Below are 54,508 nucleotides of genomic sequence, written 5' to 3'. Positions count from 1 at the left end.
CAGGTACGGGTTACACGTACGTGACGAAGAAGAACCGCCGCAACACCCCCGACCGCCTCGTGCTCAAGAAGTACGACCCGGTCATCCGTCAGCACGTCGAATTCCGAGAGGAGCGTTGATCAATGGCTAAGAAGAGCAAGATCGCTCGCAACGAGCAGCGCAAGGTCATCGTCGAGCGCTACGCCGAGCGTCGCGCCGAGCTGAAGAAGACCCTGGTCGACCCGAACGCCACCGACGAGGCCCGCGAGGCCGCCCGCGTCGGCCTGCAGAAGCTGCCGCGCAACGCGTCGCCGGCTCGCGTGCGTTCGCGCGACGTCATCGACGGTCGCCCCCGTGGTGTCCTCACGAAGTTCGGCATCTCGCGTGTCCGCTTCCGTGACATGGCGCACCGCGGCGAGCTGCCCGGCGTGACCAAGTCGAGCTGGTAAACCACAGCACCTGAAGGGGGCGAGGATCTTCGGATCCTCGTCCCCTTCTGCGTCCCCTTCTGGGTCCTCTTCTGCGTCCCCGCTCCCGGTTCGGGCGGAGTCATCCCCATCCAGAGTCATCGGGCGGTGAGCGGATGCCGGGACCCGGCCATGATCGATCGATGGACGTCATCACCGAGCTGGTCGCGAGACAGGGGGTCGCCCGTGTGAGTGCCCTGCGCCGGAGTGGCGTCACGGAGCACGCTCTGCGGCGAGCGGTCCGCGCGGGCGACGTCGTATCCGTCTGCCGCGGATGGGTCGCGGTGCGGGACGCGGATGCGATGCTGGTCGCCGCGGCGCAGCGCGGAGTCGTCCTGAGCTGCATCACGCTCGCCGAGCGTCGTGGGAACTGGGTGACGAAGGCCGGCGAGCCTCACGTGGCGGCACCGCCGAAGTCAGGGCACGCGCATGCGCGTCGCGGCGTCGTGCACTGGAGCATCCCTGTCTTTCCCCGCGATCCGGACGTGCTGGAGGACTCCGTCGAGAACGCCCTGATCCTGGTGGCCAGGTGCCAGCGGCACGAGGGTGCTCTCGCCACATGGGAGTCGGCGGTGCGGCAGCGCCTCGTAGACCCGGCGGTGCTGGAACGTGTACCGCTCCCGCCCGCGGCCAGACGCGTGCTCGATGAGCTGACTCCCTTCGCGGATGCCGGGACGGAGACCATCCTGCGGACGAGGCTGCGCTGGCTACCGGTACCGCTCACCCCGCAGGTCCGTGGTGGGAGGAGGCGTGCCGGCATCCTCCGCCTCACGCGGAGAACTCCGCCTATCGCAGAGAAACCGTGCGGGGAGGGCGGCGCGAGCTCCCGCGAGGCGTGCGAACAGGGTGTCAAGACCCCCTCTCACACGTCACTTTCGTCACATCTGCACCACGACACGCCAAGGAATAGCCCAAAACCCGCGAAATGACGCGGAAATGTGGGTCGTGGTTGGTACATTCGAGGCGGTCACTCGACCAACGGGATGCATCCGCTTCCCGCACCACAACGATGCGACGAATCCGTCGCTGGAGGATGACATGGCTGACAAGTCCATCACCAAGACCGAGCTCGTCGCGAGCATCGCTTCCGCCACGGGCCAGAGCCAGGCCACCGTCTCGGGCGTTCTCGACGCGCTGTTCTCCTCGGTCTCCGACGCCGTTGCCAAGGGCAGCAAGGTCTCGATCCCGGGCTGGATCTCGTTCGAGCAGGTCGCCACGGCCGCCCGCACGGGCCGCAACCCGCAGACCGGCGCCGAGATCAAGATCCCGGCCGGCAAGCGCGTCAAGGTGACCGCCGGTTCCAAGCTCAAGGCTGCCGTCAAGTAAGACCGCGCCTCACCGAAGGCCGTCCCCGATCCGTCGGGGGCGGCCTTCGTGCGTTCTCCCCGGCGCCGCGGCTTAGGCTTGGGGGGTGAGTTCCCGTGCCGTGTCGACCCCGACGAGCCCCGCCTACCGCGCGGTCGGCATCGGCATCCTCGTCGGGGCCGGCCTCGTCGCCGTGATCGTGGCGCTCGCGGTCGGGGGCGGCGCGGCTCCGCTGCTGCTCCAGGACCCCGGCCCCTTCGTGCGCTGGGCGATCCCGGTCGTCAAGCTCGCGATGAACATCGCCGCCGCGGCCATGCTCGGGTCCCTCGTGCTGGCGCTCTTCGCGCTCAAGGCCGAGGAGAAGCCCTTCGAGGTCGCGTTGAACACGGCCTCCGTCGGCGCAGCCGTCTTCACGGTGACGGCGGGCATCAGCGCGTTCCTCACCTTCATGGCCGCGTTCAACCCGCAGCTGAGCGCCGAGCGCGAGTTCGGCACGCAGCTCGGCCGCTTCCTGCTGGAGACCGCGCTCGGGCAGTCCTGGCTCATCACCACGATCATGGGCTCGGTCATCACGGTGCTCGTCTTCGCGTGGCGCACGTGGACGCCGACGTTCATCACGGCGTTCCTGGCCGCGGTATCCTTCCTCCCGCTCGCGACGCAGGGGCACTCGGGCGAGCTCTCGGGGCACACCGTCGCCGTGAACTCGATCCTGCTGCACACGATCGGCGCCGCGGTGTGGCTCGGCGGCCTGCTCCTCGTCGTCATCCTCCGCGACCGCTCCGGTGTCGGGACCGCCGCGCTCGTGTCGCGCTACTCGAGTCTCGCCATCGCCGCGTTCGTGGTGGTCGCGGTCTCCGGCGTGGCGCGCTCGGTCGTCGCGCTCGGCGACATCTCGCAGCTCCTGACCCCGTACGGCGGCATCCTCATCGCCAAGGTCGTGCTCCTCGTCGGCATGGGCCTGTTCGGCGCCTGGTACCGCATCCGTCTGATCCCGCGTCTGAACGGCCCCCAGGCCGCGCGGTGGTTCTGGATGCTGGTGCTCGGCGAGATCGCGCTGATGGGTCTCGCGTCCGGTGCCGCTGCGGCGCTCGCCCGCACGCCCCCGCCGACCGGCGAGGAGGCCGCGTTCGTGCAGACGCCGGCGGAGAACCTCACCCGGTCGCCGCTGCCCCCCGAGTTCACGATCGACCGGTGGTTCACGGCGTGGGACCTCGACATCCTCTGGTTGGTGGCCGCCGGGTTCGGGCTGTTCCTGTACATCGCCGGCGTCGTGCGTCTCGCGCGACGCGGGGACCGGTGGCCGATCCACCGCACGGTGTTCTGGGTCCTGGGCATGCTCATGCTCGTCTGGGTCACCGGCGGTCCGATCAACGCGTACCAGGAGTACCTCTTCAGCGTGCACATGCTCGGGCACATGATGCTGTCGATGGCGATCCCGCTGCTGCTGGTGTCGGGCGCCCCGATCACGCTCGCGCTCCGGGCGATCCACAAGCGCGACGACGGCACGCGCGGCGGCCGCGAGTGGATCATGTGGGCCGTGCACTCGCCGTTCGCGAAGGTCGTGACCCATCCGTTCGTCGCCGCGGCGATCTTCATCGTGTCGCTCTGGGCGTTCTACTTCACGGACCTCGTGCGCTGGTCGATGTACGAGCACCTCGGGCACGAGTGGATGGTCGCGCACTTCCTCATCTCGGGCTACCTGTTCGTCATGAGTCTCGTCGGCGCCGATCCCGTGCCGTACCGGCTGCCCTACGCCGGTCGCCTCATCACCCTGATCGCCGTCATGGCGATGCACGCGTTCTTCGGCGTGGCGATGATGATGCAGGAGGGGCTCATGGTCGCCGACTGGTTCGGCTCGATGGGGCGTGACTGGGGTCCGACCCCGATGGACGACCAGTACATCGGCGGCGGCGTCGCGTGGTCGATCGGCGAGATCCCGACGCTCATCCTCGCGATCACGGTCGCGATCCAGTGGAGCCGCAGCGACACCCGCCTGCAGAAGCGCCGCGACCGGCACGCCGACCGCACGGGCGACGCCGAGCTCGAGGAGTACAACGCGAAGCTCGCGGCCCTCGCCGAGCGCGATCGTCGCGACGCCGAGCGCGCCGCGCGCTGACGTCGTCAGTCCTGCGGAGTCTCCTCGCCCGGGGATCCGACGCGGATCGACACCGAGCCGTCCGGGAGCAGCAGGATCGTGCCGTTCACCGTGAACGGCACGTCCTCGGAGACGTCCTGGACCTTGCCGTCGAACAGCGACCGGATCTCGACCTCGACGTGCGCCACGGCATCCGCGGGCGGGATCTGCCACTGGCCGCCGTCCGGTGCGACCGTGACCTGCGGCTGCGTCGTGATCGACCACTGGGGCAGCGAATCGATGCGATTGGACACCTCGATGCCGAACGGGCACGCGGTGGGCTGGAGGACCTCCTGCGTGGTGCAGGCGGTGAGGAACTCCTCGACGCGCTGCTGCACGACCGCGACGAACTCGTCGGTGGGCTCGGTCTGCACCTCGACCGGAGTGGTCGCCAGCGGGGTGTCGGCGAGCACACCCGTTCCGGTGGAGTGGGAGATCGCGGTGTCGACGGTCACGGAGTAGAGCCCGGGCGTGAACACGAGCATCGGGAGGGCGTCGGTCGGTAAGGCCTCGGCACCGGCGATCGATATCTGCCGGCGGTCGACCTCGAACCCGTTGATCGAGAACTGGTCCGCTCCGAGCAGGGTCAGGTCGACCACCGCGAGCGGACTGGTCGTGAACCGCCAGTTCGGGGTGACCCCCGCCCAGCCGTCCTGCGCCACGGAGAACGTGGTCGTACCGGCGTGCTCGCCCGCAGTGTACGACACCGTGACCGCGTAGTGGTCGCCGTCGAGCGTCTCGGACACCACCTCGACGTCGGACAGGGATCCGAGGGCGGCGCGTCGCAGCATCGCCTCGGACGCGGAGGCGCTGAGGCCGGCATCCTGCAGCGTCTCGCGGTCGATCGCGACACCCGGCACGCGCAGGGCGTCGGCAGCGCTTCCGTCGGCCAGCAGATCGAGGTAGCGGACGACGAACGCCGACGGTCCGTAGAACGCCCGGTAGAGCGTCGCGCCTCCGGCGGCGAGGGCGGCGATGAGGAGCAGGCCGACCACGGTGAGCATGGCGAGGTCGCCGACGAGTCGCCTGCGTCGGGGCGCCCTCGTCTCGACCTGCTGCATGCGGTCAGTCTAGGAGTGCGGGCTGGGACGACGCCGAGCGCGTGACGGCGTGCGACATCCGTGTCCGCAGGAGGCCGCACCGCCGAGGCCCCGTAGCATGGGAGGGCGCGCGATCTGCGTCGTCACGCGCCGTCACGCCCCGTGACCGTCCGTCTTCGTCCTGTGTGAGAGCGTCGTGTCCCTTCCCGCCCTGTCCGAGGAGCAGCAGGAGCTGTTCCGTCTGATCGAGGACACGAGCGAGCACGTCTTCATCACGGGCCGCGCGGGCACGGGGAAGTCCACGCTCCTGCAGCACTTCTCCTGGAACACGAAGAAGCAGATCGCGATCTGCGCGCCGACCGGCGTCGCGGCGCTCAACGTCGAGGGGCAGACGATCCATTCGCTGTTCCGGCTCCCGATCGGCCTCATCGGCGACTCCGACATCGACCAGAACGACAACACCCGCCGCATCCTCAACGCGATCGAGACGCTCGTGATCGACGAGATCTCCATGGTGAACGCGGACCTCATGGATGCGATCGACCGTTCCCTCCGCCAGGCCCGCGGCAAGCGCGGCATCCCCTTCGGAGGAGTGCAGGTCGTGATGTTCGGTGACCCGTACCAGCTGGCGCCCGTGCCGCCGCGCGGCGACGAGCTGCGCTACGTGAAGGACCACTACCGTTCGTTCTGGTTCTTCGACGCCAAGGTGTGGGCGGGCTCCTCCGGGGGAGAGAACCCCGACGACGAGGGCGGGCTGTTCGCCGTCGACACGCGCGCCGAGCTGCATGTGCGGGAGCTCGTGCAGATCCACCGGCAGTCCGACGACGGCTTCAAGGCGATGCTGAACGCCGTGCGCTACGGTCGTGTGACCGCCGAGATCGCCGGGGTCCTGAACGCCCAGGGGTCTCGTACACCTCCGGATCCGGAGCCGGGGGAGGTGCCCATGATCACGCTCGCGACGCGCAACGACATCGTGAACGGCATCAACAGCCGCCACCTCGCCGCGCTCCCGGGCAAGGAGCAGACCGCTCGGGCGGAGGTCAACGGCGAGTTCGGGCGCGGTGAGGCGTCGCTGCCCGCCGAGGCCGAGCTCAAGCTCAAGATCGGCGCGCAGGTCATGTTCCTGCGCAACGACACCGCGATGTCGGGGGAGCCCCCGCGCTGGGTGAACGGCACGATCGGCACAGTCGTGCGGATCCTCGGGGAGACGGTGCGCGTGGAGATCGACGGCGAGGAGGTCGACGTCGAGCCCGCCGTGTGGGAGAGGTTCCGGTACTCCTACGAGCCGTCGACCAAGAAGCTGTCGCGCGACGTGATCGCCGAGTTCACGCAGTTCCCGCTGCGGCTCGCCTGGGCCGTCACGATCCACAAGTCGCAGGGCAAGACCTACGACCGTGCCGTGATCGACCTCGGCTCGGGTGCGTTCGCCCCGGGGCAGACCTACGTCGCGCTGTCGCGGCTGACCGCGCTCGACGGCCTCTACCTGTCGCGCGCGCTGCGGCCCAGCGACATCCGCGTCGACGAGGACGTGCGGCGGTTCATGCGGGAGGCCTGGCTCGCGCGGACGACCCCGGAGGTCGGGAAGGGGTGACCGTCAGGCGGCGGCGCGGGCCCGGTCGAGGTCCTCGAACAGCTCGGTGTTGAAGCGGTAGGCGAGGAGTACCTCGTCGATCACGCGCTCGCGCTCGGCGTCGTCCCACGGCGCGGCATCGAGCTGCTCGCGGTAGACGTCCTTGAAGGCGTTCGGGTCGGCGATGTCGTCGAACAGGTAGAAGCCGATGCCGTTGGTCTCGAAGCCGAAGCGACGCGCCATGACGCGGCCGATGAAGATGCCGCCGGAGAGGTCTCCGAGGTAGCGGGTGTAGTGGTGCGCGACGAAGCCGCCCGCCCAGGTCGCGCCGACGTGACGGATGCGCGAGACGTAGGCGCGCGTGGTCGGCAGCGCGGTGATCTGGTCGCGCCAGTCGTCGCCGAGCAGGAACGCGAGGTCGGCCTCGAGAGCGGGGAGGCGGGTGAGCTTGTCGCTCAGGAACACCGAAGCGACGGGGTCGTTGCGCATGCGGTCGCCCGCGCCCTCGAGCGCCTCGTAGATGAAGTAGTGCTGGGCGACCAGCGCGATGTAGTCCTCACGGGATCCCTCGCCCTTGAGCAGATCGGACATGAATCCCGCGCCCTCGCTGCGCGAATGCGAACCGGAGGAGCGCTCGCGGAGGGCGGCGGAGAAGGAGAGGATCTCGGACATGACCCCAGTGTAAGGGTTGCCTAAGTATCCACGAAACCCTTGTGACGACCCGTCTCGCGGCGACGGCTCAGTCGTGCGGGCGGGGTTCGACCCCGAGGCGCTCGCACGCCAGGTCGTACAGCGCGACGACCTGGCGTCGAACGGACGGCCGATCGTCGATCGGACCGCCCGGCCACGCCACCTGCAACTCGGATGCCGTGCCGCCCCGTGTCACGCTCCAGGTCCCGCCGTCGCCGTCGAAGCCCGTCATCGTCGCGCCGGTGATCTCGTCCACCGCGTCGCTCGAGAAGGCGCGTGCGATCAGGAGGTTGTCGTCCGTGTGGTCGCCGTTCATGTGTCGCAGCACGGCGGAGACCACATCGGCATCGAAGGAGTGGGGCATGAACATCACCCTACGGGTCCGCGCGATGCGTACTTTCAGGATCCGCGTTCTAGACTCGGGAGACACGTCTTCCGGGGGTCCCTTCCATGCCGCTTCTCTCGTCACGCCGTTTCCGCGCAGCAGCGGCCGGCGTCGCCGTGCTCGGACTCGCCCTCACCGGGTGTACCTCGGAGCCCTCCTTCAGTTACGAACCGCCCGCCCAGGTCGACGGTGCCCTGCCCGACGACACCGTCGCGGCGATGCAGGATGCCGTCACGAACGCGCTCACCGCGGCCGGTGCCTCGGGCGCGGTCGTGGGAGTCTGGGTGCCGTGGAGCGGCAGCTGGGTCTCGGGCGTCGGCACGCAGGGCGGCGGCTCGGACGCGGAGATCACCACGGACATGGCGTTCCGCGTCGGCGACGTCACGCGCCTCATGACCTGCGACGTGCTCTACGGTCTGGCCGACGAGGGCGTGGTGGAGCTCGATGCCGCGGTGCCGGACTACGTGTCGGGCGTCCCGGATCTCGCGGACGTCACGCTCCTCGACCTGTGCAACGGCACGAGCGGCGTGGGGTCCTCGGAGACCGTCGCGAAGTCCGCGTGGCTCAACACCCCGGAGCGCGTATGGGCTCCGCTCGAGCTCGCCTCGTACGGACTCGGCGCCGCCCGCACCCCCGCGCACTCCGAGTACCGCGACTCCGACGCCGGATACCTGATGCTCGGTCTCGCCCTCGAGCGCGCGTCCGGCCTCACGGCATCCGAGCTGATCTCGCAGTACGTCACGCAACCGCTCGGGCTGTCGTCGACGTCTCTGCCGGGCGGCACCCCCGCCGCGCCGTCGACCGGTCCCGTCATGAACGGCCACCACCTCCCCGCCGTCGAGGGCGGCTACACCTGCGCTGCCCCCGTCGACATCACCACGCTGTCGGCGAGCAGCGGCTTCACCGACTCGGGCGTGGTCTCCACGATCGGGGATCTCGGACGCTACGTGCAGGCCGAGGCCGCGCAGGCGCTGCGCACCACGGAGGAGCCGAACCGCTTCGGCGAGCCGCTCCCCGCCTACCAGAGCGCGCCGTCGTGGCAGCAGGCGACCGGCGGCGCGAGCCTCGTCGGATCTCTCGTCGGGCAGTACGGCTGGACCCCCGGCTACGCGACCGCCGCCTACTCCGACCCGGCGACCGGATTCACGGTCGCGGTCTCGCTGAACGACTCGACCGCCGGGGGCACGATCGCGGCCTTCCTCGCCTGGGAGCTCGCGGCGATCGCCTCCAAGGCTCCGGCCGCCTCCGGGCAGACGGCGCCCGAGTTCGGCCTGCCCTTCACGGCCGAGCAGTGGCACCAGGCGATCAGCGACGCCGCGCTCGCGTGCGTCGCTCCGGTCGAGGGCTGAGCAAAACGCGCAGCGCGCGGGAGAGGGTGCGCGCATGGCGATCATCGACAACGCGATCTACGTGGACGGTGTCCGCACGGAGAACCCCGACACGCTGAGCGAGACGTTCGAGCTCATGCACGCCCGCGGGGGCATGGGCTGGATCGGCCTGTACCGTCCGAGCGAGGACGAGATCCGCGCGGTCGCGGAGGAGTTCGGGATCCACGAGCTCGGCCGCGAGGTCATCGACTTCCAGCGGGCGACGCAGCCGCTCAGCGGGATGCTCGACGCGCTGCTCCGCGGCTCCGACAAGTACGGCGTCGACGAGGAGCTGCAGCGCTATCTGCGCGATGTGCTGGACCACGCGCTGCGGATCGCCGAGCGCGTCACGACGTTCCGCACGGTGCTCGACAACGCGCTCACGGTCGAGTCCACGATCGTCGCCCGCCGCCAGAACGAGGAGATGCGGCGGATGACCGAGCTGAGCATCCGTCAGAACGACGAGGTCAAGCGCATCTCCGGCTGGGCGGCGATCCTGTTCACCCCGACGCTGGTCGGCACGGTCTACGGCATGAACTTCGACCACATACCCGAACTCCACTGGGTGCTCGGGTATCCGATGGCCATCGCGCTCATGCTCGGTATGGGTTTCGCGCTGTACCTGGTCTTCAAGCGCCGGGGCTGGTTGTAGACCCCGGACCGCAGGCTCAGACGGGCTGGCCGTCGTCGTCGAGCTCGACGCCCGGTCCTGGGCCCGGCCGGACCGCGGCATCCGGGGCGATGTCGATCCGGGTGTTGCCGTCGTGCTCGGTGACCTCGATGCGCGGCGCGGCGTCCTCTTCCGTGGCGTTCGGAGCGGTGGTCAGCTGATCGTGCCGCTTCTCGTCGAACGTCATGTCGTCGGTGCTCGTACCGGTGGTGTCGTCAGGCGTGCTCATGGGGTTCCTCCGTGGTGTCGCGGGCAGTGGGGTCGGTGGTGGTGCGGTGGTCTGCGGATGCCGTGTCGGTCGGGCGTCCGTGGCGGGCCCAGCGCGCCACGAGGTAGAGCACGACGCCGACGGCGAGGAGGATGCCGCCGAACAGCCACACCTCGCCGCGCTGCTGCGTGAGGAGCAGGATGCAGGAGCCGATGCCGAGCACGGGGACGACGGTCCAGATGCGGAAGTGCTCGTGATCCACGCGCTCGCGCCGCAGGACGAGCACCGAGACGTTGACGCTGAGGAAGACGACCAGGAGCAGCAGCACCACGGTCTCCGCCAGGGTGGCGAGGTCGCCGACGAGGGTGAGTCCCATGGCGACGAGCGTCGTGGTGAGGATCGCGACCCACGGTGTCCTGCGGTTCGGGAGCACGCGTCCGAGCGCGGCGGGCAGCAGTCGCTGCTCGGCTATGCCGTACGTGAGGCGGCTGACCATGATCATCGTGAGCAGTGCGCCGTTGGCGACGGCGATGAGCGCGATGAGGCTGAAGAGCCAGGACGGGATGCTGACGCCGTTGGCCTCGACCACGGCCAACAGGGGGCCGCTGGACTCCTGCAGCTCGGAGGCGGGCAGGGTGACCGAGCTCGCGATCCCGACGAGGACGTACACGGCTCCGGCGGTGAACAGCGCGCCGAACAGTGCGCGCGGGTACGTGCGGCTCGGCTCCTTCACCTCCTCGATCATGTTCGCCGACGTCTCGAAGCCGACGAACGAGTAGTAGGCGATCACGGCGCCGCCCAGCACGGCGAGGGCGACGGGCGTGCCCTCCGGGGCCTGGGTGAGGCGGGAGGCGTCACCGCCGCCGCCCGTGAAGAACATCGCCGCCACGACGATCACGATCACGAGGCCGCTGAGTTCGATCGCGGTCATGACGAGGTTGGCGCCCATGGACTCGCGGATCCCACGCGCGTTCAGCGCGGCGACGATCGCGAGGAAAACGATCGCGACCGGAGCGGCGGGCAGGTCGATGAAGGTCGCGAAGTAGTCGCCCGCGAACGCGAGAGCGAGGCCGGCCGCGCTCGTGACTCCGGCGGCGAGCATGCTGAAGCCGACCAGGAACGACACCACGGGGCTGCGGAAGGCGCGCTCCGCGAACACGGATGCGCCGCCCGCGCGGGGGTACTTCGTGACGAGCTCGGCGTAGGAGCCGGCGGTGAGTAGGGCAAGGAGGAGAGCGAGCAGGAGCGGAGCCCACAGCATCCCGCCGACCTCTTCGGACAGCACGCCCATGAGCGCGTAGATGCCTGCGCCCAGCACGTCGCCGAGGATGAAGGCGAACAGGAGAGGCCCCGTGATCGCGCGGCGCAGACGCTCGGGGGCGGCCTGCGCCGAGGGGGCGGGCGGGGCGTGATCGGTCATATCGTCACCGTAGGAACGGACGCCCGTCGTCTCGACGGGGTTGACAGGGGCGACGGCGGCGGTGGTGCGGTATGGGAGCGCTCCGACTACGCTTTCAGGTTTTTCCCAGGAATGTTGCGCGCCGTGTCATCGCACCTGTCGCGGATCGATATATTCGGTGTCGCACAGGGAGGGTGCGTCGGCCACTGCCGGCGGTGTGGTCGCTCTCCGTCGATTCCAGACAAAGGCACACACATGACCGGGACTGCACGCAAGGCGCTCGCCGAGGCGATCGCGACCTTTCTCTTCGTTCTCACCATCATCGCGGCGGTGAACAGCGAGAGCCCGCTGACGCCGCTCGCGATCGGATTCACGCTCGCCGTGCTCGTGTTCTCGACGGGGCACATCTCGGGGGCGCACCTGAACCCGGCCGTCTCGGTCGGCGTCTTCCTCCGCGGCGGCCTCACCGTCACCGACTTCATCGCCTACCTGATCGCCCAGTTCGTCGGCGGTGCGCTCGCGGCCCTTGCGAGCTTCGCGGTCTGGCCCGCCGGTGCCGAGGCCAAGGTCATCGAGGTCGGTCCGGCGTTCTTCGTCGAGGCGCTGTTCACGCTCATCCTCGTGTGGGTCGTGCTGAACACCGCGACGTCGAAGGACACCGACGGCAACTCGTTCTACGGCCTCGCGATCGGCGGCACGGTGTTCGTCGGCGCGGCCACCGTCGGCTCGATCTCGGGCGGCGGCTTCAACCCGGCGGTGGCGCTGGGCCTCTCGGTCGGCGGCTACTTCGACTGGGCGTCGCTGTGGCTCTACATCGTCGCCCCGGTCGTCGGTGCGGTGATCGCGGCACTGCTGTTCCGTGTGCTCAACGCGGACGACGCCAAGAAGATCGGCGCCTGACTCCGGCATACTCCGAACGCCGCGTCCTCACCGGAGGGCGCGGCGTTCTTCGCCCCGTCGGGGAAGCGGCGAAATCATCCCCGCGGAGGATGTCGGACCGTCGGCCTTCTCCTAGCGTGGAGTCATGCTGATCGTCGAAGAGCTCCACATGCTCCTCCTCCGCCCGGACGGCCGCATCGAATCCTCGGTGAGCGTCAACCGCCTGTACGGCGAGGTCGCGGCCGTGCTGACCGACCTCGCGCTGCGCGGCCGCATCCGTCTCACGGCGGACCGCCACCCCGTCGTCGAGATCGCGTCGACCGAGCCGACCGGCCACCCGGTGCTGGACTCCACGCTCGAGCGCATCGTGCACATGCGTGGCAAGCGCCTGCAGTCTCTCATCGTGCGGCCGAAGCTCGACCCGCTCGATGTCGTCGTGGAATCCCTCGTGGTGCAGGGCGTGCTGATCCGCGGGGAGCGCGGCTTCTTCGGGTGGGGCTCCGCCCGTACGCCCGAGTCCGACCCCGCGCCGGAGCTCGTGCTGCGCGCACGTCTGGCGGAGGTCATCGCGGGGACGCGGGCGGCGACGCGCGCCGATCTCTCGCTGCTGAGCATCCTGCAGAACCTGGGCGCCGCACACGCGATCCTCCGCGAGGAGTGCGCCGGCCGATCGGCGAAGGACCTGAAGGCGCGCATCGAGGAGCTCGTCGCGGGTTCGGCGGATGCGCCGGGAACGGCCGTGGGGGATGCCGTGGCCGCGGCCCTCAACACCGCGATGGCCGCCGCGATGATGGCCGCCATGACCCCGGCGGTGGTCGCGGCGACCGTCAGCTGACGCCGACACTCGGCGGCTCGGCCCTCAGACGTCGAAGCGGACGCCGGTGAGCCGCTCGGCCGCCGACCAGAGCGCACCGCCGACGGCGGGGGAGCGCACTTCGTCCGCCGCCCGCACCCGGGCCGGGGCGCCGCGGAACTCGAGCAGCCCGCCCGGCCCCCAGTAGTCGCCGCCCGTGGCGTCGGGGGACATCGCGGTGTGCACGATCGGCAGCGCTCCGCCGTCCTTGCCCTGAACGAGGAGCCGGGTCGGCGCGGTGAGCGTCCGCGCGATGCGGGCGACGGGGGCCAGGCCGTCGCGCTCCGGCGTCAGAGGATCGACCGCGTAACCCGGATGCGCGCACAGCGCCGACCGTGCCGTGCCGCGCCACCGTCGGTCGAGCTCGAACGTGAGCGACATGAGCGCGGCCTTCGAGCGGCCGTACTGCCGCAGCGACGACCCGGTCCAGGGTGCGTCGATCGTCCCGGGGTCGATGCGCGCGAAACGGTGTGCGATCGATCCGACCGCCACGACCCTGGCGTCGTCGGCCAGCACCGGTGCGATCCCGGCGAGCAGGGCGAAGTGTCCCAGGGCGTTGGTGCCGATCATGAGGTCCAGCCCGTCGGCGGTGCGGGCCTCGCGGGACGCGGCCTTCACGCCGGCGTTGCAGATCACGGCGTCGACACGCTCTCGGACGTCGTTCGCCGTGCGGGCGACGGCAGCGAGGTCGCCGAGGTCGAGGGGGACGACGTCGAGGTCGGCGTCTCTGACGTGCCGACGGATCGACGAGGCGGCGACGGCGGCGCGTTCGGGCGAACGGCATCCGAGCAGCACTCGTGCGCCCTGCGCCGCGAGCTGCTCGGCGCACCAGTAGCCGATGCCGGCGTTCGCTCCCGTGACGAGGACCGTGCGACCGGTGAGAGAGGTCATCCGCCCAACCTACGCGGTGCGGGCTCGCGTAGCCTGAGGGCATGACGAGCACGAGTGCACGCACGGCCGTCGAGGTCGTCGACTGGCGGCGGAGGGTCTTCGCCCTGTACGCGGCGATCCGGAGAGCGGACAGTCCGGAGGAGGCGCACGAGCTGTGGCGCATCGAGCGCGACGAGCTGATGCTCCGGCATCCGGCGACCGCCCTGCTCCCGGACGACCGCGTGCTCTTCGAGGGCCTGCCGATCGCGCCGTACGACCCCGAGTGGCGTTTCGAGCTGCCGATCCTCGACGCCGAGCCCGGGGGCTTCGAATTCGCCACCGGCACCGACGGGGTGGTGCCCTTCGAGCGGATCGGCCGGGTCGAGATCCCGGATGCCGGATCGCTCGACGTGTGGCGCCTGAAGTCCTATGGCGGCGGACTGTTCATCCCCGTGCGCGACGCGCTCGCCGGACGCCCCGGCGGGACGTACGGCGGCGGTCGCTATCTGATCGACACGATCAAGGGCGCCGATCTCGGGGCGGACGCCGAGCGCGGCACGCTCGTGCTGGACTTCAACTTCGCGTACAACCCCTCGTGCGCCTACGACCCGGCCTGGGCCTGCCCGCTCGCGCAGCCGGGGAACGTGCTCGACGTGCCCGTGCCGGTCGGGGAGATGTACGCGGGCTGACCCGGCTCAGGCGTGACGCCCGAGCCGGACCCCCACGATCAGTCCTGCGGTGGCGGCGCTGCCGACGAACACCCACAGGAGCCAGCGGGGCATGGCTCAGCCGCCCGAGGGGTTCTCGACGGGAGTGCCGTCGTCGTCGGTGGTCTGGTCGTCGAGCGTCTTCTGCACGTCGTCCTGGTCGGACGATTCGTCGGGCTGCTCGGGTGCGCCTCCGGATGCCGTGTCGGCCTCCTCGTCGACGCCGGGTGTGCCCTGGGTGTTGGACGGATCGCTCATCGCGTTCTCCTCTGTCTCGTGCGGTTGACCGGCGACGCTACGCCCGCTCCGCTCGTCCGCTCAGGGGGTTGACCGCGTGCCCTGCCGGCAGGACACTCCGGGTTCCGCGGCGGGAGCTCTCGGGCCGCGCGTCAGACGTCGAAGCGCGGGGTGAGCCCGAGGAGCGCGCTCACGTCGCCGGAGACCTCGCGCGGCCCCGTTCCGCGCTCGAACACGAGGGCGGGGCCGGGCGCCGACGGTGAGACTGCGGCGCCGCCGATCTCCGCTCGGTCACCCGCGACGCGCAGCCACGTCCCCTCGCGCAGCCCGAGGACCGCGACGTCGTTCTCCTCGAGGAACTCCGTGAGGCGCTGCTCGCGCGTCTCGCCGTTGTGCGTGCTCGTGGGATCGGCGTCGAGGTAGTGGGGGTTGATCTGGAACGGCACGAGGTCGAGCGCGGTGAAGGACGCCGGCTCGACGATCGGCATGTCATTGGTCGTGCGGATCGTGGGAGCGGCGATGTTCGTGCCCGCGCTCGCGCCCATGTAGGGCAGGCCCTCGCGCACACGCGCGCGCAGTGCGTCGAGTGCTCCCGTGCGCTGCAGCGTCGAGACCAGCCGGAAGGTGTTCCCCCCGCCGACGAACACGGCCCCGGCAGCGGCGATCCCCTCGAGCGGGTCGGCGTGCTCGTGCAGGCCGTGCACGTCGACCCCGTGCGGAGCGAGCGCGTCGCGCACCTTCGCGGTGTACGCGTCGTGGTCGGCGAGCGCATAGGGCACGAAGGTGAGGGCGCGGCCGTCGAGGTGCGCCAGCACATCGTCGATCGCGTGCGCCAGGTAGCCGGCGCCGTGGTTGGTGGAATTGGAGAGGAGCAGGAGCTGCACAGGGGCCTTTCCGGAGGTCAGGAGACGTCGAGGGCGGAGCGGGCGGACGAGCTGGGAATGCGCGAGCGACCTCGACGCCAGTCCCGATGCGCCCTCGCCTGGTTGCTGGACAGCAGGGATGCGAACTTCTCGGCCGCGGCCTGCAGCGCGGGCAGGTGGTCCTGCAGCTCGTCGTCGTAGTCGTAGATCTTGGGCTCGACGAGCGTGAGCGAGCCGATCGGCTTGGCGCCGATGCGCACCGGCACGGCGATCGCACGGGTGGTGGCGTCGTACTCCCCCTCGGAGTACGCCCAACCGGCCTGATACGTCTCGCGCAGCATGTCCTCGAGGGCGTCTTCGTCGACCTGGGTGATCTCGGTGTAGCGCGCGAACGGGCGGCCGGCGAGCATGTTGCGGCGGACGAGCGGATCGAGGAAGGCGAAGTAGGCGCGCGAGGTGGCCCCTGCGTGAGCGGGGTAGAGGTCGCCGACGAGCGGATGCGAGCGCACGGGGCCGCTGAGGCCGTCGACCGCTGCGATGCACCGCACGTAGAAGCCGTCGGGGACCGTGAAGGTCGCGGTGCGTCCGGTGTCGGCCGCGAGCTCGGTGAGCACCTGCTCGGCGAGGCGGGCGAGGCCGCCGCCGCGCTCCCACAGCGACGCCATGTGCCAGAGCGCGGGGCCGAGGCTGTAGCGCCGCGTGTAGGGGTCGGCGGTGAGGAACCCCCGGCTCGCGAGCGCGGCGAGAAGCCGCTGACTCGTGGAGACGTTGAGGTCGAAGGCCTCGGCGAGCTCGGTCACGCCCCACTCGATGCGCTGATCGCTGTACGACAGCAGCACCTGCAGGGCACGGTCGACCGTCTGCAGTGGGGACCCGTTCGTGGATGGTGTCGTCAACGCTCTCTCCCGGAAAGTTGCCGCAACCCTAGCAGTCGGTGTCGAAATCTGATCGTAACTTGCACATAGTGAGATGTCCTTGCACTCTCCGTCCGCTGGCGCAGAGACTCGTCCACATCCCGGCCCCCGAACCGGACCCCCGATCCTTCCCCCGAGGAGACCATGCGCTACGTCCTCCGTCGCATCCTGGCGATGATCCCCGCGCTGCTCGGTGTGCTCGTGATCGTCTTCCTGATCACCCGAGTGCTGCCCGGCGACCCCGCCCGCACGCTCGCGGGCGAGCAGGCCGACGCCAGCACGGTCGAACGCATCCGCGAGCAGATGGGCCTCGACCAGCCGCTCCCCGCGCAGTTCGTCGACTACGTCACCGGCCTGTTCCGCGGCGACCTCGGCTTCGCGTGGCACACCGGCCACCCCGTCGCCGAGGACCTGCTCACCCGCCTGCCCGCCACGATCGAGCTGGCGCTGTTCGCGCTCGGCATCGCGGTCGTGATCGGCGTGCCGCTCGGCATCGCCAGCGCCGTGCGCCGCGGCCGGGTGATCGACCAGATCACCCGGGTGATCACCCTCGCAGGTGCCTCGATGCCGCTGTTCTGGCTCGGTCTGCTCGTGATTTTCGTCTTCTACTTCCAGCTGGGGATCGCCCCCGCCCCGACCGGACGCATCGGAGACGGCATCCACCCGCCCACCACCGTGACCGGGATGTACGTGCTCGACAGCATCCTCTCCGGCGATGTCGTGGCGCTCGGATCCTCCCTCTCGCACATCATCTGGCCCGCCATGGTGCTCGCCACCGGCGGACTCGCGATGATCTCGCGAATGACCCGGTCGGCCACGCTCGAGGTGCTCGGCCAGGACTACGTGCGCACCGCGGTGTCGAAGGGGCTGTCGCCGCTCGTCGTGGTCGGCAAGCACGCCTTCCGCAACGCGTCGCCGGCGGTCGTCACCGTGATCGGGCTCGAGTTCGGTCAGCTGCTCGGCGGCGCGGTGCTCACCGAGACCATCTTCAGCTGGCCGGGCGTCGGCTCGTACGTCACGCAGTCGATCCTCGCCACCGACTACGCGCCGGTGCAGGCGTTCACGGTGCTCGCCGCCGCGATCTACCTCGTGATCAACCTGCTCGTCGACCTTGCCAACGCCGCGATCGATCCGAGGGTCCGCTATGCAACGAAGTGACCAGACCCAGACCATGACCCGCTCCCGCATGCGCCTCGGCGGCGACGGCACCGGCGTGATCCGCCTGCTGCTGCGCAACCGTCTCGGCATGGTCGGCCTCGGCATCATCCTCTTCTGGACGGTCGGCGGCCTGCTCATCGGCGTCCTCAGCCCCTATGGTGCCGCGCAGACCGGCGCGGGCTCGCTGCTCGACGCCCCGAGCCTCGCGCACCTGTTCGGCACCGACAACTTCGGCCGAGACGTGCTCACGCGCGTGTTCGAAGGCGCCCGGATCTCGCTGTGGACCGGACTCATCGCCGTCGCCCTCTCCGTCGTCATCGGCGTGCCGCTCGGCGGGATCGCCGGCTATGTCGGCGGCGTCACCGGAGGCTTCATCATGCGCGTCATGGACGTCATGCTGGCCTTCCCCTCACTCGTCCTCGCGTTCGCCATCGCCGCCTCCCTCGGGCCCGGCGTCGGCAGCGCGATGATCGCGGTCGGCATCGTCGGGATCCCCGAGTTCGCCCGCATCACGTACGGCCAGACGCTCGCTCTCACCCAGCGCGAGTTCGTCGAAGCAGGCCGCGCCCTCGGGCTGCGGAACGACACCATCCTGCTGCGTCACATCGTGCCCAATGCGCTCGCACCGATCGTCGTGCGCATGGCACTGGGAATGGGGTACGCCATCCTCACCGCCGCGTCGCTGAGCTTCATCGGCCTCGGCGCGCAGCCGCCCACACCCGAATGGGGCGTGATGATCAGCGACGGACGTGGCTACATCATCAGCGGCGAATGGTGGCTGACCCTGTTCCCCGGTCTCGCGATCGCCACCTCGATCCTCGGCTTCAACCTCTTCGGCGATGCGCTCCGAGACGTGCTCGACCCGCGTCTGCGCACCACCCAGTGACCCCCACCCAAGGAGAACGACATGCGGAAGCTCGCACTCCCCGCCCTCGCCGTCACGGCGATCCTCCTCGCCGGCTGCAGCGCCAACGCCAACAGCCAGAACGGCGAGGCCGACACCTCGGCATCCCTGACCGTCGCCTTCTCAGAAGGCGGCACGACCCTCAACCCGGCCGAGGCCAATGACGTCACGAGCGACACGTTCGTCGTGGCGGCCTACGACCAGCTCGTCACGTATGCGACCGAGGAGGTCGACGGCAAGCCCACCGCCAAGACCGACGAGGTCGTCCCGATGCTCGCGAGCGAGTGGGACGTGAGCGACGACGCGACGGAGTACACGTTCACGCTGCGCGACGACGTGACCTTCCAGAGCGGCAACCCGCTGACCTCGGCGGACGTCGTCGGCAGCCTCGACCTCATCAAGGCCTCGGCCAGTGCCAGCTTCCTCTACGGCATGGCCGGCATCGACACCTACGAGGCGATCGACGAGCACACCGTGAAGATCACCCTCACGGGCCCGAACCACCTGTTCCTGCAGATCCTGCCGATGTACTCGTTCTCGATCGTCGACACGAAGCTCGTCGACGAGAACGGCGGCGCCGAGTGGCTCGCCACGAACACCGCCGGCTCCGGCCCGTACGTGATCGACTCGTGGGACCCCTCCACCCAGGCCGTGCTGTCGCGCAATGACGACTACTGGGGCGAGGAGCCCGCGGTCGCCGACGTGACCGTGCGCTTCATCACCGAGGCCTCCAACCGCGTGCAGCTGCTCAGCCGCGGCGAGGTCGACGTCGCGACCGAGCTCCCCGCCAAAGACGTGGCCTCCCTCGAGGACACCGACGGCGTCGTGATCGACTCCCGCGCGAGCAACAAGACGCTGTTCTTCGCGATGAACAACGCCGTCGCGCCGTTCGACGACCCGAAGGTCCGTGAGGCGATCAGCTACGCGATCCCCTACGAGAAGCTCATCGACGACGTCATGCAGGGGCAGGCGAGCCCGATGACCTCGGCCGTGCCGAGCTCGATGCCCGGATTCGACGACAGCACCTACGGCTACGAGCACGACCTCGACAAGGCGAAGGAGCTGCTCGCCGACGCCGGCTACCCCGACGGGTTCTCGTTCGACTTCACGCTCGGCGGCGGGTTCCAGGACTGGTCCGACGACGCCGTGCTGATCCAGGCGGAGCTCGCCGAGATCGGCGTCACCATGAACATCAAGAACATGGCGCGCGCGCAGTTCCTCGAGGCGCTCGACACCAAGCAGGTGCAGGCGTACATCTCCCGCTGGACCTCGTTCGTCAACGACCCGCAGTACCACCTGGGCCTGCTGATGACGACCGACACCTCCAGCAACTACATGAACTACTCGAACCCCCGGGTGGACGAGCTGTGGCAGAAGGCGGCCGGCGAGACCGACGCCGACGTCCGCAACGAGGACTACAAGGAGATCCAGGAGCTCATCACGGCGGATGCTCCGTGGGCGTACCTGTACGAGTACAACATCGTGGTCGGCCTGCACGAGGGCACGGAGGGCTACACCTCCTACCCCGACGGCATCATCCGGTTCGCTCAACTGAGCGTCCAGGGCTGACCCCCTCCTCCCGGCCGGGGCGCCCGAGCCCCGGCCGGGGCACCACCGCAGACGACACGAGACGAGAGAAGAAGGACACGATGGACACGGCAGCGTGGGAGCAGCGGCTCCTCGAGGAGATCGACCGGCGATCGGACGAGCTGCTCGAGCTCGCGGGAGCGATGATCCGCATCCCCAGCGAGAACCCGTCCGGCGACTGCACCGAGATCGCCGACTTCACGGCCGCCTGGCTGCGCGAGCGCGGTCTGGATGCCGAGGTGATCGGCGAGGCCGCGACCGGCCGCCTCAACGTCCTCTCCCGCAGCGGCGACACCGCCGACGGCGACCGCCACCTCGTGCTCACCGGACACTACGACGTCGTCCCCGTCGGCGACACCTCGCGCTGGAGCTTCCCGCCGTTCGCGGGCGACGTCGTCGACGGCTACCTGCGCGGACGCGGCGCGAGCGACATGAAGGCCGGCCTCGCCGGCGCGCTGTTCGTGTACGGGCTCCTGGCCGAGCTCGGCGTGCCCGTCGCGGGCTCCCTCACCTTCCTCGGAGTGTGCGACGAGGAGACCGGCGACCGCGGCGGTGCCGACTGGGTGCTCGAGCAGGGCCACCTCGACGGCGTGACCGCCGGCGTGATCGCCGAGCCGGCCGAGCGCTCGCACCCCACGATCGGTCAGAAGGGCAGCAACTGGTTCCGGATGATCATCGACGGCAAGCCGGGCCACGGCAGCCTGCAGCCGCTGCACGGCGTGAGCGCGAACCTGCTCGCCGCGAAGGCCATCGTCGCTCTGCAGAAGCTCTGGGACATGGTGCCGGACGCCCCCGAGGACGTCCGGGAGCTGATCGCCGAGTCCAAGGCGTACGCCGAGGAGCGCGAGGGCTACGGCGCGGGCATCGGCGACGTGTTCGAGCACGTCACGATCAACATCGGCAGGATCTCGGGCGGCACCTCGACCAACGTGGTCTCCGACAGGGCGATCGTCGAGGTCGACACCCGGGTGCCGATCGGCCTCTCGCGCGAGCAGGTCAACGACCGCATCATCGAGATCCTCGCCGAGGAGGGCATCGAGGCGACGCTCGAGCCGCTCGGCTTCCGCAGCGAGCCCAACTGGACCCTCCCCACCGACCCCATCGTCGAGACGCTCATCGGCGCGCTGCGCGACATCAGCGACCCCGAGGCGAAGGGCGTCCTGCAGTGGGCGTCCTCCGACGCGCGCACGTTCCGCAGCCACGGCATCCCGGTGCTGCAGTACGGGCCCGCCGAACTCGCCACCATCCACGGTTTCGACGAAAAGGCCCCCGCCGCCGACGTCGTCCTCGCCGCCAAGGTGTACGCCGCCACGACCCTCCGCTACCTCGGCCTGCACTCCCAGGCCTGACTCCCACACCTCACCGGAAAGATCCTCATGCTCAACCACGTCCTCCCCGTCGTCGACCTGCTCGACTCCCCGTCGGCCTCCGGCGCCTCGCTCGCCGCGCACCTGCGCACCTTCGCCCCGGCCGACGCCACGATCGAGGTGGAGACCGTCTCCGCCGAGCGCGGCGCGACCGACTTCGTGCGCGTCGTGATCCCCGGCACCGCCGGCCGCAGCACGGGCGGCGACGCCCCCACGCTCGGCATCATCGGCCGTCTCGGCGGCGTCGGCGCCCGACCCGAGCTCATCGGCCTGGTCAGCGACGCCGACGGCGCGGCCGCCGCGCTCGCCGCCGCCGCCAAACTGCTGCAGATGGCCTCGCGCGGCGACCGTGTGGCGGGAGACGTCGTCGTGTGCACGCACGTCGACCCCGACGCGCCGACCGAGCCGCACGACCCGGTGCCGTTCATGTCGTCGGCCGTCGACATCGCGACTATGAACGCCAACGAGGTCACCGCCGACATGGACGCGATCGTCTCGATCGACACGACCAAGGGCAACCGCATCCTCAACCACCGCGGTGTCGCGATCTCGCCGACCGTCAAGGAGGGCTACATCCTGCGCCCGGCCCCCGACCTCGTCGCGGTGCTCGAGACCGTGTCGGGCGAGCCCGCGAAGATCCTGCCGCTCGCGCAGCAGGACATCACGCCCTACGGCAACGACCTGCACCACGTGAACTCGATCCTGCAGCCGGCCGTCGCCACCTCGGCGCCCGTCGTCGGTGTCGCCCTGACCACCGTGACCGCGGTCGCCGGGTGCGCCACGGGGGCGAGCCACGAGACCGACATCGCGCTCGCCGCCCGCTTCGCGGTCGAGGTCGCCAAGGGCTTCGGCACCGGTCAGGTCGCGTTCCACGACGAGCCCGAGTTCGCGCACATGCTCGCGCTCTACGGCGACAACCAGCGCTTCCAGACGCTGGGCGCCACCGCGGCCGCCGCCGTCTGACCCGCATCCGCTGCCCCCGACCCGCCCCGAGGAGAACCCCATGACCGAGCTGCTGCGCATCGAAGGTCTCCGCGTCGAGATCCCCACGTCGCGAGGTCTCGTCGTGCCCGTCGACGACGTCTCGCTCGAGATCCGTCCCGGCGAGATGCTCGGCCTCGTGGGCGAGTCGGGCAGCGGCAAGAGCATGACCGCGATGTCGATCCTGCGGATGCTGCCCACTCCCTCGGCGACGGTGTCCGGGCGCATCCTGCTGGAGGGGGAGGACCTCGCTGCGGCGAGCGAGCGCCGCCTCCGGCAGGTGCGCGGCGGGCGGGTCGGCACGATCTTCCAGGAGCCGCTCACCGCGCTCAACCCGGTCTTCACGATCGGCGACCAGCTCACCGAGCCGCTGCGCCGGCACCGGGGGATGAGTCGCAAGGCCGCGTGGCGTCGTGGCGTGGAACTGCTCGACATGGTCGGCATCCGTCGACCGGACCGCATCATGACCGACTACCCCTTCCAGCTCTCCGGCGGCATGCGGCAGCGCGTCATGATCGCGATGGCCATGTCGTGCGAGCCGACGCTGCTCATCGCGGACGAGCCCACCACGGCCCTCGACGTGACGACGCAGGCGCAGATCCTCGACCTCATGGTCGGCCTCCAGGAGGAGCACGGCACCGCGATCCTCCTCATCACGCACGACCTCGGCGTCGTGGCGCAGAGCTGTCAGCGCGTGGCGGTCATGCACCAGGGGTCGCTCGTCGAGACCGCCGAGGTCACCGAACTGTTCGAGAACCCGCAGGCCGAGTACACCAAGCGGCTGCTGAGCTTCCGCCCGCCGGCGATCACCGAGCCCGTGCGCGCGCGCATCGAGACGGCATCCCCCGCGCAGCCGCTGCTGGAGGTCACCGACCTCGTGAAGCACTACACCCGGGGCCGCGGACGCAAGGCCGAGACGATCCCGGCGATCGACGGCGTGAGCTTCGCGGTCGATGCCGGGCGCACGCTCGCGATCGTGGGCGAGTCCGGTTCGGGCAAGTCCACGACCGGGCGCGCAGTGCTGCGATTGATCGACCCCACGTCCGGATCGGTGCGCTTCGACGGACGCGACGTGCTCGGCATGAACCCCGAGGAGCTGCGGCGCTGGCGCAGCGACGCGCAGATCATCTTCCAGGACACGTACGCCTCGCTCGACCCGCGCTGGAAGGTCGGCGACTCGCTCGACGAGCCGCTGCGCCGTCACACCGCGCTCTCCGCCTCGGAGCGACGCGATCGCGTGGTCGAGTCGCTCGAGCTCGTGGGGCTGCAGGCCGATCACGCCGGACGCTTCCCGCACGAGTTCTCGGGCGGACAGCGTCAGCGCATCGGCATCGCCCGCGCGCTCGTGCTGCGCCCGCGGCTCGTGGTCGCCGACGAGCCGGTCTCGGCGCTCGACGTGTCGGTGCAGGCCCAGGTGCTCGAGCTCATGCGCGAGCTGCAGGACACGCTCGGCCTCACCTATCTCTTCATCACGCACGACCTGTCCGTGGTCGCCGAGATCGCCGACGACGTGCAGGTCATGCACCTCGGACGCATCGTCGAGCGCGGGCCGGTCGCCGAGGTGCTTCGCGACCCGCAGCATCCCTATACCCGCGCGCTGCTCGCGGCCGTGCCGCCGTCGGACCCGCGCTCGGCGTGGACGCGCGAGCACCGCCGCGAGGTGATCGCCGAGGGCCTCGCCGCGGCCGAGGCGGCAGCGGTATGACCGGCCTGCTCGCGCTCGTGACGATCGGGCAGTCGCCGCGCGTCGACGTGCTGCCCGATCTGCTCCCGGCCCTCGAGGGGCGGCGGTACGCGGAGTACGGCGCGCTCGATCATGCGACCGCCGACGACCTCGCGGCGATCGCGCCGGTCGGCGACGAGGTGCCGCTCGTCTCACGCATGCGCGACGGCTCGCGGGTGTCGATGGTGCACGCGCGCGTGCTGCCGTTCATCGCCGCGGCGGTCGAGCGGGCGGCGGACGACGGCGCCGAGGCCGCGTTGCTCATGTGCACCGGGCACTTCGAGCCGTTCGCGACGTCGATCCCCGTCTACGCCGCCGAACCCCTCGCGCAGCAGGCGATCGTCGAGAGCGTTCGGGGCTTCGGCGTCATGAACCCCGTACCCGAGCAGGTCGAGGAGTCGCGGGGGCGCTGGGAGGCTCGCGTCGGAGGTCGGGTGCCTGTCGCCGCCGCCGACCCGTACACGGCTACCGACCGCAAGATCGCCGCCGCCGCACGCGAACTCGCCGAGAAGGGCGCGACCTCGATCGTGCTCGACTGCTTCGGATACTCCTCATCCATGGCCGCAGTAGTGCTCTCGGCCACGGGCCTGCCTGTCCATCTCACACGCACGATCGCCGTCCGGGCCGCCCTCGAGACGATGGACGCCTGACGCGACGCCCCCGGGTGCAAGCGGGGGAGGCGAAGGCATCGGCGTAGGAGGATCCCCGCGAAAGCGTCCTCCCTCCACGCCATAGCCTACGTCCCGACCGCGGAGCGGATGCCGTCGCTCCGTATCGCGCCGTCAGGCGGTGAGCGGTGCGCGAGGAGCGGAGGCGCTGTTGCTCAGTTGCGAGAGTCCGACGCGGGTTCGCGTCCGCACCACGTCGAGGGTCTGCCCGGTGCGGGCGGCGATCTCGGCCTGACTGAGGCCGGAGTAGTAGGCGAGTGCAACGCAGTCGTTCTCGTCGGTCGAGACCGCCGCGCCCGATGAGCCCGCCGCGCGCAGGTGCTCGACCGCGAGCCGATGCGCGATCCCGCACACCCATGCGGTCACGGACACCTTCTCGCCGCCGAACTCGTGCGCCCGACGCCACACGTCGAGGTAGGCCTCCTGGAGCACGTGCTCAGCGCTCGACCGGTCGCCGAGGACTCCCAGCACCAGTCCGAACACCTTCGCAGACGTGAGGTCGTACACTCCGGCAAGGGCAGAGGTGCTGCCGGAAGACGCCTCGGCCATCATCGCGCACTCGGTCGCGCGCGCAGCGTCCGCGCTGAGCGGCACGGGTGGGACGACGGCTTCCATGACCCGAGGATCCCACGGCCGACGAACTGCCGCTGGTGCTTGTGCGGGCAGGCGGGGAGTGGTACGCCCCGGACCTACTTCGCGGTCTCCCGCGCGCGCGGCGCGGTGAGCCGCGGGATCAGCACCGGGGTGCTGTCGCGGTAGGCGACGTAGTCTGCGCGGTCGCCCCACTTCTTCTCGGCGCGCGCCTCGAGCAGCGGGATGCCGCTCACCCGCGTGAGGAGCAGGATGACGAACAGCGGGGAGGTCACCGCGACCCACTGCCAGCCGACCAGCGCGGGCGCCGCGGTGACGAACACGCCGACCCAGACCACGATCTCGCCGAAGTAGTTGGGATGCCGCGAGCGCGACCACAGACCGGTGCGGATGAACTCGTCCTTGTGGGCGGGGTCGGCGCGGAAGCGCGACTTCTGCGCATCGGCGACGACCTCGATCGCCAGGCCGACCGCCCACACGATCACACCGACCACGCTCACCCATCCGAACGGAGCCCGGTCCCTCGCATCCGCGCCGATCGCGATCCAGGCGGCTGCCGCGGTGAGCGACACCCAGGCTCCCTGGATCACCCAGGTCTGCAGGAAGCGCAGCGGTGAGCTCTTGATCTCGTCGAAGCGTCCGTCGGATCCTGCCCGGTGCACCCGGCGCGCGAGGAACGTACCGAGACGCACGGCCCAGACCATCACCATCGCCGCGAGGATCCAGCTGAGGGCGTCGGTCCGCGGCGAGAGCAGCACCAGGGCCACGGAGATCGCGATGAACGTGAGGCTGCCGGTGAGGTCGAAGAACCGCTCGGTGCGCAGGATCGCCGCCGGGATGAAGGCGATCACCTGGATCGCGAACGCCGCCGCCACGGCGAGCGCGAACAGGGGGATCCCGGCGATCGTCGCGCCGCCCTGGCTGCCCGCGAGCGCCACGAGGGCGCCGATGAGCAGTGCCACGACGATCGCGACGATCGTGGTGCGGGACGAGCGGGCAGGCGAGGGGGTCGGTGACGACATGGTGCTCTTCTCGATTCTCAGATGTACAGGGCGTCGACGACGGAGGCCGCGCGGTCCAGGACGACGCCGCGCTTGAGCTTCATGGTCGGCGTGACGAGGCCTCGGTCGTCGAGGTCGGCGAGGACGACGGTGAACCGGCGCACCTGCTCGCTGCGCGCGACCAGGGCGTTCGCGGCGTCGACGACCCGCTGGAGGCGCTCGCGCAGCGACGGGTCGTCCACCTCGCGGATGTCGGCCGGGCCGCTCGATGCGCGTTCGGCATCGGAGCGTGCCTGCTCCGGATCGAGCACGAGCAGCGCCGAGAGGTACGGCTTGCCCTCGCCGACCATCATGGCGTGCGAGACGAGCGGATCGGCCTCGACCGCGCTCTCCCACCGCGTCGGCACGATCGTCTTGCCGTTCGACGTCACGATGACGTCCTTGACCCGGCCCTCGAGGACCAGGTTGCCGTGCTCGTCGAGTCGCCCGAGGTCTCCCGTGCGGAAGAACCCGTCGACGAACGCGCTCTCGTCGTGCACCGGATCGCGGTAGCCGGCGAACACGCCCACACCGCGGGCGAGCACCTCGCCGTCGTCGCCGATGCGCACGGTGAGTCCGGGGAGCGGCGGCCCCACGGTGCCGGAGGTGATGCGGCCGGGCAGGTTGCCGGTGAGCGGAGCCGTCGTCTCGGTGAGGCCGTACCCCTCGATCACGGGGACGCCGAGGCCGCGGAAGAACAGCGATATGTCGGCGTCGAGCGCCGCCCCGCCCGACAGGACGTAGCCGACGCGGCCGCCCATGACCGTGCGGAGTCGACGGTAGAAGAGCGCGTCGAAGAACCGGTGGCGCAGAGCGAGGCCGAGGTCGCGCCCTGCGGAGCGGCCGGAGTCGATCCGCTCGGCGCGGCGCCCCCACGCGATGGCCGTGGACACGGCGCGATCCCAGACCGCGGAGAGGCCCTTGTCCGCGGCTTTGGCGGCAGCGGCGGCCTGGATCTTCTGCAGCACCCGGGGCACGACCACGAGGAAGGTCGGGCGCAGGGTGTCGAGCGTGGCGACGACGGACGACGGATCGGACAGGTGCGCGATCCGCATGCCGCTCGCGAGGCAGATGAGCTGGAGCCCGCGCGCGAGCACATGCGCGAGGGGGAGGAAGATGACCGTGTTGCCGTCCTCCCGGACGATGTCGCGGTACGCGGCGGCGATGTTCAGCACCTGCCCGAGGAAGTTCCGATGCGTCAGCACGACGCCCTTGGGATCGCCGGTCGTCCCCGAGGTGTAGACGATCGTCGCGGGGTCGGCCTGGTCGGCTGCGGTCCGGCGCGACTCGAGCTCCTCGTCGGACACAGCCGCACCCGCGGCGATCAGATCGGCGAGAGAACCGGATGCCGCGGCATCCATGGTCCACGCGCCGAGCGACTCGCCGGAGGACTGCGCGAGCGCATCGCGCAGCAGGGCGACATGCTCCGTTGAGCCGCCGATCGCCAGGCGCACCCCCGCGTCCGCGACGATCGCATCGACCTGCGAGGGCGACGACGTGTCGTAGATCGGCACGACGACCGCGCCGGCGAACCAGGATGCGAGATCGGCGACGGCCCACTCGTAGCGCGTCGGCGCCATGATGGCGATCGGGTCGCCGACCCGCACGCCGCGGGCGATGAAGCCCTTCGCCAGGGCGCGCACCTCGGCGGTGAAGGCGCTCGTCGTCACGGGACGCCAGGTCCCGGCATCCTCCACCTCGAAGGCGACGTGGTCGGGGGCGGCTGCGGTGCGCGCGATGAGGAGGTCGGTGACGTTGCGATAGCCGTCGAGCGCGGCCAACGGCGGGGTCGAGGTCTCGATCATCGCGGCTCCTGTCGGTCGTGAGAGCGGTGTCGTCGTGGGCGCGCCGAACGCGCCCTCACGACCTGTTCGGAACCGGCGCAGAATCGGATGGGACGACGTCGGACGGTCGTGCCCTACTCTGGGCCGATGCGGATGCTCCTCACCTCGAACGGGATCACGAACGACGCGATCCGCGACGCCCTCGTCGAGCTCATCGGGAGGCCCCTGTCAGAATCACGGATCGTCGTCGTGATCGACGGGATCCTCGGCTTCCCGGGCGACAGCTCGACGCTGGTCGATCACCTCGACGCGCTGCGGTCGCTGGGGTGGGCGGAGTTCGACGTGGCGTCGCTGTTCGCGGGACCGCGCGCCCTCGTCGAGTCGCGGCTGCGGGCTGCCGACGTGATCCTCGGCTACGGCGGCAGTAACCTCTGGCTCGCGCACGCCTGGGCCGAGACGGGCCTCGCCCCGGTGCTCGCCGAACTCCTCGAGGAGAAGGTGTACGTGGGATGGAGCGCGGGGTCGATGGTCTTCGCCCGTGCGCTGGACCGCTGGCCCGAGGACTTCGACGACCAGGAGGAGCTCGAGATGTTCGGCCTCGACGCCGTCGCACCGGTCGTGCCGCTGTTCGACTGGTTCTTCCTCGGCCACCTCGGTGCGGAGTGGATGCCGGCGGATGCCGAGGACTGGGCGTCGCAGGGCGCCGCGCGCAGCCGTCAGCAGGTATGGTTCCTCGACGACGACTCCGCCCTCGTCGTGCGGGATGCCGCATCCGAACCGGTCATGGTGGGGCATGGGCGGTGGCGACGCTTCGGTGTCGACGGGACTATCGTCGACACCCGATGACGGCGGGATATCCCCGCAGGACCGCCGGAACGGTGATGTGGAGGGGCTGACGGGAATCGAACCCGCGCTGTCTGCTTGGGAAGCAGAAGTTCTACCATTGAACTACAGCCCCGCACCCGCATCCGAGGAGCAGGTGATCGCAAGCCTACCTGTCCGTCGCGTCACGGCCAAAGCGCGGCCGCGGCGCGGCAACTAGGCTGGTGCCGTGCTTCTCAGCGATCGCGATATCAGGGCCGAACTCGCCACGGGCCGCATCGGCCTGGCCCCGCACGAGCCGGAGATGATCCAGCCGTCGAGCATCGACGTGCGCCTGGACCGCTACTTCCGCCTGTTCGACAACCACAAGTATCCGTTCATCGACCCCTCGGTCGACCAGCCGGAGCTCACGCGCCTGATCGAGGTCGATCCCGACGAGCCGTTCATCCTGCACCCCGGGGAGTTCGCGCTCGGCGCGACCTTCGAGCAGGTCACGCTGCCCGACGACGTCGCCGCGCGCCTCGAGGGGAAGTCCTCGCTGGGTCGCCTCGGCCTCATCACGCATTCGACCGCGGGGTTCATCGACCCCGGGTTCACCGGTCATGTCACGCTCGAGCTCGCGAACGTGGCGACCCTGCCGATCAAGCTCTGGCCCGGGATGAAGATCGGGCAGCTGTGCTTCTTCCGCCTGACGTCGCCGGCCGAGAACCCGTACGGCTCCGGTCCGTACGGCAACCGCTACCAGGGGCAGCGCGGGCCCACGGCATCCCGCTCGTTCCAGAACTTCCACCGCACCGACGTGGGAGTCACCGACGTGGGAGCACTGGGAGGCTGACATGAGCGACGGCACGAACCCGCAGGATCCGACGACGGATGCGGTCGTGCCGCCGCCCCCGCCCGAAACCCCGATCCCGGACGGCCTCCTTCCGCCGGCGCCGTCCGTCCCCGGCGCTCCGGAGGCCGAGACGCCCCCGCCTCCGCACATCCCGCCCGCGGACGACGTGATCCCGCCGCCTCCGCCCGAGGCGCAGCTCCGCTCGACGCGCCGCCCCGCCCCCGTGGCGGACGCCTCCTCCGATGATCGCCCCGCGGCCGTCGCCGACGACTGGGCCCAGCCGTCCATCGCGCCCGAGGCCCCGACCTCGGGCGGTTATCGCGTGCTGTCCGGCGTGATCTTCCTGGTGCTCGCCCTGGTGCTGCTCGGCGCGATCGCGATGGGCGTGTTCCTCGCCACCACGACGTCGTTCCCCTGGTCGAGCGGAGATGGCGCGTCTCTGACGCTTCTCGTGCTGCCTCCGGCGTAGGGCATGGCGCGGAGGTAGGGAGTTCTCCCGGGGATCGTCCTGCCTCGGCGTCATCGCCTCCGTCCGGGCCGCTGGCTCAGTGCGCGCGGGACGCGAAGGCGTACGCGGGCACGGCGACCGCGACGACGACGAGGTGCATCACCATGAGGGCGATCACGGCGCCGGTGGTCGTTCCGGGGATGAAGCCGAGGACGAGCAGCAGCACATCGGGGACGAACGACACCACCGTGACCGCCGGGACGAGGATCGAGAGCGTGCGGCGCGGGTCGTGCGCCTTGCGCTGGACGAGGGCCCAGCCGATCCAGCCGGCGATGACCCCGAGGGCGGTGAACAGGCCGTAGGCGGGGAGGGTGAGCGGACCGTACGTCGCGGGTGCCCCGGAGGCGACGGCCACGGCCGCGACGACGGCGTTCGCGGCGATCGCGACGACGACAGCGGCGGACAGCGTGAGGATGGTGCGCGTGCGGGACCGGGTGGCGGTCCGCTCGGCGGGGACGGTGGTGACCATGACAGCTCCTTCATCGCGGACTGAATACGGTACTGAGTGGTACCGGTATGTAACGGTACTACTCGGTCTCGAAATATACAATGGGCATCATGTCAGCGGGTGAGGTGATCAGGACGGCCGGCCGGCCGCGTGATCCCGGCGTCGAGGCGTCGATCCTCACCGCCGTGCAGGACCTCCTGATCGAGAATGGCTACCCCGGGACGACGATCGCCGCGGTCGCCCACCGCGCGCACTGCGGCCGCTCCGCCATCTATCGCCGGTGGGAGACCAAGGCCGAACTCGTGGTCGCCGCCGTCCGCGCGCTGCAGATCGCGACCGAGGCGCCCGACACCGGCACGCTGCGCGGAGACCTGCTCGCGGCGGCGCTGCACTTCGCCGAGGCCGATGAGCGGACCGCGGGCGTGCTCGCCAGCATCCTCAGCGAGATCGGCCGCGATGAGGAACTGCGCGAGGTCGCCTATCGCGTCATCGGCGGGCCGCCGGTCGCCGTGCTGACGAGCGTGATCGAACGGTGGCGGGACCGCGGCGAGGTCAGGGTGGACGCTCCCGTCGCGGTCATCGCCGGGATCGTGCCGACCGCGGCGTTCGGCAGTGTGAGCCTGCGTCGCCGCGCCCTCGAGCCCGCGGCCGTCACGGAGCTCGTCGACCAGGTCATCCTCCCCGCCCTGCGCTCGGGCTGAGATCCAACACACCGCGCCGGATCCGGATGCGCGGGGCGGCATCCGCATCTCGAGCAGGTGACCGGATCGGGCGCGGCTGGCGGGCGGCGGTGGCGCGGTTGGCGGTGCCGGGATGCGGAACGCCCCCTCCGACGGACCGGAAGGGGCGTTCGAGGACGGATGCGATCAGGCGTCGCGTCCGCGGGAGTAGCCGGCGTCGAAGCCGCGTTCGAAGGCGTGCTGCGCCATGCGGGCCGCGCGGGCGCCGGGGTGTCCCGGGTGTCCGTGTCCGTGGAATCCGTGTCCGTGGACGCCGCGTCCTCCGTGGCGGTGCTCGCCGGATGCGTCGCCGTGGGTGTGGGCCGTGCCGTGCTCGTGGCCGGCGAACTCGTGCTCGCCGTGTCCGTGCCGGAAGCGGTCGTGACCGGCGTGGCCGCGGTGTCCGCAGTCGCCCGGCTCGCCGTCCGGACCGAGATCCGGGTCGAACGGATGGGTGTGCCGGCGGCCGAAGCCGCGTCCGCCGAAGCCGTGCCGGGGGCCGAAGCCGTGACGCCGACCGAAGCCGCGCCCGTGCCTCCGACCGCGGGGGAGAGGGGTCTCCTCGTCCCAGCCGAATGCGCGGGCGATCTGCTCGAGCGACGCGATCGTGGTCGCGAGATCGTCGGGCGAGACGGCGTCGCCGACCTTCGCGCGGATGCCGTCGACGATGCCGCCGAGGCGGTCCTTCGCGACGCGTCCCTCGTCGGTCAGCGTCCAACCGTCGCCGTCGGCGACGATCCAGCCGCGCTCGACGAGCCCGTGCAGCTTGTGCGGCGACAGCGGGCGTCGCGGAGCGGCGGTGCCGTCGACGGCGTTCAGGAGGCGCCAGTCGCGGCGGCTCGCGTGCTCGCCCTCGAAGGCGGTGGCGAACTCGGCCGCCATGAGGCGATCGACGGCCTTCAGCCAGTAACCGAAGGGGCGGTCGGAGCTCGGGGTGTTCTCGGGATTCTGTGTGTCCGTGGTGTTCATGGGTGGAGTCCTTGGTTGTCAGTGAGCATGTGCTTGTCACAGTGCATGTACATGTAGTGTGACATGCGTTACGAATGCATGTCAAGTCGCATGTAAAATTGGACACGTGAGCGACGCAGACAACGACCCCGCCGAGGCCATCGCCCGCGCCCTGTCACGCCTGCGCGGACGCCGCCCCGGTGAGCGGGGCCGCGGCCCCGGCGGACGCGGCGGTCCGCACGGCTGGCACGGCGGCCCGCACCCCGACCACTTCGAGCACGGCCACCCCGGGCGACCCGGTCATCCCGGAATGCCGCCGTGGATGGGCGACCCCTCCGGACGGTTCGGCGGTCCTGCGCGCATGCGCCTGCTCGAGGCGCTCGCCGCAGCATCAGCCCCGCTCAGTGTGAGCGACCTCGGCGCCGCGATCGGCGTGGATCAGCCCCGGGCGTCGCGACTCGTGCAGCAGGGTGTCGCGCACGGGTGGCTGCGTCGCGAGGCCGACCCCGACGACGCGCGCCGCACCCGCATCGCTCTCACCGACGAAGGGCGCTCGCTCGTCCGCGGTGTCCGCGGGGAACGGCGCGAGGTGCTGGGCAAGGCGCTCGCGGTCTTCAGCGACGAGGAACGTGCCGAGCTCGCCCGCCTGCTCGGAAAGCTCGCCGACAACTGGGACGTGTGAGCGCGCTCCGCTTCGTGTTCACCCCTTCCCTGATCGTGTTCCGGAATACCCCTCTGAACGGGGGATAAATCCGTCGTCGGAGCCTCGGAATGTCGGTGGCCACGACTTGTATGGGGGTATGCCCACCGCCTCCCGCCATCGCCTCGATCGGGTCGTCTCCGACCTCGATGCGATGCTGCGCGATGACACACTCGCGGGGCTCTCCTCCGGCGAACGACTCGAGGTCCTGTCGACCGCGGGCGCCGCACTTCGGCGTCTCGAAGCCGTGATCGTCGAGACCATCGCGAACGGCGACCCGGTCGACCTTCCACACGACGCGGGTTGCCGCTCGCAGAGCGAACTGCTGCAGCGCACCCTGGCGACGGACGCCGCCGGAGCAACCAGGATCGGCACGGTGGTCGACCTCGTGCGGCGCGATGTCAGCATCGTGTCGGGCGAGCGGTTGCCCGCGCGATGGCCCGCGCTCCGCGACGCGATGCTCGACGGCGCTCTGTCCGTCGCCGGGTTCCTGGCGGCGACGAGGCCGCTCGAGGAATGCCGTGACCGGCTGACGATCGACGAGCGTGCGGAGGCCGATGAGTGCATCGCCGACGCCGCGCGGACCGGCTACACGTCCGCCGACGCGGAGACGGTCGGGATGGATGCGGGAACGGGCTCGGCGCTGCAGGGGCCGGTGCCGACGCCCGACGACCTCGGCGTCCTCGCGCAGGCGCTCGCGGCCGTCCTCGATCCAGACGGCGCCGAGCCCGACGATGCGAATGCTCAGCATCGGCGCGGGCTCACGATCGGCCGCGTGCGCGACGGGCTCCGACCGATCCGAGGCTGGCTGTCGCCTGAGGTGGCGGCGCAGCTCGAGACGATCCTCGATGCCATGAACAACCCTGCGGGCGACGGGCCTTCGCGCCCGCGGGTCGCGTTCGCGGAGGCGGAGGACGGCGTGCCCGGTGGGGACTGCGTGCAAGACCTCGACTATTTCAACAGCGACATGCGGAGGGTGATCGACCCCCGCACGGCGCTGCAGAAGCGCCACGACGCCTTTGCCGCAGCGCTCGCGATCGCGGCTCGGCACAAGGACATGCCCACGCTGGGCGGTGCGTCCCCGACTCTCGTGGTCACGATGGACGTCAATGACCTCGCGAGCGGTTCCGGTCGGGCAGAGTTGCCGGGTGCGCATGGGCACCCGCGCGCGGCAGTTCCCGCTCGGGTGGCGGGGCAGACGGGATGCACGGGCACGATCCAGAGGGTTCTCCTCGACGAGGGGCGGATCATCGGAATCAGCAGCACCGAGCGCGTCTTCACGGTTCACCAGCGACGCGCGATCGTCGCTCGCGACAAGGAGTGCCTGATCCCCGGGTGTCATGTCCCGGCCGGTTGGTGCGAGATCCACCACGTCGTCGAGCATGCGCGCGGCGGGCCGACCGACACCGACAACGGTGTGCCGCTGTGCTGGTGGCACCATCGATCCCTCGACGGCTCGGGATGGGAGATCCGCATGCACGGTGGCGTGCCCCAGGTGCGGGGCCCCGCATGGTGGGACCCCGATCAGCTCTGGCGCACGCCGCTGCTCAGCGCGATGCGCACCTTTGCGCGCAGGCGACGGCCCGGTAGACGTTCACGGACGCGCGCGGTCGCACAACCCGAGTCGGGCCGGCCGTCCGAGCGCATCGGGATGTCGGCGCGAGTCGAGTCGACCGGCCCTGTCGACAGGACGCGAGCGGTGCGGGCGCCGTGACCTACCGTTCAGACTGCATCCTGACCGAAGTCGAGCGAGATCTCGTCGTCGACCGAGAGCGACAGCACGACCGTCTCGACGACGGGGTGCGCTTCGATCTGACGTTCGACGTCGCGCAGCCTGCTCGCCACGTCGTGCTCGCGCGCATCGCCCGTGAGGTCGACTTCGGCAACGAGGAACAGCCGGTTCGGCCCGACGTACTCGATGTGCAGATAGGTCACCCGCTGCACCTGCGGCGAGGTGAGCAGCGCGCGACCGACCCGATTCCGCAGTTCGGGCGTCGCGCTCGTGCCGACGAGGAACGCGATGTTCCTTCCGATGAGGATGATCGCGACGATCCCCAGGAGGATGCCGACGAGGATCGACCCCACGGCGTCCCACGCCGCGACGCCGGTGATCTGATGCAGGGCGATCGCCCCGCCCGCGAGCGCGAGGCCGATGAGGGCCGCCATGTCCTCGAAGAACACCGCACGCAGAGTCGTGTCGCTCGTCTCGAGCACGTAGTCCCAGGTCGAGGCTCCGCGCTCGCGTGCCAGGCGCCGCGAGCGTACGAGCGCCTGCGTGAACGACGCGCCCTCGAGGACGAACGCGATGCCGAGCACGGTGTACGCGATGACCGGGCTCTCCACCGGACCGGTCTCGCTGAGCTCCTGCACGCCGTGCATGATCGACACGATCGACCCCGCGGTGAAGATCCCGAACGCGGCGATCAGAGACCACACGAACGCCGCGCGCCCGTAGCCCAGGGGATGCCGCTCGTCCTTGGCCTTCGCCCCGCGGCGGTCGGCGATCAGCAGGAAGATCTCGTTGCCGGCGTCCGCCCAGGAGTGCGCCGCCTCGGCGACCATCGAGGCCGACGACGTGAGCGCGGCCGCCACGGTCTTCGCGATCGCGACGAGAACGTTGGCGAGGAACGCGATGATGACCGTCACGCGGTCAGGCTACTCCCGTCCGGACACCGCCGCGTTCGGGGTCGCCTTGACCGGCAGCAGCAGGAGGAACCCCGCGATCAGCACGATCACGATGCCGACGATGCCGAACGCGGTCGCGCCGGTGAGCACGATCAGCAGCGTCCAGGCGCCCGACGACATCCAGCTGGCCGCGCGACCGGTCGTGGCGTACAGGCCGAAGATCTCGCCCTCGCGCCCCGCCGGGGTGACCCGGGCGAGGAACGACCGCGCGGCGGCCTGCGCCGGGCCGACGAACGCGCACAGGATCAGGCCGCCGATCCAGAACACCACCGTCCCGGCATCCACGAGGAAGAACACCGCGAGGCCGGCGATCACCATCGACGCGAGCGACACGAGGATGATGCGCTTGGGCCCGTACGTGTCGTCGAAGCGCCCGGCGATGATGGTCGACACCCCCGCGATGAGGTTCGCGGCGATCCCGAAGATCACGAGCTCGAGGAACTCGAACCCGAACACCTGCCCCGCGATGATCGCGCCGAAGGCGAAGACGCCGCCGAGGCCGTCGCGGAACACGGCGCTCGACAGCAGGAACCAGAACGTGTTGCGCGTCTCGGGGTTGCGGTACAGGCCGACGACGTCCTTCACGAGGAGCGCGTACGAGGCGAAGAACCCGACCTTGCGATCCGGGCGGCCCAGCGACGGCTCCGGCACGTTGAGGAAGATCGGGATCGAGAAGACGACCGCCCAGATCGCGCAGCCCACGGCGATGATGCGGAACGGCAGGCCGCCGTCCTCCGGCAGGCCGAACCAGTCGAGCATGTAGAACACGACGACGAGCACGAGGGCGAGGATGCCGCCGATGTAGCCGAACCCCCACCCGAGGCCCGAGATGCGACCGACGGTCCTGGGGTTCGCGATGCCGATCAGCATGGCGTTCGAGTTCACCGCCGCGATCTCGCCGAACACCGAACCCGCGGAGATGAGAGCGACGCCGAGCCAGAACAGTGTCGGCGTCGGCTCGACGAACCACAGCCCGAACATGCAGGCGATCAGCGCGCCCGTGCCGATCCCGAGCCAGAGCTTCTGTCGTCCCGCGGCATCCGCCCGCTGTCCGAGCACCGGCGCGATGAGCAGGATCGCGATGCCCGCGATGGTCGATCCGAGTCCGAGGCCCGACGCCAGGTCCGCCTCGGCCGCCTTGCGGATCGGATCGTCCTCACCGAGAGCCGCGACGTCGGCGGGCAGGAACGCCTCGGTCGTCAGGTACAGCGCCGTGAAGATGAACGTGAGGATGACGGTGTTGAAGGGCTGCGTCGCCCAGTCCCACAGCGCCCAGGAGAACACCTGCTTCTTCGGGGCGGGCTCGTCGCCGCGCAGGTCGAGGCCGATGACGCCGACCGCGCCGCTGTTCGCCGTCGCGGCGGGCTCGGGCACCTCGCCGCTCTGGGGGGATTCGCTCATGCTCGCAGTCTGGCGGCGTGCGGTGAACGGACGGTGACGGCGCGCCGCAGGCGTAGGGTCGGGGCATGGCGACGACGCAGACCGTTCCGCGCACGGTCGTGCTGTTCGAGGGGCGCAGCGACAGCCTCGCCTTCCGGTCGCTCGCCCGCCGCAGAGGTGTCGACGTGCGCGCACTCGAACTCACAGACCTCGACGGGATCACCAACCTGCGCACCCGGGTCTCCGCGCTGCGCTCAGCCCTCGACGTCGCGCGCATCCTCGGTCTGTACGACGCTGCCGAAGGGGGCTACGTCTCGCGAGTGCTCGTCGATCTCGGGATGCTGGAGCAGGGCGCGAGTCCGGAGAGCATCGGGTTCTTCGGCTGCGAACGCGACCTGGAAGACGAGGTCATCGCGGCGGCGGGTCCCGATCTCGTGCAGGAGACCCTCGACGCCCGCGGCGAGCTCGGACGATTCCGGGTCTTCCAGGGTCAGCCGGCTCAGCGCGACCGCAGCATCCAGGAACAGCTGCACCGGTTCGCCGGCACGGCGGCCGGCCGCAAGGCGCGGTTCTCGGCCGACGTCATCGACGTGCTGCCGCTCGATCGGATGCCGCGAGCCTTGTCCGCTCTGCTCGACGCGTCCCTCAGTGCAGGCGGGCAGTGAGCGCGGGCGCGTGCAGCGTGCGGGCGTAGTCCTCCTTGAGCACCGCGAGGTGCAGCCAGGCCTCGATCCGGGTGACGCCGGCCAAGGACCGCAGCCTCTCCAGGCTCGCGTACAGCGCCCCCGCGGAGGGCTCGACGAGCGTCGCGACGGCGTCGAAGCGGCCGAGGGTACGGGCGGCGAAGTCGATGCCGCGTCCGGTGCGGAGCTCCTCGATCACGGCCTGGTCGTCCTGGTTGAGGTTGAGTCCCACGCCCATCGACAGCTGCCGGTGCGCGAGGCCGCGCGCCTCGACCGCGCTGATCTTGATGACGCCGCCGTCGATCAGGCGCTGCACCCGGGTTGCGACGGCCGAGGGGGAGAGGCGCACCGCGTCGCCGAGGGCCCGGAAGCTCATCCGCCCGTCGGACTGCAGGTGCTCGATGAGATCCTCGTCGATCGTGTCGAGCGTCACGTCACCGTGGTACTCCGACACGAAGAAGCCCTTCACGACGGTCGAGTAGATGATCGTGTTGATGTCGAGCACGCCGTCGATCGCGCGGATCTGGGCGAGCAGGTCGTGCAGATCCTCCATGGTGCCGAGGCGCACCTCGGTCACGAGGTCGTGAGCCCCGCCGACGGCCGAGACGAGCACGGTCTCGTTCATGTCGCGCAGATGCTCGGCGACGACCTCGACGGCCCCGTCGGTGCGGATCGACACGTGCGCGAGCACGTGCTGGCCGAGGAACACGGGGTCCACGGCGGCGACGACCCGCACGGTGCGGTCCTCGAGCATGGCGCGCAGGCGCCCGGCGACGGCGGCGCGGGACTGGTCGAGTCGCACGGCCAGCGAGCGGATGCTGGCGCGGCCGTCCTCCTGCAGCGCTCGGATCAGTTCGGCGTCGAAATCCATCGTGGGCTCACATTCCCCAGTTTCCCGCGAACGCGCAGTCGCGCGATCACAAGTGCAGTGTAAGCGCGTTCCGAACGGCCGAGAAGACCGATGATGCGCGATGCGAGAATCAGAACTCCAGTGAATCGAGCATCACGCTGGAGTTCTGGCCTTGTCGCGGACTCCGCGGGTCCGTAGCATCCTTCGCTATCCGAACATCTTCCGCAAAGGAGCGGGCCCTCATGGCTTCCACCCACAGCAAGGCGCGGCGCGCCGGCATCGCCGCCTTCGTCGGCACCACGATCGAGTGGTACGACTTCTACGTCTACGCGACCGCCGCGGCGCTCGTCTTCGGCCCGCTGTTCTTCCCGAGCGGGGACCGCCTCGCCGAGACGGCCGCGGCGTTCGCGACCTTCGCCGTCGCGTTCCTCGTCCGCCCGCTCGGCGGAATCATCTTCGGCCACATCGGCGACAAGCTCGGTCGCCGGGTCTCGCTCGTCATCACCCTGCTGCTCATGGGTGTCGCGACCGTGCTCGTCGGCTGCCTCCCCACCTACGAGAACATCGGCATCCTGGCTCCGATCCTCCTGATCCTGCTCCGCGCGATCCAGGGTCTCGCGGTCGGCGGCGAATGGGGCGGCGCGGTGCTGATGAGCGTCGAGCACGCCCCGGAGAAGTCCAAGACCTTCTACGGAGGGTTCACGCAGCTCGGCAACCCGGCCGGCGCCCTGCTGGCCTCAGGCATCTTCGCGATCATGTCGCGCGGTGGCGACACCTTCATCATGGACGGCGGATGGCGCATCCCCTTCCTCCTCTCGATCGTGCTCGTCGGCGTCGGCCTCTGGGTCCGCTACCGCGTCGAGGAGTCCCCGGTGTTCGAGAAGAAGATCGAGGGCCGCAAGCAGTCCATGCCCCTCGCCTTCGCGCTGCGCGCCAACTGGAAGCCGATCCTGCTCGGCATCGGCATCCTGCCGATCTCGACCGGCGGCTACTATCTCGCCACGACCTTCGCGACCGCCTACGCCACGGGCGAGCCCATCGCGATCAGCGAGCAGGTCATCCTCGACGCCATGACGATCGCCTCGTTCGTCGAGTTCGTCGTGACGCTCCCCGTCGCCTGGCTGGGTGACAAGTGGGGTCGCAAGAACGTCATGTACATCGGCCTCATCACCTCGGTGCTCACGTTCGCGCCGTTCCTGCTGATCATGCCCGGACGCGTCGAGCCGCTCATCTTCCTCCTCGCCTCGCTCGTGCGCATCGCGATGAGTGCGACCTACGCCCCGATCGCCGCGATCCTCGCCCAGATGTTCCGTCCGCAGGCCCGCTACACGTCGATCGCGCTGTCCTACGGTGTCGGCGCCGCCGTGTGGGCCGGGTTCTCGCCCTGGTTCGCGACCCAGCTGATCGCCTGGACGGGCAGCGTCTGGTCGGTCATCGCGATGTTCATCGGCATGGCGATCATCGCCGGCATCTGCACGCGCCTCGCGCCGCAGCACTCCGATGAGGCCCCCGTGACGGCGTCGTTCACCGCGCGCACCGACACCACGGCGAACCGGCTCCCCTGACCGCGGCCCCGCCGTATCCGACCGCACCGACAGCGAGGCTCCCATGAGAAAGCTCACCCCCTTCGACCGCTCCGCCCAGACGACGCCGCGGCTGTTCACGGCCCGAGCGATCCACACCGTGGATGCCGCGGACGCGACCGCCACCGCGCTGCTCACCGACCGCGGCAGGATCGTCGCGATCGGTACGCTCGCCGACTGCGAGCAGGCGGCGGAGCGGGCGGGTCTCGACCCCGAGGTCGTCGACCTGGGCGACGCGGTCGTCGTCCCCGGGTTCGTCGATGCGCACGCGCATCCGCTCATGTTCGGGCAGATGATGACGTGGGTGGACTGCGGCCCCGAGAAGGCGGGCAGCATCCCCGAGATCGTGGCCCTGCTGCAGGCGGCGGCCGCGGAGGCGCCGGCGGGGCGCCCGGTGCGCGGATACGGCTACGAGCAGCGCAACCTCGCCGAGAAGCGGCATCCGACCCGCTTCGAGCTCGACGAGGTGGCGACCGACCGCGAGGTGTACCTCATGAACGCCTCGGGTCACGGCGGGGTCGTGAACTCGCACACGCTCGCCATCAACGGTGTCGACCGCGACACCCCCGATCCTGACGGCGGCGAGTTCTTCCGCGACGCCGACGGCGAGCTGACCGGCGAGCTCTCGGATGCGGCGTGCAACATCCTCACGGGCGTGCACGGCGTGAAGATCGGACACCACGGTCCGAACTTCCACCTCGCCGACGAACCCGAGGAGCACCTGCGACAGCTGGATGCCGCGACGCAGCGGTTCCTCGCCGGAGGTGTCACGTCGATCGGCGACTGCCAGGTCACGCGTCGCGAGTTCGACATGTACCTGCGTCTCGCCGAGGCCGGGCGCCTCGAGCTTCGGGTGTCGATGTACCTGCTGTCGCACCTGCTCGACGAGGCGCTCGAGATGGGCATGGTCGGACAGTTCGGCAACGCGCACCTGAGCTTCGCCGGCATCAAGTTCTACGCCGACGGCACGCTCGGCGGGTGGACGGCGTACTTCCCCGACGGCTATGTGGGAGACCCGTGCCGCACCGGACAGCTCTACCACGAGCCCGCCGACTACGCGGCGCTCATCGCGAAGGCGCACGCCGCGGGGCTGCAGACCGCGACGCATGCGCAGTCGCCCACCGCGATCGAGATGGTCGTGTCCGCGATCGAGGCGGCGCTCGCCGAGAACCCCGACCCCGACGCGCGCCACCGCATCGAGCACTGCGGCCTGCCGACGCCCGAGCAGATCGCGCGCATGGCGGCCGCCGGCATCCGCCCCGTGAACCAGACGCAGCACTACTTCAACTGGGGCGAGGGCGTCGAGGAGGCGATCGGCACCCCGGGCGAGCGCTTCAACCCGCTCGGCGAGTTCGAGCGCGCGGGCGTGCCGATGACGATCTCGTCGGATGCTCCGGTCGCCGAGCCGATCCCGCTCGAGGCGATCCAGACGGCGGTGACGCGCGTGACGCGACGCGGCCACTCGCTCGGACCCGCCGATCTGCGCATCTCCGCCGCCGCGGCGCTCCGCGCCCACACGTACGAGGGCGCCGTGTCGATCGGCCGCGAGGACGACCTGGGCTCGCTCGAAGTGGGCAAGTACGCCGACTTCGCGGTGCTGTCGGACGACCCGCTCACGGTCGCGGCCGAGGACATCTCGGCGATCACGGTGCGGGAGACGTGGGTCGACGGTGAGCGCCGGCACGTGGCGGCTCGCGCCGAGGCCCCCGCGTGAGCGTGCCGGTGAGCGAGGATCGGGGCATGACCGAACCGCACGCCGATCTCGCTGCGCCCTACACCGACACCGCCGGGCGTGCGGTGCTCGAGACGATCCGCGGCTACGGGGTCGACGCCGTGTTCGGCATCCCGGGCACGCACAACCTCGAGCTGTATCGACCGCTCGCCGACCTCGGCATCCGCGCCGTGACGAATCGCCACGAGCAGGGCTCGGGCTACGGCGCCGACGGCTGGGCGCAGCAGACCGGTCTGCCCGGGGTCGTGATCACGACGTCGGGCCCCGGGCTGCAGAACGCGATGAGCGCGATCGGCACGGCGTTCTGCGAATCACGACCGCTCATCGTGCTGTCGCCGGGCGTCGCGCGCGGTGCGGAGTTCGCCGACGTCGGCACGTTGCACGAGACCAAGGACGCCACCGCCATGGTCGGCGCGATCGCCGAGTGGTCGCGCCGCGTCACGACGGCCGTCGAGGCCGTGGAGGCCGTGCACGACGCGTTCGCGCTGTTCCGCACCGGGCGCCCGCGTCCCGTGCACATCGAGATCCCGCTGGACGTGCTCGAGGCGCCGGCCGACGTACCCGTCGAGGCGCGAAGACCGCGTCCAGCGCCGCCCCGCGTCTCCGGCGACCCCGTCGCGCTCGTGGAGGCGGCTCGATTGCTGTCGGCGGCCGAGCGCCCGGTGATCGTCGCCGGAGGCGGATCGACGGATGCCGTGCACGAGCTCACCGCGATCGCCGAACGCCTCGGCGCCCCGGTGCTCACGACCCTGAACGGCAAGGGCGTGGTCGACGAGACGCATCCGCTCTCGCTGGGATCGAACCTGCGCCTCGCGGCGGCCCGCGCGGTCGCCGAGGACGCCGACGTGCTGCTCGTCGTGGGCTCGAAGCTCGGGGAGGCCGAGCTGTGGGCGCCGCGACTCGAGGCGCGCGGCGCGGTCGTGCGCGTCGACATCTCGCCGGCGCAGCTCGACAAGAACCTCGCGGCGACCGTGGCCCTCCGGGGCGACGCCGCCGCCGTGACGGGCGCCCTGCTGGAGCTCCTCCCGACCGAGCCGCGGGCCGCCCGCGACCTGAGCGCCGAGCGGGCCGCGATCGCGCAGGAGATGCACGGGGTGCTGCCCGAGACGGTCGCGCTGGCCGAGGTCATCGCCGAGGCTCTGCCCGACGACGCGATCGTCGCGGGCGACTCCTCGCAGATCGTCTACATGGCGCTCGGCAGCGTGCTGGCGTCCCGCGATCCGCACTCGCTCCTCTACACGCCGACGTACGCGACGCTCGGCTACGGCCTGCCCGCGGCGATCGGCGCCCGCGTCGCGCAGACCGAGCGTCCCGTCGTGACCGTGATCGGCGACGGCGCCCTGATGTTCTGCGTGAACGAACTCGTGACCGCGGTCGAGCAGCGGCTGGACGTCACGGTCGTGTGCGTCGACAACGGCGGCTACGCCGAGATCCGTCAGAACGAGGTCGACCGCGGCATGACACCGGTCGGCGTCGACCTCGTACAGCCCGACTGGGCCGCGCTCGCCACCGCGTTCGGCGCGCACGGCCGCCGCGTCGAGGCGCGCGCCGACATCATCCCCGCCATCCGCGAGGCGATCGCCGACGGGGGCGTGCAGCTGGTGCACCTCCCGCAGAGCGCCCTCGACTGACCTCCCCGACAGAACAGGAACCACCGATGACCGAGAACGTGGGCCCCATCGACGCCTCGAAGAACCCCCGCTACTCGGGGATCGCGACCTTCGCGCGTCTCCCGCGCATCGAAGACGTCGAGCGCGCCGACATCGCCGTCGTCGGCATCCCCTTCGACTCGGGCGTGAGCTACCGTCCCGGCACCCGGTTCGGGCCGTCGCACGTGCGCGAGTCCTCGCGCCTCCTGCGTCCGTACAACCCCGCGCAGGACGTGTCGCCGTTCCAGGTCGCGCAGGTCGTGGACGCCGGCGACATCCCGGTCAACCCGTTCGACCTCACCGAGGCCGTGACCGAGGTCGAGGCCGCGGCGCGGGCGCTCGGCGAGCAGGTGCAGCGCATCGTCACGATCGGCGGAGACCACACGGTCGCCCTGCCGCTGCTGCGCGCGGTCGCCGCGAAGCACGGGCCCGTCGCCGTGCTGCACTTCGACGCGCACCTCGACACGTGGGACACCTACTTCGGGGCGCCCATCACGCACGGCACGCCGTTCCGCCGCGCGAGCGAGGAGGGGCTGATCGACCTCACCGCGAGCTGTCACGTCGGCACGCGCGGCCCCCTCTACTCGAAGCAGGACCTCGAGGACGACGCCCGCCTCGGCTTCTCCATCGTGTCGAGCGAGTACATCGAGGAGCACGGCGTCGAGGCCGGCATCCAGCGCATCCTGCAGCGCATCGGCGACCGCCCGCTGTACGTGTCGATCGACATCGATGTGCTCGACCCCGCCCACGCCCCCGGCACCGGGACCCCCGAGGCCGGTGGACTCACGAGCCGCGAGCTGCTGCGCATCCTCAGGGCTCTGCGTGACCGCGACATCGTCGGCGCCGACGTCGTCGAGGTCTCGCCCGCGTACGATCACGCGCAGATGACCGGCATCGCCGCGAGCCACGTCGTGTACGAGCTCGTGACGCTTCTCGCCGCGCGCCTCGCCCAGGACTGACGCGGAACTCCCGGCCTGCATCCCGTTCCGGTCGCACTTCGTGCCGCCGGGCTGGGCCGTCATCCGGTTCCGGTCGCACTTCGTGCCGCCCATGAGCCTCCGCGACGGCACGAACTGCGACGGGAGGGAAAGGGTCCGCCTCCGAGGCGGCACGAATTGCGACGGGAGCGAATGACCCCACCCGCGCTCACACGAACGATGACGCGAGCAGCTCGGCGAACAGCTCCTCGGCGTCGCACTCGATACGTCGGCGCGCGAACCAGTCGCACACGTTGACGCAGTCGCGGTGCAGGAGGTCGAGCCCCTGCGGGTTCGCGATCACGTCGACGATCTGCGGCAGATCGATCACCCGCACCCGGCCCTCGTGCACGAGCAGGTTGTAAGCCGAGAGGTCGCCGTGCGCGAATCCGGCCGCGGCGAACACCCGCATGATGTCGACGACCTGCGCGAAGTGCCCCGCGAGTTCGGCGCGGTCCGCGCGCACCTGGGCGAGGCGCGGGGCCGCTGCGCCGTCGGCATCCCCGAGGAACTCCATGAGGATCTCGGTGCCGTTCACCTGCACCGGATAGGGTACGGGGGCGCCGAGCTCGTGCATGCGGCTCAAGGCCTCGAACTCGGCAATCGACCACGCGGATGCCGCGACCTCACGACCGTGCGAGGACTTCTTCGCCAGGGCGCGGGTGTCGCGGGTGTTCCGCGTCGCGCGACCCTCGGTATAGGTCGCCGAACGGTGGAATCCGCTGCGATCGCTGTCGCGGTACCGCTTCGCCGCGAGCAGTGTGCGCTGCGCGGGGTCGCCGGGCACCGCGCGCTCGAGCAGGAGGACGTCGGCCTCCTTGCCGGTCTTGAGGATGCCGAGCTCGGTGTCGAGCGCGCCGGCATCGGTCACGATCCAGTCGGGTCGGGGCTGTGGGCCGCGCTGCGTGGGGATGGTCGTCGGCCAGGTGGTCCAGCGCTGGTTCTCGCCGGGCTCGACATCGGCGAAGGAGAGCGAGGAAGCGTCGAAGGACGCGAAGGGATCGTTCACTGCGTGTGACTCCAGGAGAGGGGGCCACGCGCGGATCAGGAGCGGGCGGCCCGGGGAAGGATGTCGGCGGGAGGCGCGACGAAGACGGCGTTCATGTCATCGGCTCCTCTCGTGAGGCCTTCCGGGCGGGTCCCGGTGCGTCGTCGAGCCTAGAGCGTGGGGCGGATGCTGTCCAGACCCCGAGGCCGCCGAACGCGCCGGACGATCGGTCGGATGCCGCGGACGCGGCGTCGGGCGCGAGGGGCGGCGACCTGGAAATCTGGAAGCATGACCACGACCGCCCCCGTTCCCGTGACGACCACGCGCACCGAGAGCATCCGCTACGGCGGACTCATCGTGCTGATGCTGATGGGCTTCCTGCTCGTCACGGCCGAATTCCTCCCCAACGGGGTGCTCACTGAGATGGCCGACGCGCTGGGCGTGACGCCCGGACAGGCGGGCCAGACCGTCACGGTCACCGCGCTCGTCGGACTCGTCGTCGCCCCCACGGTGGGCCTGATCTTCCCGCGGCTCGACCGCCGGTCGCTGCTCGTGTGGATGGCGCTCGCCGCAGCCGTCTCGAACCTCGTCGTCGCGATCGCCCCGAACCTCCTGATCGTGCTTCTCGCGCGGTTCCTGCTCGGCGCCGCGATCAGCGCGTTCTGGGCCATGTCGATCACGGTGGCCGTGCGCCTCGCCGGCCCGGAGCACCTGGGCCGCGGCGTGATGTTCACGTCGGCGGGCGTGTCCCTCGCGACGGTCGCCGGCGTCCCGCTCGGCGTCATGCTCAGCGAGATCGTGAACTGGCAGGCTGTGTTCGCGATCGCCGGGGTGCTCATGGTGCTGCTGGCGGTCGCGCTGCGGTTCGTTCTGCCGCAGGTCCCGGCCGAGCAGGCGTCCAGCATCCGTCTCCTCGTCGACACCCTGCGTCGCCCCGGGATCGGTCTCGGGATGGTCGGGCACGTGCTCGTCGTGCTCGGACACTTCCTCGCCTACACGTACGTGCGCCTCGCGCTCGAGGCCATCCCCGGCGTCGACGCGTCGACGATCGTGATCCTGCTGGCGCTGTTCGGCGTCGGCGGTCTCGCGGGCAACCTGTCGATCGGTCTCATCATCGACCGGCGCTTCGCGTTCTTCTCGGTGTTCGCGCCGCTCGTGATCGCCGTCTCGGTGCTGTCGATGATCCTGCTCGCGGGCACCGTCATCGGCGTGGGGATCATCGTGCTCGTGTGGGGCTTCTTCTTCTCGTCGTGGCTGCTCGTCGCCAACACCTGGGTCGGGCACCGGATGCCCGACCGCCTCGAGGCCGGCGGCAGCCTCGTCGTCGTCGGGTTCCAGGGCGCGATCACCCTCGCGGCCGGGGTGGGTGGTCTGCTCGTGGACACGCTCAGCATCCAGCTCGTGTACGTGATCGGCGCGGTCGTGCTGCTGCTCGGCGCCGTGCTGTTCGGGGCCTCGAACCGGATCGCCCGGACCCGCGGCTGAGGCCGGGAACCCGGGCACGGCTTCGGATGCCGCGGCGCGGCGCGCCGGTGAGAGGCGTCGATCCACGGCGTGTCGGGTGTCGGCTCCGAAGCTGTGCCCGCGAGCGCGCCTGAGTCCAGGTCAGGCCAGGACGGCCGCGTGCGACGCCCGCCACGACGACGGGGTCATGCCCGTGCGGCGGCGGAACGCCCGGCTGAACCCCTCGTCCGAGGCGTAGCCCAGAGCGCGGGAGGTCTCGGACACCGAGCGGCCGGCCTCGAGCATCCGCTTGGCCTCGTCGACGCGCACCTCGGTGACGTAGTCGGCGGGCGAACGTCCGATCGCCGCGCGGAACCGCTCCGCGAACACCGAGCGCGACATCGCCCCCACGTTCGCGAGGCTCTCGACCGTCCACTCGTCGCCCGGACGCTCGTGGATCGCCTCGACGACGCGGTCGAGGAAGGGGTCGGATGCCGCGGGCCAGCCCGCCGGAGCGCAGCCGTTCGCGGCCCACGCGCGGATCACCGACAGCAGCACCGTCTTCGCCATCATGCGGCAGATGACCGGGTCCCCCTGTCGTGCGGGCGATCCTGGCGGGTCGATCGGCCGCATGCTGCCGGCGAGGGCGGCGGCCGCGGGCTCGAGCGCGTCGAACGACGTGACGGTCACCGGGTCGGGCAGGGCGCTCGCGAGCAGTCGAGCACTCTCCGAGAACTCGAGGTCGAACACCACGAGCTCGGCCGGGCCGTCGGCCTCGAGCGCGAATGCGGTGCGACCGGATGCGAGGAAGGCGTCCCCCGCCGACAGGGACGCGGTGCGCGGGTGCTCATCCACGGCGATCGCCGACGAGGCCCGGTCGACGTCGAGGCGGCATCCGGTGTGCAGCGGCGGGTGGCCGCGCACCGCTCCGGAGGCGACGTACACGAGGGTCGCGCTGCCGGTCGGGAGGGGGAGCAGCTCGCCGGGCGCGAGAGGCGCACGTCGGGCGATGCCGACCGTCAGGTCGACGGAGTCGAGCACGCGCGCGAGCGTGGAGGAGTCGGCGGTCACCATGCCTCTGGCAACGCGCTCACGGGCGGGGGTATTCCGATCTCGGGCTCATAGGGAGCCCCGATACGCTGGCGGGAACCCACCCGAGGAGTCCCGTGTTCCGTGCACCCGGCCGTCTGTTCCGCGTCCTGGCGATCGCGGAGGCGATCACCTGGACCATCCTCATCTCGGCGATGATCGCCCGTGCCCTCGGAGCGCCGGGCATCGTGGTGACGATCGGCGGCGGCATCCACGGCTTCGTGTTCCTCGCCTACGCCGCCACGGCCGTGCTCGTCGCCCTCAACCAGCGCTGGCACATCGGTGTCGCGGTGGTCGCGGTGGCCAGCGCCGTGATCCCCTACGCCACGATCCCCACCGAGATCTGGCTGCAGCGCACGCGGCGACTCGACGGCGACTGGCGGCTGGAGCCGAGCGGCGATCCGCGCGACGCCCGCTGGTACGACCGGCTCATGCGCTGGTTCCTGCGCCGCCCCTGGGTGCTCGCGATCCTGCTCGCGGTCGGCATCGTCGCCCTGTACGTGATCCTGCTGCTGGTCGGCCCGCCCGGCGGCAAGTGAGCCTGTAGTTCGCGCTCAGTGCGCGAACTCGACCCCCACGGCGTCCCGCACGATGGTCCTGGCCGCCTGCGCCCCTGCGCCGGCGGCGACGATGAGCTGCTGCGGCCCCGGAACAGCGGCGTCGCCGGCGGCGTAGAGTCCCGCGACGCCCGTGCGCCCGCCGCGGTCGACCACCACGTGTCCGTGCTCGTCGACCGTCGGGGCCATGCCGTGCAGGAACGACAGGTCGCTGTGCCACTCCGGGCGCACGAACCCGCCGTCGATCGGCGTCTCGCCGCCGCCCTCGACCCGTACGGCCTCGATCGCCCCGCGGTCGCCGACGAGCTCGACGACGGGCTCTCGCCGGACGGACACGCCGCGCGTGAGCAGCTCCGCCTCCTCGGCCGTCGTCACCGCGTCCGAGCCGTTCGTGAAGACCGTGAGGCTCGGCGTCCAGTGCGAGATGAGGCGTGCGCGGTCGGCGAGGTCGGGAGTCTCGCCGATCAGCGCGAGCCGGCGGCCCTGCAGCTCCCACGCGTCGCACGCGGTGCAGCTGAACAGGCTCATGCCGTAGAAGCCGCGCAGGTTCGGCACATCCGGCAGCGTCTCGCGCAGACCGGTCGCGAGCAGCACTCGACGCGCGGTCACCGTCTCGGTCGGCTCTCGCCGCCCGAGCGCGGCGACGAAGCCGTCCTGTTCGCGGCGGAGGGAGAGCACTCGCACCCGGGAGCGGACCTCGACCTCGGGATAGGCGTCGAGCTCGGCGCGGGCGAGCCGGCGCAACTCGTGCGGCGGCACGCCGTCTCTCGTGAGGAAGCCGTGCGAGTTCATCGTCGCGGCGTTGCGCGGGCGGTCCGCGTCGACGAGCAGCACGCGCAGGAGCGACCGGCCGAGGTTGAGCGCGGCGGAGAGACCTGCGGGACCTCCGCCCACGATGAGCGCGTCGTAGGGGGTCGAGTCGTCCATGCGCACCTCCGTCCCCTCCATCCTGCCATCTCCTGCTTAGGGTGGCCTTACTTGGCGCGTTCAGTTCGAAAGTTGAGCGAACTCATATCAAGTTTGTTTGACAGTGTCCGACGGTCGGAGTACAGTTGAGCCATCGCGACTCAGGTTTCCCTGATCGCCCCGGATTTTCCGACCACATCAACTCACGCGACACAAAGGAGAACAACATGGCACGTGCTGTGGGAATCGACCTCGGAACGACGAACTCCGTCGTCAGCGTCCTCGAGGGCGGCGAGCCGAAGGTCATCGCCAACGCCGAGGGCTTCCGCACCACCCCCTCGGTGGTCGCCTTCACGAAGGACGGCGAGGTGCTCGTCGGCGAGACCGCCAAGCGCCAGGCCGTCACGAACGTCGACCGCACCATCGCGTCCGTCAAGCGCCACGTCGGCACCGACTGGTCGTTCGACGTCGACGGCAAGAAGTGGACGCCGCAGGAGATCTCCGCGCGCATCCTGCAGAAGCTCAAGCGCGACGCCGAGTCGTACCTGGGGGACACCGTGACGGATGCCGTCATCACCGTCCCCGCGTACTTCAACGACGCCGAGCGTCAGGCCACCAAGGAGGCCGGCGAGATCTCGGGCCTCAACGTCCTGCGCATCATCAACGAGCCGACCGCGGCCGCCCTGGCCTACGGCCTCGACAAGGGCAAGGAGGACGAGCTCATCCTCGTCTTCGACCTCGGCGGCGGAACCTTCGACGTCTCCCTCCTCGAGGTGGGCAAGGACGACGACTTCTCCACGATCCAGGTCCGCGCGACCGCCGGCGACAACCGCCTCGGCGGCGACGACTGGGACCAGCGTCTCGTCGACTACCTGATCAAGCAGTTCAAGGAGACCACGGGCGTCGACGTCTCGGGTGACAAGATCGCTCTGCAGCGTCTCAAGGAGGCCGCGGAGCAGGCGAAGAAGGAGCTCTCCTCCTCGACCTCGACCAGCATCAACCTGCCGTACCTGTCGCTGACGGAGTCCGGCCCGGTGTCGCTGAGCGAGACCATCACCCGCGCGAAGTTCGAGGACCTCACCAAGGACCTCCTCGACCGCACCAAGAAGCCCTTCGAGGACGTCATCCGCGAGGCGAACATCAAGGTCGCCGACATCGACCACATCGTGCTGGTCGGCGGATCGACCCGTATGCCCGCCGTCGCCGAGCTCGTCAAGCGCGAGACCGGCAAGGAGGCCAACAAGGGCGTCAACCCCGACGAGGTCGTGGCCGTGGGCGCAGCCCTGCAGGCCGGTGTCCTCAAGGGCGAGCGCAAGGACGTGCTGCTGATCGACGTCACCCCGCTGAGCCTCGGCATCGAGACCAAGGGCGGCATGATGACCAAGCTCATCGAGCGCAACACGGCCATCCCGACCAAGCGCAGCGAGACCTTCACGACGGCCGACGACAACCAGCCGTCCGTCGCGATCCAGGTCTTCCAGGGCGAGCGCGACTTCACGCGCGACAACAAGCCGCTCGGCACGTTCGAGCTCACCGGCATCGCCCCGGCTCCGCGCGGCATCCCGCAGATCGAGGTCACGTTCGACATCGACGCGAACGGCATCGTGCACGTGTCCGCCAAGGACAAGGGCACCGGCACCGAGAAGTCGATCGTCATCTCCGGCGGCTCGTCGCTGTCGAAGGAGGACATCGAGCGGATGGTGCGCGAGGCCGAGGAGCACGCCGCGGAGGACAAGCAGCGCCGTGAGGCCGCCGAGGTCCGCAACCAGGCCGAGACGCTCGCGTACTCGATCGACAAGCTGCTCACCGAGAACGACGACAAGCTGCCCGAGGACGTGAAGACCGAGGTCAAGGCCGACGTCGACGCGCTCAAGACGGCGCTCGCGGGCGAGGACGAGGAGGCCGTGAAGACGGCGTTCGACAAGCTCAACCAGTCGCAGTCCAAGATCGGCGAGGCGCTCTACGCCTCCTCGCAGGCGGATGCCGCGGCCGGTGCCTCGGCCGAGGGCGACGCCCCCGCCGGTGACGACACGTCCTCCGACGAGGACGTCATCGATGCCGAGGTCGTGGACGACGAGGACGAGAAGAAGTAATCATGACGGACAAGAACTTCGACGAGAACCAGAATTCTGAGTCCGCCGAAGGTCGCAGCGAGGGGTCGGACGCTCAGGCGTCCGGCCCCGAGCCGCAGAACCAGGACTCCCGCGAGGCGATGGCCTCCGAGGGCTCGGACGAGACGCCGGTCGACGGCGCCCCCGACGACCTCACGGTCGACGACATCCTCGGGGCCACGCAGACCGGCGAGGCCGCGGCCGAGGATGCCGTCCTCGCCGACCTGGAGTCCACTCTGCTGAACGACCTCAAGCGCCTGCAGGCCGAGTACGCGAACTACCGCCGCCGCACCGAGGAGCAGCGCCAGGTCGAGATCGAGCGCGCGAAGGGCGAGGCCGCCAAGGGCCTCATCCCCGTGCTCGACGATCTCGCCCGCGCCGCCCAGCACGGCGACCTCGTCGAGGGCACGCCCTTCGCCGTGATCGCCGACAAGGTGCGCAACGTGGTCGACCGTCTCGGCGTGGTCTCGTACGGGGCGGCGGGCGAGGAGTTCGACCCGCAGCGCCACGAGGCGATCTTCCAGCAGCCCACCCCGGGCGCCACCACGACGACGATCCTCGAGGTGGTCGAGGTGGGCTACCGCCTCGGCGACGTCGAGCTGCGACCCGCCAAGGTCGTGGTCGCCGTCCCTGCCGAGTAGGTGATCGATGGCTAGCCAGGACTGGTTCGACAAGGACTTCTACAAGACCCTCGGGGTCGCGAAGGACGTCAGCGACGCCGATCTCAAGAAGACGTACCGCAAGCTCGCCCGCAAGTACCACCCCGACTCCAATCAGGGCGACGCGAAGGCCGAGGCGAAGTTCAAGGAGATCAGCGAGGCCTACTCGGTGCTCGCCGACGCCGAACAGCGCAAGGAGTACGACGAGATCCGTGCGATGGGCTCAGGCGCCCGCTTCACGGCCGGCGGCCAGTCCGGCGGCGGCTTCGAAGACGTCTTCAGCCGGTTCGGCCAGCAGGGTCGAGGCCAGTCGGCCGACTTCGAGGACATCTTCGCGATGTTCAACCAGGGTCAGGGCGGTGGATCGTTCGGCTCCGGTCGGTTCGGTCAGACGTCCGGCGGATTCCGCGGCTTCGGCGGCCCCCAGCGGGGCGCCGACGTCACGGCCCGCACGACGCTCGACTTCGCGACCGCGGTGCAGGGCGAGACGATCAGCCTGCAGGGCGAGGACGGCAAGCCGTTCAAGGTGAAGATCCCCGCGGGTGTCGCCGACGGGCAGAAAATCCGTCTGCGCGGCCGGGGTCGTCCCTCGCCGGACGGCGGGGAGAGCGGCGACATCGTGGTGCAGATCACGGTGCGGCCGCATCCGGTCTTCACGCGCGACGGGCTCAACCTCCGCGTCGTGGTGCCGGTGACCTTCACGGAGGCGGCGCTCGGCGCGACGATCGAGGTTCCGACGCTCGGCGGCGACACGGTCAAGCTGCGCGTCGCGCCCGGCACGCCGTCCGGTCGGGTGCTCCGCGTCAAGGGACGCGGCGTCACGACGTCGAAGGGCACGGGAGACCTGCTCGCCGAGCTGCAGATCGCGGTGCCGTCGCACCTCGACGACGCGGCGAAGGAGGCGCTGGAGAAGTTCCAGTCGCTCGAGCCCGCCGAGAACCCGCGCGCCGACCTGATGGCGAAGGCACGGCGCTGACATCATGACCGGGATGACGACCCCGACCACCGGAGAGAGGTGACCGTCCGTGGCTGATCAGCAGATGGATGCCGACACCCCGGTGTTCGCGATCGCCGTCGCCTCCGAGCTCGCGGGCATGCACCCGCAGACGCTGCGCCAGTACGACCGGATCGGACTCGTCGTCCCGGGTCGGACCTCGGGCGGCTCCCGTCGGTACTCGACGAGGAACATCGAGCAGCTCCGCGAGGTCGCCCAGCTCTCCTCCGAGGGGGTGAGCCTCCCGGCGATCGCCAGACTCCTCGACCTCGAGGACGAGAACCGGATGCTGCGCCGGCGCGTGGCAGACCTGGACGCGGCGCTCCGTGCCGAGCGGGAGAACCGTCCCGGTGTCCGGGTCTTCGCCGCCGGCTCCGCCGGCGTCGTGCCGATGCCGAGCGGGCGCCGTCTGCGCCGCTCCACGGAGGTGGTGCTCTGGCACCCGGGGAGCAGTCGGGGCTGAGGAGATCCCGTGCGATCCGCCGGGCGACACGCCCGGCGGATCGCAGCGATTTGCCGGTGTCCCGGAATCCACGTAAGTTATTACCTGTTCGCCCCACAGGGAAGCGGAGAGGCCGAGAGCCTTACCCCCCTCAAGCGGAGAACCACTCCCTCAGATCGGCTCCTCGGAGCAGGTCTCGGACACACTTCTGTCCGATGTGGGAGCTTCCCGAACGGGAGGGCGGTCGATTTGACAGCCCGAACGGAACGGATAAGCTAGTGAAGTTGCCCGAGCGCGATCAGCGCGGGGCACCGGATCTGGGCCTGAACCTCACGGCGTGTCGATTTGACAGCCGGAACGGCGCAGGTAAGATTGAGAAGTTGCCCTTCGGGCCTGACTGTGATGGTTGGGTCGGGGGAGCGTCCGATCCTTGAGAACTCAACAGCGTGCACTTGTCAAA

At 70.4% G+C, this 54,508-nt stretch carries 55 protein-coding genes and 1 tRNA gene (1 of these 56 cut by a window edge); 35 read left to right on the top strand and 21 right to left on the bottom strand.

Going from position 1 to position 54,508, the window contains the following annotated elements; translation table 11 throughout:
* The 5 genes from rpmG to ACIPY8_RS18875 all read left to right on the top strand — a co-directional run.
* Nucleotides 1–119: the 3' portion of a 50S ribosomal protein L33 gene (gene rpmG / locus ACIPY8_RS18895; RefSeq protein WP_017203558.1), read on the top strand. Its footprint begins 52 nt before the window's first position; 119 of the gene's 171 nt are visible here — the last part of the coding sequence; the start codon falls outside the window, past its left edge; the stop codon is at nt 117–119.
* A 3-nt stretch (nt 120–122) separates the two neighbouring features.
* Complete coding sequence (gene rpsN, locus ACIPY8_RS18890) at nt 123–428, top strand: 30S ribosomal protein S14 (protein WP_017829734.1); 306 nt, start codon at nt 123–125, stop codon at nt 426–428.
* A gap of 161 nt (nt 429–589) precedes the next feature.
* Nucleotides 590–1,375 carry a type IV toxin-antitoxin system AbiEi family antitoxin domain-containing protein gene (locus ACIPY8_RS18885; protein WP_400821516.1) on the top strand — a complete coding sequence of 262 codons (786 nt, stop codon included), beginning with the start codon at nt 590–592 and terminating at the stop codon, nt 1,373–1,375.
* Between the two features lie 109 nt (nt 1,376–1,484).
* A complete protein-coding gene (locus tag ACIPY8_RS18880) occupies nt 1,485–1,772 on the top strand; it encodes an HU family DNA-binding protein (RefSeq protein ID WP_050724056.1) in 288 nt (95 codons plus the stop codon).
* A gap of 85 nt (nt 1,773–1,857) precedes the next feature.
* Nucleotides 1,858–3,867 carry a cytochrome c oxidase assembly protein gene (locus tag ACIPY8_RS18875; RefSeq protein WP_400821515.1) on the top strand — a complete coding sequence of 670 codons (2,010 nt, stop codon included), beginning with the start codon at nt 1,858–1,860 and terminating at the stop codon, nt 3,865–3,867.
* Between the two features lie 5 nt (nt 3,868–3,872).
* Here ACIPY8_RS18875 and ACIPY8_RS18870 read toward each other — a convergent pair whose 3' ends face one another.
* Nucleotides 3,873–4,946: a hypothetical protein gene (locus tag ACIPY8_RS18870; protein ID WP_400821514.1), complete on the bottom strand. Its 1,074-nt coding sequence runs from the start codon at nt 4,944–4,946 to the stop codon at nt 3,873–3,875.
* A 175-nt stretch (nt 4,947–5,121) separates the two neighbouring features.
* On the opposite strand from ACIPY8_RS18870, the gene ACIPY8_RS18865 reads away from it, so the two are divergent.
* Complete coding sequence (locus ACIPY8_RS18865) at nt 5,122–6,516, top strand: ATP-dependent RecD-like DNA helicase (RefSeq protein ID WP_400821513.1); 1,395 nt, start codon at nt 5,122–5,124, stop codon at nt 6,514–6,516.
* A 3-nt stretch (nt 6,517–6,519) separates the two neighbouring features.
* Here the strand turns inward: ACIPY8_RS18865 and ACIPY8_RS18860 are convergent, their stop codons facing one another.
* Nucleotides 6,520–7,167, bottom strand: a complete 648-nt coding sequence (locus ACIPY8_RS18860; protein WP_400821512.1) for a heme oxygenase (biliverdin-producing) — start codon at nt 7,165–7,167, stop codon at nt 6,520–6,522.
* Nucleotides 7,168–7,234: 67 nt separating this feature from the next.
* Nucleotides 7,235–7,549 (bottom strand): DUF2470 domain-containing protein, encoded by a 315-nt coding sequence (locus ACIPY8_RS18855; RefSeq protein WP_400821510.1) that lies wholly within the window; start codon nt 7,547–7,549, stop codon nt 7,235–7,237.
* A gap of 86 nt (nt 7,550–7,635) precedes the next feature.
* On the opposite strand from ACIPY8_RS18855, the gene ACIPY8_RS18850 reads away from it, so the two are divergent.
* On the top strand, nt 7,636–8,919 hold the full coding sequence (locus ACIPY8_RS18850; RefSeq protein WP_400821509.1) for a serine hydrolase domain-containing protein: 1,284 nt from the start codon (nt 7,636–7,638) through the stop codon (nt 8,917–8,919).
* 34 nt (nt 8,920–8,953) lie between these two features.
* Nucleotides 8,954–9,589 carry a CorA family divalent cation transporter gene (locus ACIPY8_RS18845; protein WP_400821508.1) on the top strand — a complete coding sequence of 212 codons (636 nt, stop codon included), beginning with the start codon at nt 8,954–8,956 and terminating at the stop codon, nt 9,587–9,589.
* 16 nt (nt 9,590–9,605) lie between these two features.
* Here the strand turns inward: ACIPY8_RS18845 and ACIPY8_RS18840 are convergent, their stop codons facing one another.
* Both ACIPY8_RS18840 and ACIPY8_RS18835 read right to left on the bottom strand, forming a co-directional pair.
* The gene (locus tag ACIPY8_RS18840) at nt 9,606–9,836 is read right to left on the bottom strand and encodes a multidrug transporter (RefSeq protein ID WP_400821506.1); all 231 of its coding nucleotides are present in this window, start codon (nt 9,834–9,836) and stop codon (nt 9,606–9,608) included.
* Entirely contained in the window at nt 9,823–11,235 is a 1,413-nt protein-coding gene (locus ACIPY8_RS18835) for an APC family permease (RefSeq protein WP_400821504.1), read from the bottom strand. The genes ACIPY8_RS18840 and ACIPY8_RS18835 overlap by 14 nt, the downstream gene beginning before the upstream one ends.
* Nucleotides 11,236–11,469: 234 nt before the next feature.
* On the opposite strand from ACIPY8_RS18835, the gene ACIPY8_RS18830 reads away from it, so the two are divergent.
* Both ACIPY8_RS18830 and ACIPY8_RS18825 read left to right on the top strand, forming a co-directional pair.
* Nucleotides 11,470–12,114 (top strand): MIP/aquaporin family protein, encoded by a 645-nt coding sequence (locus ACIPY8_RS18830; RefSeq protein WP_400821502.1) that lies wholly within the window; start codon nt 11,470–11,472, stop codon nt 12,112–12,114.
* Between the two features lie 124 nt (nt 12,115–12,238).
* Entirely contained in the window at nt 12,239–12,928 is a 690-nt protein-coding gene (locus ACIPY8_RS18825; protein WP_400821500.1) for a GPP34 family phosphoprotein, read from the top strand.
* A 24-nt stretch (nt 12,929–12,952) separates the two neighbouring features.
* Here ACIPY8_RS18825 and ACIPY8_RS18820 read toward each other — a convergent pair whose 3' ends face one another.
* On the bottom strand, nt 12,953–13,837 hold the full coding sequence (locus ACIPY8_RS18820; RefSeq protein WP_400821498.1) for an SDR family NAD(P)-dependent oxidoreductase: 885 nt from the start codon (nt 13,835–13,837) through the stop codon (nt 12,953–12,955).
* Nucleotides 13,838–13,878: 41 nt separating this feature from the next.
* Between ACIPY8_RS18820 and ACIPY8_RS18815 the strand changes: the two genes are divergently transcribed.
* Nucleotides 13,879–14,505 (top strand): DUF1684 domain-containing protein, encoded by a 627-nt coding sequence (locus tag ACIPY8_RS18815; RefSeq protein ID WP_400821496.1) that lies wholly within the window; start codon nt 13,879–13,881, stop codon nt 14,503–14,505.
* A gap of 96 nt (nt 14,506–14,601) precedes the next feature.
* Here ACIPY8_RS18815 and ACIPY8_RS18810 read toward each other — a convergent pair whose 3' ends face one another.
* From ACIPY8_RS18810 to ACIPY8_RS18800, 3 genes are all read right to left on the bottom strand, one after another.
* Complete coding sequence (locus ACIPY8_RS18810; RefSeq protein ID WP_400821495.1) at nt 14,602–14,781, bottom strand: hypothetical protein; 180 nt, start codon at nt 14,779–14,781, stop codon at nt 14,602–14,604.
* Between the two features lie 131 nt (nt 14,782–14,912).
* Complete coding sequence (gene pepE / locus ACIPY8_RS18805; RefSeq protein ID WP_400821494.1) at nt 14,913–15,644, bottom strand: dipeptidase PepE; 732 nt, start codon at nt 15,642–15,644, stop codon at nt 14,913–14,915.
* A 17-nt stretch (nt 15,645–15,661) separates the two neighbouring features.
* Nucleotides 15,662–16,519 (bottom strand): IclR family transcriptional regulator, encoded by an 858-nt coding sequence (locus tag ACIPY8_RS18800; RefSeq protein ID WP_400821493.1) that lies wholly within the window; start codon nt 16,517–16,519, stop codon nt 15,662–15,664.
* Between the two features lie 162 nt (nt 16,520–16,681).
* Here ACIPY8_RS18800 and ACIPY8_RS18795 point away from each other — a divergent pair, with 162 nt between their 5' ends.
* The 7 genes from ACIPY8_RS18795 (at nt 16,682) to ACIPY8_RS18765 (ending at nt 24,907) form a co-directional block, all read left to right on the top strand.
* Entirely contained in the window at nt 16,682–17,695 is a 1,014-nt protein-coding gene (locus ACIPY8_RS18795) for an ABC transporter permease (RefSeq protein WP_400821492.1), read from the top strand.
* A 13-nt stretch (nt 17,696–17,708) separates the two neighbouring features.
* Nucleotides 17,709–18,581, top strand: coding sequence for an ABC transporter permease (locus ACIPY8_RS18790; protein ID WP_400821491.1), 873 nt, complete (start codon nt 17,709–17,711; stop codon nt 18,579–18,581).
* A 21-nt stretch (nt 18,582–18,602) separates the two neighbouring features.
* On the top strand, nt 18,603–20,168 hold the full coding sequence (locus tag ACIPY8_RS18785) for an ABC transporter substrate-binding protein (protein WP_400821490.1): 1,566 nt from the start codon (nt 18,603–18,605) through the stop codon (nt 20,166–20,168).
* 80 nt (nt 20,169–20,248) lie between these two features.
* Nucleotides 20,249–21,535 (top strand): M20 family metallopeptidase, encoded by a 1,287-nt coding sequence (locus tag ACIPY8_RS18780; protein WP_400821489.1) that lies wholly within the window; start codon nt 20,249–20,251, stop codon nt 21,533–21,535.
* 27 nt (nt 21,536–21,562) lie between these two features.
* A complete protein-coding gene (locus ACIPY8_RS18775; protein ID WP_400821488.1) occupies nt 21,563–22,516 on the top strand; it encodes a DUF1177 domain-containing protein in 954 nt (317 codons plus the stop codon).
* 40 nt (nt 22,517–22,556) lie between these two features.
* On the top strand, nt 22,557–24,239 hold the full coding sequence (locus ACIPY8_RS18770; protein WP_400821487.1) for an ABC transporter ATP-binding protein: 1,683 nt from the start codon (nt 22,557–22,559) through the stop codon (nt 24,237–24,239).
* Nucleotides 24,236–24,907: an AroM family protein gene (locus tag ACIPY8_RS18765; protein WP_400821485.1), complete on the top strand. Its 672-nt coding sequence runs from the start codon at nt 24,236–24,238 to the stop codon at nt 24,905–24,907. The genes ACIPY8_RS18770 and ACIPY8_RS18765 overlap by 4 nt, the downstream gene beginning before the upstream one ends.
* Nucleotides 24,908–25,039: 132 nt before the next feature.
* Here the strand turns inward: ACIPY8_RS18765 and ACIPY8_RS18760 are convergent, their stop codons facing one another.
* The 3 genes from ACIPY8_RS18760 to ACIPY8_RS18750 all read right to left on the bottom strand — a co-directional run bounded on the left by ACIPY8_RS18760 (nt 25,040) and on the right by ACIPY8_RS18750 (nt 28,361).
* A complete protein-coding gene (locus ACIPY8_RS18760) occupies nt 25,040–25,540 on the bottom strand; it encodes a sigma factor (RefSeq protein ID WP_400821483.1) in 501 nt (166 codons plus the stop codon).
* Nucleotides 25,541–25,614: 74 nt separating this feature from the next.
* A complete protein-coding gene (locus ACIPY8_RS18755; protein WP_400821481.1) occupies nt 25,615–26,538 on the bottom strand; it encodes a DUF1295 domain-containing protein in 924 nt (307 codons plus the stop codon).
* Between the two features lie 17 nt (nt 26,539–26,555).
* Nucleotides 26,556–28,361 carry an AMP-dependent synthetase/ligase gene (locus ACIPY8_RS18750; protein WP_400821479.1) on the bottom strand — a complete coding sequence of 602 codons (1,806 nt, stop codon included), beginning with the start codon at nt 28,359–28,361 and terminating at the stop codon, nt 26,556–26,558.
* Between the two features lie 126 nt (nt 28,362–28,487).
* On the opposite strand from ACIPY8_RS18750, the gene ACIPY8_RS18745 reads away from it, so the two are divergent.
* Nucleotides 28,488–29,186 (top strand): Type 1 glutamine amidotransferase-like domain-containing protein, encoded by a 699-nt coding sequence (locus ACIPY8_RS18745; protein WP_400821478.1) that lies wholly within the window; start codon nt 28,488–28,490, stop codon nt 29,184–29,186.
* A 38-nt stretch (nt 29,187–29,224) separates the two neighbouring features.
* Here the strand turns inward: ACIPY8_RS18745 and ACIPY8_RS18740 are convergent.
* Nucleotides 29,225–29,298, bottom strand: a tRNA-Gly gene (locus ACIPY8_RS18740).
* A 93-nt stretch (nt 29,299–29,391) separates the two neighbouring features.
* Between ACIPY8_RS18740 and dcd the strand changes: the two genes are divergently transcribed.
* Together dcd and ACIPY8_RS18730 are read left to right on the top strand one after the other, a co-directional pair.
* The gene (gene dcd / locus ACIPY8_RS18735; RefSeq protein ID WP_050723900.1) at nt 29,392–29,997 is read left to right on the top strand and encodes a dCTP deaminase; all 606 of its coding nucleotides are present in this window, start codon (nt 29,392–29,394) and stop codon (nt 29,995–29,997) included.
* 1 nt (nt 29,998) lies between these two features.
* Nucleotides 29,999–30,466, top strand: a complete 468-nt coding sequence (locus ACIPY8_RS18730) for a hypothetical protein (RefSeq protein WP_400821476.1) — start codon at nt 29,999–30,001, stop codon at nt 30,464–30,466.
* A gap of 76 nt (nt 30,467–30,542) precedes the next feature.
* Here ACIPY8_RS18730 and ACIPY8_RS18725 read toward each other — a convergent pair whose 3' ends face one another.
* Nucleotides 30,543–30,974, bottom strand: coding sequence for a DUF6069 family protein (locus ACIPY8_RS18725; RefSeq protein ID WP_400821475.1), 432 nt, complete (start codon nt 30,972–30,974; stop codon nt 30,543–30,545).
* Between the two features lie 89 nt (nt 30,975–31,063).
* Between ACIPY8_RS18725 and ACIPY8_RS18720 the strand changes: the two genes are divergently transcribed.
* Nucleotides 31,064–31,654 carry a TetR/AcrR family transcriptional regulator gene (locus ACIPY8_RS18720; protein ID WP_400821474.1) on the top strand — a complete coding sequence of 197 codons (591 nt, stop codon included), beginning with the start codon at nt 31,064–31,066 and terminating at the stop codon, nt 31,652–31,654.
* Nucleotides 31,655–31,819: 165 nt separating this feature from the next.
* Here ACIPY8_RS18720 and ACIPY8_RS18715 read toward each other — a convergent pair whose 3' ends face one another.
* Nucleotides 31,820–32,641 carry a hypothetical protein gene (locus tag ACIPY8_RS18715; RefSeq protein ID WP_400821473.1) on the bottom strand — a complete coding sequence of 274 codons (822 nt, stop codon included), beginning with the start codon at nt 32,639–32,641 and terminating at the stop codon, nt 31,820–31,822.
* Nucleotides 32,642–32,747: 106 nt separating this feature from the next.
* Between ACIPY8_RS18715 and ACIPY8_RS18710 the strand changes: the two genes are divergently transcribed.
* Complete coding sequence (locus ACIPY8_RS18710) at nt 32,748–33,302, top strand: MarR family winged helix-turn-helix transcriptional regulator (protein ID WP_400821472.1); 555 nt, start codon at nt 32,748–32,750, stop codon at nt 33,300–33,302.
* A gap of 118 nt (nt 33,303–33,420) precedes the next feature.
* A complete protein-coding gene (locus tag ACIPY8_RS18705) occupies nt 33,421–35,034 on the top strand; it encodes a DUF222 domain-containing protein (protein ID WP_400821471.1) in 1,614 nt (537 codons plus the stop codon).
* A gap of 8 nt (nt 35,035–35,042) precedes the next feature.
* Here the strand turns inward: ACIPY8_RS18705 and ACIPY8_RS18700 are convergent, their stop codons facing one another.
* Together ACIPY8_RS18700 and ACIPY8_RS18695 are read right to left on the bottom strand one after the other, a co-directional pair.
* On the bottom strand, nt 35,043–35,966 hold the full coding sequence (locus tag ACIPY8_RS18700) for a cation diffusion facilitator family transporter (RefSeq protein ID WP_400821469.1): 924 nt from the start codon (nt 35,964–35,966) through the stop codon (nt 35,043–35,045).
* A gap of 9 nt (nt 35,967–35,975) precedes the next feature.
* A complete protein-coding gene (locus ACIPY8_RS18695) occupies nt 35,976–37,406 on the bottom strand; it encodes an MFS transporter (RefSeq protein ID WP_400821467.1) in 1,431 nt (476 codons plus the stop codon).
* Nucleotides 37,407–37,471: 65 nt separating this feature from the next.
* On the opposite strand from ACIPY8_RS18695, the gene ACIPY8_RS18690 reads away from it, so the two are divergent.
* Nucleotides 37,472–38,050: an ATP-dependent endonuclease gene (locus tag ACIPY8_RS18690; protein ID WP_400821466.1), complete on the top strand. Its 579-nt coding sequence runs from the start codon at nt 37,472–37,474 to the stop codon at nt 38,048–38,050.
* Here ACIPY8_RS18690 and ACIPY8_RS18685 read toward each other — a convergent pair.
* The gene (locus ACIPY8_RS18685) at nt 38,031–38,939 is read right to left on the bottom strand and encodes an Lrp/AsnC family transcriptional regulator (protein WP_400821465.1); all 909 of its coding nucleotides are present in this window, start codon (nt 38,937–38,939) and stop codon (nt 38,031–38,033) included. The two genes, ACIPY8_RS18690 and ACIPY8_RS18685, sit on opposite strands and share 20 nt — an antisense overlap.
* A 221-nt stretch (nt 38,940–39,160) precedes the next feature.
* On the opposite strand from ACIPY8_RS18685, the gene ACIPY8_RS18680 reads away from it, so the two are divergent.
* The 4 genes from ACIPY8_RS18680 to speB are packed head-to-tail and all read left to right on the top strand — an operon-like array spanning nt 39,161 to nt 44,841.
* The gene (locus ACIPY8_RS18680) at nt 39,161–40,483 is read left to right on the top strand and encodes an MFS transporter (RefSeq protein ID WP_400821464.1); all 1,323 of its coding nucleotides are present in this window, start codon (nt 39,161–39,163) and stop codon (nt 40,481–40,483) included.
* Nucleotides 40,484–40,526: 43 nt separating this feature from the next.
* Nucleotides 40,527–42,215: an amidohydrolase gene (locus ACIPY8_RS18675; protein ID WP_400821463.1), complete on the top strand. Its 1,689-nt coding sequence runs from the start codon at nt 40,527–40,529 to the stop codon at nt 42,213–42,215.
* Between the two features lie 26 nt (nt 42,216–42,241).
* On the top strand, nt 42,242–43,864 hold the full coding sequence (locus ACIPY8_RS18670; protein ID WP_400821462.1) for a thiamine pyrophosphate-binding protein: 1,623 nt from the start codon (nt 42,242–42,244) through the stop codon (nt 43,862–43,864).
* A 26-nt stretch (nt 43,865–43,890) separates the two neighbouring features.
* Nucleotides 43,891–44,841, top strand: coding sequence for an agmatinase (gene speB, locus ACIPY8_RS18665; protein ID WP_400821460.1), 951 nt, complete (start codon nt 43,891–43,893; stop codon nt 44,839–44,841).
* A 187-nt stretch (nt 44,842–45,028) separates the two neighbouring features.
* On the opposite strand, the gene ACIPY8_RS18660 is transcribed toward speB, so the two are convergent.
* Entirely contained in the window at nt 45,029–45,868 is an 840-nt protein-coding gene (locus ACIPY8_RS18660) for a serine protein kinase RIO (RefSeq protein ID WP_400821458.1), read from the bottom strand.
* Between the two features lie 267 nt (nt 45,869–46,135).
* Between ACIPY8_RS18660 and ACIPY8_RS18655 the strand changes: the two genes are divergently transcribed.
* On the top strand, nt 46,136–47,332 hold the full coding sequence (locus ACIPY8_RS18655; protein WP_400821457.1) for an MFS transporter: 1,197 nt from the start codon (nt 46,136–46,138) through the stop codon (nt 47,330–47,332).
* Nucleotides 47,333–47,452: 120 nt separating this feature from the next.
* Here ACIPY8_RS18655 and ACIPY8_RS18650 read toward each other — a convergent pair whose 3' ends face one another.
* Entirely contained in the window at nt 47,453–48,364 is a 912-nt protein-coding gene (locus ACIPY8_RS18650; RefSeq protein WP_400821456.1) for a helix-turn-helix domain-containing protein, read from the bottom strand.
* Nucleotides 48,365–48,456: 92 nt separating this feature from the next.
* On the opposite strand from ACIPY8_RS18650, the gene ACIPY8_RS18645 reads away from it, so the two are divergent.
* Nucleotides 48,457–48,918: a DUF3817 domain-containing protein gene (locus ACIPY8_RS18645; RefSeq protein WP_400821454.1), complete on the top strand. Its 462-nt coding sequence runs from the start codon at nt 48,457–48,459 to the stop codon at nt 48,916–48,918.
* A gap of 15 nt (nt 48,919–48,933) precedes the next feature.
* Here ACIPY8_RS18645 and ACIPY8_RS18640 read toward each other — a convergent pair whose 3' ends face one another.
* Nucleotides 48,934–49,863 carry an NAD(P)/FAD-dependent oxidoreductase gene (locus ACIPY8_RS18640; protein ID WP_400821453.1) on the bottom strand — a complete coding sequence of 310 codons (930 nt, stop codon included), beginning with the start codon at nt 49,861–49,863 and terminating at the stop codon, nt 48,934–48,936.
* Between the two features lie 206 nt (nt 49,864–50,069).
* Here ACIPY8_RS18640 and dnaK point away from each other — a divergent pair, with 206 nt between their 5' ends.
* The 4 genes from dnaK (at nt 50,070) to ACIPY8_RS18620 (ending at nt 54,069) form a co-directional block, all read left to right on the top strand.
* Entirely contained in the window at nt 50,070–51,935 is a 1,866-nt protein-coding gene (dnaK, locus tag ACIPY8_RS18635; RefSeq protein ID WP_400821451.1) for a molecular chaperone DnaK, read from the top strand.
* 2 nt (nt 51,936–51,937) lie between these two features.
* Complete coding sequence (locus ACIPY8_RS18630) at nt 51,938–52,594, top strand: nucleotide exchange factor GrpE (protein ID WP_400821450.1); 657 nt, start codon at nt 51,938–51,940, stop codon at nt 52,592–52,594.
* 7 nt (nt 52,595–52,601) lie between these two features.
* On the top strand, nt 52,602–53,588 hold the full coding sequence (locus tag ACIPY8_RS18625) for a DnaJ C-terminal domain-containing protein (RefSeq protein WP_400821448.1): 987 nt from the start codon (nt 52,602–52,604) through the stop codon (nt 53,586–53,588).
* A gap of 64 nt (nt 53,589–53,652) precedes the next feature.
* Complete coding sequence (locus ACIPY8_RS18620; protein WP_400821611.1) at nt 53,653–54,069, top strand: heat shock protein transcriptional repressor HspR; 417 nt, start codon at nt 53,653–53,655, stop codon at nt 54,067–54,069.
* Nucleotides 54,070–54,508: the final 439 nt, after the last annotated feature.

Origin of the sequence: Microbacterium sp. NPDC089696 (genome assembly GCF_044749125.1) — a bacterium.
GTDB lineage: Bacteria > Actinomycetota > Actinomycetes > Actinomycetales > Microbacteriaceae > Microbacterium.
Note: the sequence above shows the minus strand (reverse complement) of the source record. Positions and strands in the feature narration are given on the sequence as shown.

What these genes read in the sequence shown, in the direction of transcription:
- rpsN (WP_017829734.1), top strand. Translation starts at nt 123, where the DNA reads ATGGCTAAGAAGAGCAAGATCGCTCGCAACGAGCAGCGCAAGGTCATC.
- ACIPY8_RS18885 (WP_400821516.1), top strand. Translation starts at nt 590, where the DNA reads ATGGACGTCATCACCGAGCTGGTCGCGAGACAGGGGGTCGCCCGTGTG.
- ACIPY8_RS18880 (WP_050724056.1), top strand. Translation starts at nt 1,485, where the DNA reads ATGGCTGACAAGTCCATCACCAAGACCGAGCTCGTCGCGAGCATCGCT.
- ACIPY8_RS18870 (WP_400821514.1), bottom strand. Translation starts at nt 4,946, where the DNA reads ATGCAGCAGGTCGAGACGAGGGCGCCCCGACGCAGGCGACTCGTCGGC.
- ACIPY8_RS18860 (WP_400821512.1), bottom strand. Translation starts at nt 7,167, where the DNA reads ATGTCCGAGATCCTCTCCTTCTCCGCCGCCCTCCGCGAGCGCTCCTCC.
- ACIPY8_RS18855 (WP_400821510.1), bottom strand. Translation starts at nt 7,549, where the DNA reads ATGCCCCACTCCTTCGATGCCGATGTGGTCTCCGCCGTGCTGCGACAC.
- ACIPY8_RS18850 (WP_400821509.1), top strand. Translation starts at nt 7,636, where the DNA reads ATGCCGCTTCTCTCGTCACGCCGTTTCCGCGCAGCAGCGGCCGGCGTC.
- ACIPY8_RS18845 (WP_400821508.1), top strand. Translation starts at nt 8,954, where the DNA reads ATGGCGATCATCGACAACGCGATCTACGTGGACGGTGTCCGCACGGAG.
- ACIPY8_RS18840 (WP_400821506.1), bottom strand. Translation starts at nt 9,836, where the DNA reads ATGAGCACGCCTGACGACACCACCGGTACGAGCACCGACGACATGACG.
- ACIPY8_RS18835 (WP_400821504.1), bottom strand. Translation starts at nt 11,235, where the DNA reads ATGACCGATCACGCCCCGCCCGCCCCCTCGGCGCAGGCCGCCCCCGAG.
- ACIPY8_RS18830 (WP_400821502.1), top strand. Translation starts at nt 11,470, where the DNA reads ATGACCGGGACTGCACGCAAGGCGCTCGCCGAGGCGATCGCGACCTTT.
- ACIPY8_RS18825 (WP_400821500.1), top strand. Translation starts at nt 12,239, where the DNA reads ATGCTGATCGTCGAAGAGCTCCACATGCTCCTCCTCCGCCCGGACGGC.
- ACIPY8_RS18820 (WP_400821498.1), bottom strand. Translation starts at nt 13,837, where the DNA reads ATGACCTCTCTCACCGGTCGCACGGTCCTCGTCACGGGAGCGAACGCC.
- ACIPY8_RS18815 (WP_400821496.1), top strand. Translation starts at nt 13,879, where the DNA reads ATGACGAGCACGAGTGCACGCACGGCCGTCGAGGTCGTCGACTGGCGG.
- ACIPY8_RS18810 (WP_400821495.1), bottom strand. Translation starts at nt 14,781, where the DNA reads ATGAGCGATCCGTCCAACACCCAGGGCACACCCGGCGTCGACGAGGAG.
- ACIPY8_RS18795 (WP_400821492.1), top strand. Translation starts at nt 16,682, where the DNA reads ATGCGCTACGTCCTCCGTCGCATCCTGGCGATGATCCCCGCGCTGCTC.
- ACIPY8_RS18790 (WP_400821491.1), top strand. Translation starts at nt 17,709, where the DNA reads ATGACCCGCTCCCGCATGCGCCTCGGCGGCGACGGCACCGGCGTGATC.
- ACIPY8_RS18785 (WP_400821490.1), top strand. Translation starts at nt 18,603, where the DNA reads ATGCGGAAGCTCGCACTCCCCGCCCTCGCCGTCACGGCGATCCTCCTC.
- ACIPY8_RS18780 (WP_400821489.1), top strand. Translation starts at nt 20,249, where the DNA reads ATGGACACGGCAGCGTGGGAGCAGCGGCTCCTCGAGGAGATCGACCGG.
- ACIPY8_RS18775 (WP_400821488.1), top strand. Translation starts at nt 21,563, where the DNA reads ATGCTCAACCACGTCCTCCCCGTCGTCGACCTGCTCGACTCCCCGTCG.
- ACIPY8_RS18770 (WP_400821487.1), top strand. Translation starts at nt 22,557, where the DNA reads ATGACCGAGCTGCTGCGCATCGAAGGTCTCCGCGTCGAGATCCCCACG.
- ACIPY8_RS18765 (WP_400821485.1), top strand. Translation starts at nt 24,236, where the DNA reads ATGACCGGCCTGCTCGCGCTCGTGACGATCGGGCAGTCGCCGCGCGTC.
- ACIPY8_RS18760 (WP_400821483.1), bottom strand. Translation starts at nt 25,540, where the DNA reads ATGGAAGCCGTCGTCCCACCCGTGCCGCTCAGCGCGGACGCTGCGCGC.
- ACIPY8_RS18755 (WP_400821481.1), bottom strand. Translation starts at nt 26,538, where the DNA reads ATGTCGTCACCGACCCCCTCGCCTGCCCGCTCGTCCCGCACCACGATC.
- ACIPY8_RS18750 (WP_400821479.1), bottom strand. Translation starts at nt 28,361, where the DNA reads ATGATCGAGACCTCGACCCCGCCGTTGGCCGCGCTCGACGGCTATCGC.
- ACIPY8_RS18745 (WP_400821478.1), top strand. Translation starts at nt 28,488, where the DNA reads ATGCGGATGCTCCTCACCTCGAACGGGATCACGAACGACGCGATCCGC.
- ACIPY8_RS18730 (WP_400821476.1), top strand. Translation starts at nt 29,999, where the DNA reads ATGAGCGACGGCACGAACCCGCAGGATCCGACGACGGATGCGGTCGTG.
- ACIPY8_RS18725 (WP_400821475.1), bottom strand. Translation starts at nt 30,974, where the DNA reads ATGGTCACCACCGTCCCCGCCGAGCGGACCGCCACCCGGTCCCGCACG.
- ACIPY8_RS18720 (WP_400821474.1), top strand. Translation starts at nt 31,064, where the DNA reads ATGTCAGCGGGTGAGGTGATCAGGACGGCCGGCCGGCCGCGTGATCCC.
- ACIPY8_RS18715 (WP_400821473.1), bottom strand. Translation starts at nt 32,641, where the DNA reads ATGAACACCACGGACACACAGAATCCCGAGAACACCCCGAGCTCCGAC.
- ACIPY8_RS18705 (WP_400821471.1), top strand. Translation starts at nt 33,421, where the DNA reads ATGCCCACCGCCTCCCGCCATCGCCTCGATCGGGTCGTCTCCGACCTC.
- ACIPY8_RS18695 (WP_400821467.1), bottom strand. Translation starts at nt 37,406, where the DNA reads ATGAGCGAATCCCCCCAGAGCGGCGAGGTGCCCGAGCCCGCCGCGACG.
- ACIPY8_RS18690 (WP_400821466.1), top strand. Translation starts at nt 37,472, where the DNA reads ATGGCGACGACGCAGACCGTTCCGCGCACGGTCGTGCTGTTCGAGGGG.
- ACIPY8_RS18685 (WP_400821465.1), bottom strand. Translation starts at nt 38,939, where the DNA reads ATGGATTTCGACGCCGAACTGATCCGAGCGCTGCAGGAGGACGGCCGC.
- ACIPY8_RS18680 (WP_400821464.1), top strand. Translation starts at nt 39,161, where the DNA reads ATGGCTTCCACCCACAGCAAGGCGCGGCGCGCCGGCATCGCCGCCTTC.
- ACIPY8_RS18675 (WP_400821463.1), top strand. Translation starts at nt 40,527, where the DNA reads ATGAGAAAGCTCACCCCCTTCGACCGCTCCGCCCAGACGACGCCGCGG.
- ACIPY8_RS18670 (WP_400821462.1), top strand. Translation starts at nt 42,242, where the DNA reads ATGACCGAACCGCACGCCGATCTCGCTGCGCCCTACACCGACACCGCC.
- speB (WP_400821460.1), top strand. Translation starts at nt 43,891, where the DNA reads ATGACCGAGAACGTGGGCCCCATCGACGCCTCGAAGAACCCCCGCTAC.
- ACIPY8_RS18655 (WP_400821457.1), top strand. Translation starts at nt 46,136, where the DNA reads ATGACCACGACCGCCCCCGTTCCCGTGACGACCACGCGCACCGAGAGC.
- ACIPY8_RS18650 (WP_400821456.1), bottom strand. Translation starts at nt 48,364, where the DNA reads ATGGTGACCGCCGACTCCTCCACGCTCGCGCGCGTGCTCGACTCCGTC.
- ACIPY8_RS18640 (WP_400821453.1), bottom strand. Translation starts at nt 49,863, where the DNA reads ATGGACGACTCGACCCCCTACGACGCGCTCATCGTGGGCGGAGGTCCC.
- dnaK (WP_400821451.1), top strand. Translation starts at nt 50,070, where the DNA reads ATGGCACGTGCTGTGGGAATCGACCTCGGAACGACGAACTCCGTCGTC.
- ACIPY8_RS18630 (WP_400821450.1), top strand. Translation starts at nt 51,938, where the DNA reads ATGACGGACAAGAACTTCGACGAGAACCAGAATTCTGAGTCCGCCGAA.
- ACIPY8_RS18625 (WP_400821448.1), top strand. Translation starts at nt 52,602, where the DNA reads ATGGCTAGCCAGGACTGGTTCGACAAGGACTTCTACAAGACCCTCGGG.
- ACIPY8_RS18620 (WP_400821611.1), top strand. Translation starts at nt 53,653, where the DNA reads ATGGATGCCGACACCCCGGTGTTCGCGATCGCCGTCGCCTCCGAGCTC.